General features: G+C 45.4%; 49 protein-coding genes (1 of these 49 running past the window's edge). 18 read left to right on the plus strand and 31 right to left on the minus strand.

What is annotated here, in order from left to right; translation table 11 throughout:
- Nucleotides 1-528: 528 nt before the first annotated feature.
- The 13 genes from L5M38_RS15155 to L5M38_RS15215 all read right to left on the minus strand — a co-directional run bounded on the left by L5M38_RS15155 (nucleotide 529) and on the right by L5M38_RS15215 (nucleotide 21,289).
- Entirely contained in the window at nucleotides 529-1,062 is a 534-nt protein-coding gene (locus tag L5M38_RS15155; RefSeq protein WP_105252649.1) for a cell division protein ZapC, read from the minus strand.
- Nucleotides 1,063-1,262: 200 nt separating this feature from the next.
- Nucleotides 1,263-2,282, minus strand: coding sequence for a quinone-dependent dihydroorotate dehydrogenase (gene pyrD / locus L5M38_RS15160; RefSeq protein WP_113940562.1), 1,020 nt, complete (start codon nucleotides 2,280-2,282; stop codon nucleotides 1,263-1,265).
- A 63-nt stretch (nucleotides 2,283-2,345) separates the two neighbouring features.
- Entirely contained in the window at nucleotides 2,346-7,190 is a 4,845-nt protein-coding gene (locus L5M38_RS15165; protein WP_113940561.1) for an NAD-glutamate dehydrogenase, read from the minus strand.
- Between the two features lie 264 nt (nucleotides 7,191-7,454).
- Nucleotides 7,455-9,770, minus strand: coding sequence for an efflux RND transporter permease subunit (locus tag L5M38_RS15170; protein WP_263168980.1), 2,316 nt, complete (start codon nucleotides 9,768-9,770; stop codon nucleotides 7,455-7,457).
- Nucleotides 9,771-9,806: 36 nt separating this feature from the next.
- The gene (locus tag L5M38_RS15175) at nucleotides 9,807-10,823 is read right to left on the minus strand and encodes a WD40/YVTN/BNR-like repeat-containing protein (RefSeq protein WP_263168978.1); all 1,017 of its coding nucleotides are present in this window, start codon (nucleotides 10,821-10,823) and stop codon (nucleotides 9,807-9,809) included.
- A 54-nt stretch (nucleotides 10,824-10,877) separates the two neighbouring features.
- Complete coding sequence (locus tag L5M38_RS15180) at nucleotides 10,878-12,242, minus strand: DUF1329 domain-containing protein (RefSeq protein ID WP_198572303.1); 1,365 nt, start codon at nucleotides 12,240-12,242, stop codon at nucleotides 10,878-10,880.
- Nucleotides 12,243-12,255: 13 nt separating this feature from the next.
- Nucleotides 12,256-14,298: a DUF1302 domain-containing protein gene (locus tag L5M38_RS15185; protein WP_263179575.1), complete on the minus strand. Its 2,043-nt coding sequence runs from the start codon at nucleotides 14,296-14,298 to the stop codon at nucleotides 12,256-12,258.
- A gap of 338 nt (nucleotides 14,299-14,636) precedes the next feature.
- On the minus strand, nucleotides 14,637-14,852 hold the full coding sequence (locus L5M38_RS15190; protein WP_028759764.1) for a DUF2835 domain-containing protein: 216 nt from the start codon (nucleotides 14,850-14,852) through the stop codon (nucleotides 14,637-14,639).
- 43 nt (nucleotides 14,853-14,895) lie between these two features.
- Nucleotides 14,896-17,445: an aminopeptidase N gene (gene pepN / locus L5M38_RS15195; protein WP_263179576.1), complete on the minus strand. Its 2,550-nt coding sequence runs from the start codon at nucleotides 17,443-17,445 to the stop codon at nucleotides 14,896-14,898.
- An 84-nt stretch (nucleotides 17,446-17,529) separates the two neighbouring features.
- Complete coding sequence (gene prc / locus L5M38_RS15200; protein ID WP_263179577.1) at nucleotides 17,530-19,575, minus strand: carboxy terminal-processing peptidase; 2,046 nt, start codon at nucleotides 19,573-19,575, stop codon at nucleotides 17,530-17,532.
- Nucleotides 19,576-19,603: 28 nt separating this feature from the next.
- On the minus strand, nucleotides 19,604-20,233 hold the full coding sequence (gene proQ, locus L5M38_RS15205; RefSeq protein ID WP_028759761.1) for an RNA chaperone ProQ: 630 nt from the start codon (nucleotides 20,231-20,233) through the stop codon (nucleotides 19,604-19,606).
- 280 nt (nucleotides 20,234-20,513) lie between these two features.
- Nucleotides 20,514-20,972 carry a GAF domain-containing protein gene (locus tag L5M38_RS15210; protein WP_028759760.1) on the minus strand — a complete coding sequence of 153 codons (459 nt, stop codon included), beginning with the start codon at nucleotides 20,970-20,972 and terminating at the stop codon, nucleotides 20,514-20,516.
- 17 nt (nucleotides 20,973-20,989) lie between these two features.
- Nucleotides 20,990-21,289: a YebG family protein gene (locus L5M38_RS15215; RefSeq protein WP_105252655.1), complete on the minus strand. Its 300-nt coding sequence runs from the start codon at nucleotides 21,287-21,289 to the stop codon at nucleotides 20,990-20,992.
- 207 nt (nucleotides 21,290-21,496) lie between these two features.
- Here L5M38_RS15215 and L5M38_RS15220 point away from each other — a divergent pair, with 207 nt between their 5' ends.
- From L5M38_RS15220 to L5M38_RS15230, 3 genes are read left to right on the plus strand one after another with little or no spacing between them, the layout of a single operon-like run.
- The gene (locus tag L5M38_RS15220) at nucleotides 21,497-22,129 is read left to right on the plus strand and encodes a paraquat-inducible protein A (protein WP_028759758.1); all 633 of its coding nucleotides are present in this window, start codon (nucleotides 21,497-21,499) and stop codon (nucleotides 22,127-22,129) included.
- 1 nt (nucleotide 22,130) lies between these two features.
- Nucleotides 22,131-22,748, plus strand: a complete 618-nt coding sequence (locus tag L5M38_RS15225) for a paraquat-inducible protein A (RefSeq protein ID WP_028759757.1) — start codon at nucleotides 22,131-22,133, stop codon at nucleotides 22,746-22,748.
- Entirely contained in the window at nucleotides 22,735-25,374 is a 2,640-nt protein-coding gene (locus tag L5M38_RS15230; RefSeq protein ID WP_263179578.1) for a PqiB family protein, read from the plus strand. Before L5M38_RS15225 ends, L5M38_RS15230 begins: the two co-directional genes overlap by 14 nt.
- Before the next feature lie 140 nt (nucleotides 25,375-25,514).
- Here L5M38_RS15230 and L5M38_RS15235 read toward each other — a convergent pair whose 3' ends face one another.
- On the minus strand, nucleotides 25,515-26,741 hold the full coding sequence (locus tag L5M38_RS15235; RefSeq protein WP_263168969.1) for a nucleoside recognition domain-containing protein: 1,227 nt from the start codon (nucleotides 26,739-26,741) through the stop codon (nucleotides 25,515-25,517).
- A 223-nt stretch (nucleotides 26,742-26,964) separates the two neighbouring features.
- Between L5M38_RS15235 and rsmF the strand changes: the two genes are divergently transcribed.
- Nucleotides 26,965-28,410: a 16S rRNA (cytosine(1407)-C(5))-methyltransferase RsmF gene (rsmF, locus tag L5M38_RS15240; RefSeq protein WP_263179579.1), complete on the plus strand. Its 1,446-nt coding sequence runs from the start codon at nucleotides 26,965-26,967 to the stop codon at nucleotides 28,408-28,410.
- A gap of 241 nt (nucleotides 28,411-28,651) precedes the next feature.
- On the opposite strand, the gene L5M38_RS15245 is transcribed toward rsmF, so the two are convergent.
- From L5M38_RS15245 to apbC, 9 genes are all read right to left on the minus strand, one after another.
- Nucleotides 28,652-29,440: a TatD family hydrolase gene (locus tag L5M38_RS15245; protein WP_131523337.1), complete on the minus strand. Its 789-nt coding sequence runs from the start codon at nucleotides 29,438-29,440 to the stop codon at nucleotides 28,652-28,654.
- Nucleotides 29,441-29,573: 133 nt separating this feature from the next.
- Entirely contained in the window at nucleotides 29,574-29,900 is a 327-nt protein-coding gene (locus tag L5M38_RS15250) for a PilZ domain-containing protein (protein ID WP_028759752.1), read from the minus strand.
- 6 nt (nucleotides 29,901-29,906) lie between these two features.
- A complete protein-coding gene (gene holB, locus L5M38_RS15255) occupies nucleotides 29,907-30,863 on the minus strand; it encodes a DNA polymerase III subunit delta' (RefSeq protein WP_173244537.1) in 957 nt (318 codons plus the stop codon).
- Nucleotides 30,857-31,483, minus strand: a complete 627-nt coding sequence (gene tmk, locus L5M38_RS15260) for a dTMP kinase (protein ID WP_028759750.1) — start codon at nucleotides 31,481-31,483, stop codon at nucleotides 30,857-30,859. Before tmk ends, holB begins: the two co-directional genes overlap by 7 nt.
- Before the next feature lie 22 nt (nucleotides 31,484-31,505).
- Nucleotides 31,506-32,543, minus strand: coding sequence for an endolytic transglycosylase MltG (gene mltG, locus L5M38_RS15265; protein ID WP_173244534.1), 1,038 nt, complete (start codon nucleotides 32,541-32,543; stop codon nucleotides 31,506-31,508).
- Nucleotides 32,540-33,349 carry an aminodeoxychorismate lyase gene (gene pabC, locus L5M38_RS15270; protein WP_173244531.1) on the minus strand — a complete coding sequence of 270 codons (810 nt, stop codon included), beginning with the start codon at nucleotides 33,347-33,349 and terminating at the stop codon, nucleotides 32,540-32,542. The genes mltG and pabC overlap by 4 nt, the downstream gene beginning before the upstream one ends.
- 5 nt (nucleotides 33,350-33,354) lie before the next feature.
- Complete coding sequence (gene dcd, locus L5M38_RS15275) at nucleotides 33,355-33,936, minus strand: dCTP deaminase (RefSeq protein WP_028759747.1); 582 nt, start codon at nucleotides 33,934-33,936, stop codon at nucleotides 33,355-33,357.
- A gap of 31 nt (nucleotides 33,937-33,967) precedes the next feature.
- A complete protein-coding gene (gene udk / locus L5M38_RS15280) occupies nucleotides 33,968-34,606 on the minus strand; it encodes a uridine kinase (RefSeq protein WP_028759746.1) in 639 nt (212 codons plus the stop codon).
- 11 nt (nucleotides 34,607-34,617) lie between these two features.
- Nucleotides 34,618-35,733 carry an iron-sulfur cluster carrier protein ApbC gene (apbC, locus tag L5M38_RS15285; protein ID WP_263179580.1) on the minus strand — a complete coding sequence of 372 codons (1,116 nt, stop codon included), beginning with the start codon at nucleotides 35,731-35,733 and terminating at the stop codon, nucleotides 34,618-34,620.
- Nucleotides 35,734-35,893: 160 nt separating this feature from the next.
- On the opposite strand from apbC, the gene metG reads away from it, so the two are divergent.
- Nucleotides 35,894-37,963 (plus strand): methionine--tRNA ligase, encoded by a 2,070-nt coding sequence (metG, locus tag L5M38_RS15290; RefSeq protein WP_263168961.1) that lies wholly within the window; start codon nucleotides 35,894-35,896, stop codon nucleotides 37,961-37,963.
- Nucleotides 37,964-38,234: 271 nt separating this feature from the next.
- Complete coding sequence (locus tag L5M38_RS15295; RefSeq protein ID WP_263179581.1) at nucleotides 38,235-39,191, plus strand: AEC family transporter; 957 nt, start codon at nucleotides 38,235-38,237, stop codon at nucleotides 39,189-39,191.
- A 156-nt stretch (nucleotides 39,192-39,347) separates the two neighbouring features.
- On the opposite strand, the gene L5M38_RS15300 is transcribed toward L5M38_RS15295, so the two are convergent.
- Nucleotides 39,348-40,100 (minus strand): Nif3-like dinuclear metal center hexameric protein, encoded by a 753-nt coding sequence (locus tag L5M38_RS15300; RefSeq protein ID WP_263168957.1) that lies wholly within the window; start codon nucleotides 40,098-40,100, stop codon nucleotides 39,348-39,350.
- 70 nt (nucleotides 40,101-40,170) lie between these two features.
- Entirely contained in the window at nucleotides 40,171-40,641 is a 471-nt protein-coding gene (locus tag L5M38_RS15305) for a glycine zipper 2TM domain-containing protein (RefSeq protein WP_028759742.1), read from the minus strand.
- Between the two features lie 54 nt (nucleotides 40,642-40,695).
- Between L5M38_RS15305 and aat the strand changes: the two genes are divergently transcribed.
- The 3 genes from aat (at nucleotide 40,696) to infA (ending at nucleotide 42,407) form a co-directional block, all read left to right on the plus strand.
- Nucleotides 40,696-41,409 (plus strand): leucyl/phenylalanyl-tRNA--protein transferase, encoded by a 714-nt coding sequence (aat, locus tag L5M38_RS15310; protein ID WP_113940541.1) that lies wholly within the window; start codon nucleotides 40,696-40,698, stop codon nucleotides 41,407-41,409.
- Nucleotides 41,396-42,106 (plus strand): arginyltransferase, encoded by a 711-nt coding sequence (locus L5M38_RS15315; RefSeq protein ID WP_028759740.1) that lies wholly within the window; start codon nucleotides 41,396-41,398, stop codon nucleotides 42,104-42,106. The genes aat and L5M38_RS15315 overlap by 14 nt, the downstream gene beginning before the upstream one ends.
- A gap of 82 nt (nucleotides 42,107-42,188) precedes the next feature.
- Complete coding sequence (gene infA / locus L5M38_RS15320; protein ID WP_006081934.1) at nucleotides 42,189-42,407, plus strand: translation initiation factor IF-1; 219 nt, start codon at nucleotides 42,189-42,191, stop codon at nucleotides 42,405-42,407.
- Between the two features lie 116 nt (nucleotides 42,408-42,523).
- On the opposite strand, the gene clpA is transcribed toward infA, so the two are convergent.
- Entirely contained in the window at nucleotides 42,524-44,791 is a 2,268-nt protein-coding gene (gene clpA / locus L5M38_RS15325; RefSeq protein WP_263168955.1) for an ATP-dependent Clp protease ATP-binding subunit ClpA, read from the minus strand.
- A 43-nt stretch (nucleotides 44,792-44,834) separates the two neighbouring features.
- Entirely contained in the window at nucleotides 44,835-45,143 is a 309-nt protein-coding gene (gene clpS, locus L5M38_RS15330; protein ID WP_006081936.1) for an ATP-dependent Clp protease adapter ClpS, read from the minus strand.
- A gap of 194 nt (nucleotides 45,144-45,337) precedes the next feature.
- Between clpS and cspD the strand changes: the two genes are divergently transcribed.
- A complete protein-coding gene (gene cspD, locus L5M38_RS15335; RefSeq protein ID WP_006081937.1) occupies nucleotides 45,338-45,544 on the plus strand; it encodes a cold shock domain-containing protein CspD in 207 nt (68 codons plus the stop codon).
- Between the two features lie 317 nt (nucleotides 45,545-45,861).
- Here cspD and L5M38_RS15340 read toward each other — a convergent pair whose 3' ends face one another.
- Nucleotides 45,862-48,087 (minus strand): NADP-dependent isocitrate dehydrogenase, encoded by a 2,226-nt coding sequence (locus L5M38_RS15340; protein ID WP_263179582.1) that lies wholly within the window; start codon nucleotides 48,085-48,087, stop codon nucleotides 45,862-45,864.
- Between the two features lie 343 nt (nucleotides 48,088-48,430).
- On the opposite strand from L5M38_RS15340, the gene rluE reads away from it, so the two are divergent.
- The 6 genes from rluE (at nucleotide 48,431) to L5M38_RS15370 (ending at nucleotide 54,477) form a co-directional block, all read left to right on the plus strand.
- Complete coding sequence (gene rluE, locus L5M38_RS15345; RefSeq protein WP_263179583.1) at nucleotides 48,431-49,216, plus strand: 23S rRNA pseudouridine(2457) synthase RluE; 786 nt, start codon at nucleotides 48,431-48,433, stop codon at nucleotides 49,214-49,216.
- A 45-nt stretch (nucleotides 49,217-49,261) separates the two neighbouring features.
- Entirely contained in the window at nucleotides 49,262-49,756 is a 495-nt protein-coding gene (locus L5M38_RS15350) for an NUDIX hydrolase (RefSeq protein ID WP_219252596.1), read from the plus strand.
- A gap of 324 nt (nucleotides 49,757-50,080) precedes the next feature.
- Entirely contained in the window at nucleotides 50,081-51,199 is a 1,119-nt protein-coding gene (gene mnmA, locus L5M38_RS15355; RefSeq protein ID WP_014610717.1) for a tRNA 2-thiouridine(34) synthase MnmA, read from the plus strand.
- A 3-nt stretch (nucleotides 51,200-51,202) separates the two neighbouring features.
- Nucleotides 51,203-51,820, plus strand: a complete 618-nt coding sequence (hflD, locus tag L5M38_RS15360) for a high frequency lysogenization protein HflD (RefSeq protein ID WP_131523325.1) — start codon at nucleotides 51,203-51,205, stop codon at nucleotides 51,818-51,820.
- 29 nt (nucleotides 51,821-51,849) lie between these two features.
- Nucleotides 51,850-53,220, plus strand: a complete 1,371-nt coding sequence (purB, locus tag L5M38_RS15365; RefSeq protein ID WP_263168946.1) for an adenylosuccinate lyase — start codon at nucleotides 51,850-51,852, stop codon at nucleotides 53,218-53,220.
- 117 nt (nucleotides 53,221-53,337) lie between these two features.
- A complete protein-coding gene (locus L5M38_RS15370; RefSeq protein WP_263168944.1) occupies nucleotides 53,338-54,477 on the plus strand; it encodes a cupin domain-containing protein in 1,140 nt (379 codons plus the stop codon).
- Nucleotides 54,478-54,649: 172 nt separating this feature from the next.
- On the opposite strand, the gene L5M38_RS15375 is transcribed toward L5M38_RS15370, so the two are convergent.
- Nucleotides 54,650-55,099 (minus strand): DUF4826 family protein, encoded by a 450-nt coding sequence (locus L5M38_RS15375; protein ID WP_011789106.1) that lies wholly within the window; start codon nucleotides 55,097-55,099, stop codon nucleotides 54,650-54,652.
- Nucleotides 55,100-55,379: 280 nt separating this feature from the next.
- Between L5M38_RS15375 and L5M38_RS15380 the strand changes: the two genes are divergently transcribed.
- Both L5M38_RS15380 and L5M38_RS15385 read left to right on the plus strand, forming a co-directional pair.
- Complete coding sequence (locus L5M38_RS15380; protein WP_173244498.1) at nucleotides 55,380-56,414, plus strand: Glu/Leu/Phe/Val dehydrogenase; 1,035 nt, start codon at nucleotides 55,380-55,382, stop codon at nucleotides 56,412-56,414.
- A gap of 211 nt (nucleotides 56,415-56,625) precedes the next feature.
- Nucleotides 56,626-56,970 (plus strand): hypothetical protein, encoded by a 345-nt coding sequence (locus tag L5M38_RS15385; protein WP_011789104.1) that lies wholly within the window; start codon nucleotides 56,626-56,628, stop codon nucleotides 56,968-56,970.
- A 137-nt stretch (nucleotides 56,971-57,107) separates the two neighbouring features.
- Here L5M38_RS15385 and L5M38_RS15390 read toward each other — a convergent pair whose 3' ends face one another.
- Together L5M38_RS15390 and L5M38_RS15395 are read right to left on the minus strand one after the other, a co-directional pair.
- Nucleotides 57,108-57,524 (minus strand): MarR family winged helix-turn-helix transcriptional regulator, encoded by a 417-nt coding sequence (locus tag L5M38_RS15390; RefSeq protein ID WP_028759729.1) that lies wholly within the window; start codon nucleotides 57,522-57,524, stop codon nucleotides 57,108-57,110.
- Between the two features lie 144 nt (nucleotides 57,525-57,668).
- Nucleotides 57,669-57,671: the end of a DUF1285 domain-containing protein gene (locus L5M38_RS15395; protein WP_263179584.1), read on the minus strand. It continues 462 nt past the right edge of the window; only the last 3 of its 465 coding nucleotides appear in the window; its start codon lies off the right edge, out of view; it ends in the stop codon at nucleotides 57,669-57,671.

Raw genomic sequence — 57,671 nt, forward strand, 5'->3', positions numbered from 1 at the left:
ATGTAAAAATCGAGTATTAACCTCACCCCAAAAACACGACTACAGATAATGAAGTAACAGGTAATACCGGCCTTTGCAGATGCTGAGAGAGTACAAGGAGCATATGACTCCGAAAGGACGATAAGCAGCAAAGGCGCGGTTCTCATTAAGGCCAGAGAACAAAGATTCTCACAAACAGGTCGGATATACGTACGCAGTATTACTTTCTGTTACTCAAAAAGTGGTTGATCTATTCGAGGTGTCCATATATGGACTGGCTGCGTGTCGACGAGTGAATACCATGGCAAACCAGACTGCGTAGTGAGTTTGATACTACAAGCAGAGCCAATAAAGAGTAATAAGACTCACGAATTATCATTGGGTAGCATTCGATAGAAAGGTGTTGAAGAGTCACGTGACTAATTTTAGATAAAAGCTTTCTTAGCAGAAAAGAGTACGGATAGCGCACTAATGCTATGGAGATTTAAGCGAATTATCGGCTAATAATAGATATCAAAAACCAATAATGACTATTGATCTACAACTACGCTATGCCGCAACCACGTGGCGCTGTGCACGTAGTGGGTGTAAGCGATTATGCATCACTTTGATGGTTTCAAACTGCACCATAGTTTTCGCGCCCGACAAAACACATTCAGGTGACAATAACATCACTAGCGCGGACTGTAGGGTATTTTCAACCACGAGGGCTAGTACTCTTTGCTTTTGGCATTTTAGCTCAAAGACTTTACCTACATCGCTATAAACACAGACATCACTGGTATCAAAAAACCATGATTTAGGCATTTGTGGTGTCAGCATAAAATGGGCTGCGGTGGCATTGAGCGCAATTTGAACAATAGCGGCATCGGACAAAGACAGAGTTTTAGGCAATCTATCGAGTAAGTTCATATAGAATTTGGCGTGCGCAATATTAAATTCCATGCTTGATAAGGCATCTGGAATGAGTAATTTTGCTTTATAAGACGTCAGAAATTCTATCTCGGAACCTAACGATACGCCTAATACACCATACGAATCGTTATATTTCCATTGCCAATCTTTTTGCGGCATTAATAACATAACGGTGACCCAATATTTGAACACTGGGACATAATAGTAGATATTTTATCCAATATCAAAATAAAAATAATAAAATACAAATTATTTAACAGTTACTTAGTCGATCTATTGTAAGATCTTAACAGCGATCTAAGGATCATTTTAGATCGCTGCTAAAGAATAAGATCTTATTTTAGATCGTTATATTAATCCTAAGATCATTATTTCAAGCGGTATGCATTCACTATTTCTTTAATTAACTTCGGACCTTGATAAATAAAACCTGAATAAATCTGAACCATAGTCGCGCCCGCATCAAATTTGGCTAAGGCATCTTCAGCGCTATTAATACCACCCACACCTATGATCGGGATCTGCCCTTTCAAACAAATTGCCAATTGCTTAATCACTTTAGTAGACAGCTCAGTTAAAGGTTTGCCGCTTAAGCCGCCGCTTTCATTGGCGTTGGCAAGACCGCTAACACCATCACGCGTTAAAGTAGTATTGGTCGCAATTGCGCCATCAAATTTGTTTTTAATCAAAGCTTGTGCGATATTTTCAATTTCTTCGATGGTTAAATCTGGAGCAATTTTAAGCGCGATGGGCACGTATTTTTTATGCTTTTCGGCCAGCTCAAGTTGCTTGGTTTTAATTGCGCTCAATAATTCATCTAATAGATCGCCATATTGTAGCGATCGTAATCCTGGGGTATTGGGTGATGAAATATTCACCGCAATATAAGCCGCATGGAGATAAACTTTATCCATGCAGATCAAATAATCGTCTTTACCTTGTTCTACTGGCGTGTCTTTATTTTTGCCAATATTGACGCCAACCATGATATTGGTCTTTTTAGCGATCAAATTTTTGACCAGATTATCGACACCCTTATTATTAAACCCCATGCGATTAATGATGCCTTTGGCAGGCTTTAATCTAAATAGACGGGGTAAATCGTTACCAGGCTGTGGTCTTGGGGTCACTGTACCCACTTCAATATGACCAAATCCCATCGCATGAAAGGCATCAATCGATTCGCCGTCCTTGTCCATACCGGCAGCGAGTCCCACTGGGTTAGGAAAGGTCAACCCCATAAAGCTGACAGGAGCGGGGGCAATCGTTTGTCCATATAGACACGTTAACGGGCTATTGGCGGTCATTTTTAAACTGCCTATAGCAAGATGGTGAGCTCGCTCAGGATCCATCTGAAACATGACTTTCTGTGCGATTTTATAAAACATGTACTTTCCTCGACCTAAAAAAAGCCCCGGCGATCGCCAGGGCTTCTGATTGTTATAATAAGTTTACTTTTGGCCTTCGCAATGAAGGATCAGAAGGTTAAGTTCACGTAGGGCGACAGAGAACTTAGCAAACTCATGGATTTGCGACGTTTTAAAGTCAGCTAGCATGTGGAACCATCTTTCCAATAAGCCTTGATTTATCTCAATCCACTGAGAAATCACACTTTCGGCATCACAGGTTGCACTGCAGGTTCTTAAGACCACTGAACTCAATGCACGTTGTTGCCAATCTAACTCTTCCCTAAAGGCAGCACGAGCCAGTGCTTGCCAATGGTTCGCTACAGGTTGAGCGCTGATCTGTTCTAAAAACCAATGCAGCTCAACGCGGGCGCCGAGTTTGAAGTAAGTTTCAGCCACTAATGCCACTGTCTTATCTTCTGTTTGCGCAATTTGGGCAATGTCTAAGGCAGAGAACAAGGTGCTCATGTTAGCCACAATCGTTGCCACAGCTTGTGGTACGTTTTCTTTGACCAAGGCATTGATCTCAGATTGAATACCTTTCGCTTCTTCTTCGACCAGATATAAATGAACATTATCTTTAATTTGTTCAAATACCGGTTTGAAGAAAGCAACGGTTTGTTCGATGCTCCAAGTGCGGTTACGGTGACGTAGGAACCAGCGGCTAGCACGACGCATATTGCGGCGTAACTGATGCAGCATTTCACCTTGAACCACAGCCGGAACTATGCCGTTTAAGTCAGTGATCGATTTAGTTAATTCAGCTAAACCAAATACTTCGCGGGCCATAGTGTAGCAAATTGCCGCGTCGGCAACTGAGGCACCAGTCTCATCTTGCATACGTTGAACAAAGTTCAAACCCATGTCGTTGACGAGTTCATTGGCGAGTGAGGTCGCAATGATTTCGCCACGCAGTGGATGGGTTGCCATTTTGTCGCTGTATTTTTCCTGAAGTTTTTTCGGGAAATAGGCGATAAGCAATTGGCTTAACAGCGTATCTTCAGTGATTTCTGGGGTCACTAATTGCTCTTTCAGCACCATTTTTGCATAGGCAACCAATACTGATAGCTCTGGGCGCGTTAATGCACGACCACTGGCTAGACGTTCAGCTAGCTCATCGTCAGACGGTAAGAACTCTAACGCTCTGTCTAACTTGCCTTCTTTTTCCAGATACTGGATAAAGCGGATCTGCTCTTTTAACTGCTCAGCACCACGCACTTGGGTGACGGAGATAGTACGAGTTTGATCTTTACAGTCTTGCAGTACGATTTGGCCGACTTCTTCAGTCATTTCTTCCAGTAAACGGTTACGCTGCTTAAGCGTCAGCTCACCTTCAGTCACCATAGCGTTCAGCAAAATCTTGATGTTCACTTCGTTGTCTGAACAATCCACACCACCTACGTTATCCACGAAGTCAGTGTTGATACGGCCGCCGTTAGACGCATATTCGATTCGACCTAACTGAGTACAACCTAAGTTACCACCCTCGCCGACTATCTTAGCGCGCAGTTCGCCACCGTTGACACGTAGAGCATCATTGGCACGATCGCCGACTTCAGCGTGGGTTTCCCGTGAAGATTTCACATACGTACCGATACCGCCGTTCCAGATCAAATCCACTGGCATTTTCAACAGTTCTTTCATCAGCTCAGTTGGGGTCATAGAGGTTTTCTCTGTGGCCAACATTTGCTTCATCTCTGCCGATAATGGAATGGATTTAGATGAACGTAGGAAAATACCGCCACCTTTAGAAATCAACTTGCTGCTGTAGTCTTCCCAGCTTGAACGTGGCAGAGCGAATAAACGCGCCCGTTCATCATAACTTAATGCCGTATCCGGATTTGGATCGATAAAGATGTGCATGTGGTTAAAGGCTGCAACCAGTTTAGTGTGCTTAGACAACAACATACCGTTACCGAATACGTCGCCCGCCATGTCACCTATACCTAAACAGGTAAAGTCTGTGGTTTGGCAATCAATACCGACTTCGCGGAAATGACGCTTAACCGATTCCCAGCCGCCTTTGGCCGTGATACCCATTTTCTTATGGTCATAACCGTTGCTGCCACCCGATGCGAATGCATCACCGAGCCAGAAGCGGTATTCGAGGGAAATCGAGTTTGCGATATCAGAGAATGTCGCAGTGCCTTTATCGGCTGCGACCACTAAATATGGGTCATCTTCATCGTGACGAACCACATCCAATGGGTGGACGATTTCACCGTTCAAAATGTTATCGGTAATATCGAGTAAAGCACGGATAAAGATGCGGTAACATTCTTGACCTTCGGTGAAGAAAGCTTCACGGCCGCCTTCAGTTGGCAATTGTTTACAAACAAAGCCACCTTTAGCACCCACAGGCACAATCACAGTGTTTTTCACTTGCTGTGCTTTTACCAGACCTAATACTTCGGTACGGAAGTCTTCACGACGATCTGACCAACGCAGACCACCACGAGCCACTTTACCGTAACGTAAATGCACACCTTCAACCCGTGGCGAATAAACGAATATTTCGAATTTCGGCAGTGGACGTGGCATTTCAGGGATCAGTGAAGGCATGAATTTAAACGAGATATAACTCTTAGATTCGCCTTTGGCATCCAGTTGGTAGAAGTTGGTACGCAGAGTGGCGTTAATCAAGTCTAAATAACGACGAATAATACGGTCATCATCTAAGCTAGACACTTCGTCTAAACGTAAATTGATCTGCTCCAAAAACTTGCCCAGAGTACGGGTTTTCAGTTTAGGGTTAAATTTACGGATGAACATCTTCACCAACAAATCAGCGATTTGTGGGTAACGACCGAAGGTTTCTTCAATATATGACTGACTGAAAGTCGCATCGATTTGACGCATGTATTTCGCATAAGCGCGCAATACAGAGACTTCACGGCCGGTTAAACCTGACGCCAGAATAATGCGGTTGAAGCCGTCATCTTCTAACTTCTTTTGCCACACTTGTGACAGTGCTGTTTGGAATCTGTCTTGGCTATCAGCGATGTTATCTGTGTTGACGACTTTAACTGTCATCAAGAAGTCTAAGATCCAGAAGGTAGAACCGTCTGAAGTCGTGACTTCATATGGACGCTCGTTGATCACGCGCAGACCAAAGTTTTCGAGCATTGGCAGCACGTCAGAAAGATGAATAGGCTCATCTTTGTGGAATAGCTTTAAACGCACTTTGTTGTCGTTCAGCGCCGCTTCCTGCGGTTGATAGAACAACATGCCGAGCTTGTGTTCATCATCCAGTGCTTCGAGCTGTTGCATGTCGACGACGGCAGAACTTGGCAATACGTCTTCTTTATAGCTTTGCTCAAACGCATTGAAATAACGCTTAGTCAGATGAGTGCCAGCTTCTTCGCCGAGTGCACTGTTAAGCGCAGTGCTTAACTTATCTTCCCACGAACGTGCCGCTTCTATTAAGTTGTTCTCTATGGCAGCCACATCTACATCCATATTATTGTTATCAACTTTGACTATGTAGTGAGTGCGGGCTAGCGTCGACTCGGAAAAATAAGTCGTAAACTCTACATCTTCTTTGCTGTTAAAGTGCTGGGCCAGAATACGTTGAGTATCTTGGCGGAGTTTAGTGTTGTAACGATCCTTAGAAACGTACACTAAACAGGATAAGAAACGGCCAAAGCCATCTTTGCGTACAAAGAGTTTCAGCTTGTCTCTGTCTTGCATTTCTAACACGCCATGGGCCATGTGCGATAAATCATCAACATTGGCTTGAATTAGCTCGTCACGAGGTAAATTTTCAAGGATATTTAGCAGGGCTTTATAGTCGTGTGAACGTGGGGTCAAGCCTGAACGATCTAACACACGCTGCACTTTTTCATTCAGCAGTGGGATTTCACGTGGGCTGCGGTTATACAGGTTTGACGCATATAAACCGATAAATCTATCTTCGCCAATCACATTGCCTTTCTTATCGAAACGCTTAATACCAATATAATCGACATAAGCTGGGCGATGTACGCGGCTCTTGGCACTGCTCTTAGTGAGGATCAACAAGCTGTGATCTAAGGCTTCTTTGCGGGCGCTATCGGAGAAGCTAGATAGCAACAAACCTTGCTCAGGTTGCGCTTTAGTGTGCTTGTTCATCAAACCTAAACTAGAGGCGATATTAGGCACTAACTCAACGTCACCTTCGACACGTTTCAAATCGTATTGACGGTAACCTAATAGCGTAAAGTGATGATTATTCAAGTAAGTCAGGAAGTTAATCGCTTCTTCTAACTCTTGCTTATCGCCCGGGAACGGACGTTTTGGCAATTCCTTAATCATCTCAGCCAACTTGGCAGACATGACTTCCCAGTCGTTGACTGATGAAGCGACATCGGCAAGCACAGACTGAATTTCGCGCTCTAATGCTTTGATATCGACCGTGCTGCTTTGACGGTCAATTTCAATCAAAAATACGGCGACATGCTCAGTGCTTTCAGGGCTTTTATTAAGATAAGTAACATTCGTCACACCACTTTCTGAACGCTCAATCGCCAGTGGAGTGTGCAACATCATGTGAGCAGTAATACCCATACGATTCAATGCCATACCAACTGAATCGACCAAGAATGGCATGTCAGGTTGGATAACTTCAATGATCGAGTGAGTAGATTGCCAGCCGTGTTTGGCTTGGCTAGGATTGAACACTCTCAGATGAGTGTTACCTTTTGGTGTTTTATTCAGGGCGTTCCATAAACTGAGAACCGCACCGTATAAATCACTGTCATTACGCGCATTGAGATCGTCTTTCGACATGTGGGCATAAAGGCAGGTGGCGAACTGTTCAACTTGCTTGGCTTGTGAATTAGGGACTTTAGCGTGAATTAAACTGACTACATTTTCAAGTAGTACTGAAGGCATTGCATCTTTCAAGGCCATGTTGCTGTTTCCTTAAGCGTCTATGGCAGCGCTTTTTTCATTATTTGGATGCTTCGGCTTAACAATCGCAGATAAATTAATGTGATCTAGATCGTCGCGCGAAGTTTATTACTAAAACCGCTGTATTTCGAGGAAAATTTTAGTGGTACATCCTCTTGAAATCCAGTGTTGGCGTAAACAAGGAATGACAAATGACCAAACAATCGATAAAGCAGACTAAGTATTCAAAAGTAAATGGGGAGCTTAGCTCCCCATTTGTAGACTCTACTTAGGCTGGCGCCAGAAAATGGCTGCCAATGCAGGTAGGATAATTATGGCACCGAGCATATTTACCACAAACATGAATGTTAACAATATTCCCATGTCCATTTGGAATTTAAGCGCCGAAAAGAACCAAGTACTGACACCAATCGCCAATGTAAGGCCAGTAAAAATCACCGCACTGCCCCGCTCGACCAACGCCTCATAGTAAGCCTGCTGTACTGGCATACCATTCGATAGCTTAGACGACATAGTCGAGAGGATATAAATACCATAGTCCACACCAATACCAACCCCCAGCGCGATGACAGGTAAGGTACTGACAGCTAAGCCAATATCGAGCTGAGTCATCAAAGCCTGTGCCAGTGTCGACACGACATATAACGGAATAATGACCGCCACAGTGGCTTTAAAAGATTTAAAGCTGATTAAGCAGAGTACAAACACAGCACCATAGACGTATATCATCATAGGTAACTGCGCCTCGGCCACCGCTTCGTTAGTCGCTGCCATTACACCCACAGGACCCGACGCCAGTTTAAACTGCAACTTCTCGTTGTCCATTTTCGCGGCGACGGCTTTGACCTTAGCGACCACAGTTTCTATGGTTTCGGCCTTGTGATCTTTCATAAACAGATACACAGGCATGACAGAACAATCGCCATTTAATAAACCTGAAGTCGTGGGAATTTGGCCAATGGCCTGTACTAAGCTCGCCGTTGTACGCGGCAACACTTCCCACCTTGGATTACCTTCGTTGAAGCCAGCATTCACTTTTTTAGCGACTGACGCCAAACTCACTGTCGACTCCACCCCAGGGGTATTGCGCACTAACCACTCAAACTGATCAATTTGAGTGAGCACATCGTGGTAAGTACAGGCTTCAGGTGCTGCCTCAACAATCACAGTCATCACATCTGTGGTGATAGAGAAATGATCTGTGATGAAGAAGGTATCGAGGTTATAACGCGAATCTTGATGTAACGCTGGCGCGCCGCCTTGTAAGTCACCAATCTTCATCTGATTGGCTTGTTGCAAACCCACAAAATACAACACCACAGTGGCAATAATGACTACCACAGCATATTTAGGCGTCGCAAAACGCGCCATGAAGCGCCAAATAGCCTCAGTTCGCACTTCTTCAGCGGTCGGTTCTGCGTGTTTATTGACTTTGATTTCAGTAAAAGAAATCACCAAAGGCAACAGGATAAGGTTAGTGAAAATGATCACGCCAACACCGAGCGAGGCAGAAATCGCCAGCTCGCGAATAATCCCAATATCGATAAATAACAGGGTAATAAAACCAACAGTATCGGACAGTAATGCCACACCACCCGGCACTAATAAACTACGAAATGCCGACGCCGAAGCCGCTTTTGTCGTTTGCCCGTCGAGCACTCGACGCCGTACAGCATTGATGATCTGCACCCCGTGGCTCACACCGATGGCGAAGACTAAAAACGGTACCAGAATCGACATAGGATCGAGACCGAAACCTATCACAGTCAATAAACCAAGCTGCCAGACCACAGCCGTTAAACTGCAGACCAGTGGCAACATGGTCAAGATGATGGATTTAGAAAAGAGGTAAACCATGACGGCGGTGATCAAAATCGCGATCACGAAAAACAGCAACACGCCCTTAGCGCCATCAGCCACATCCCCCGCCATTTTGGCGAAACCTATGATGTGAATTTTAACCTTATCGGTTTCGAACTTGCCCCTAAGCTCTTTTTCTAATTGTGCAGCAAAAGCAATGGTATCAAGCGGTTTACCCGTCTGTGGATCAAAATCCATTAATTGAGCCGACACCATAGCCGCACTGTAATCGTTAGCAATTAATCGGCCGACAATCCCTGCTTTTTCAATATTATCGCGAACCGTTTCTAACCCAGACACTGAAGTTGAAAAATCCGCTGGAATAACTGGCCCGCCAGCAAAACCATCCTCAACGACTTCCGTAAAACGAGTGGAAGGCGAAAAAATTGATTTCACCTGCGCACGGTCAACCCCAGGAATAAAAAACAGCTGATCATGCACGTTTTTTAAGGTATCAAAATAGTTAGCATTAAAAATATTACCGCTGGTATCCTCCACCGCCACCATGATGCTGTTGGCACCACCAAAATCTTTTTGGTGTTTCAGGTAGGTCTGCATATAACTGTGCTGCAGTGGAATATTTTTGATAAAAGCCGCATCCATTTTGAGTTGACTGGCCTGATAGCCAAAAAACAACGTCAAAAACACAAAAATGCCGACGACCCATGCGCGATTGCGAAACAAAAATGACTCAAATCCGTTGACCAGTTTTTCTAACATCTTCTCGGCCCTGTTATTTATTGTAGTTTTAAAATTTTATGGCTTAAGAATAAACAGCCCTTGGCTGCCGGATAACCACATATTCCCTTGATTATCCTTCGCAATAGACACTAAGTTTTCCCCTTGGCGACGAGTCACGATACTGCTACTGTCGTCCTCATTTAGCTTGATCACTATCCCCGCATTACCCACTAAATATAGCGCGTCGTCAGAAACAACCATGGCACCGTTGATTGAGGATTGCACAGGCAGTTCTATTTGATTCCATTGGCTTAAACTCACATCAGCTTTGAATATATGACCGCGAAGGCCCATCACATACACAGCATTTTTCGTTTCTACGGCGTTAAACATAGAACCATCGTAATCAAAATTGGTACGCGTAAATGTTTTACCTTGATCGCCAGAAACAGCGACTAAGCCCAGCTCGCCAACCAATAATAAACGTCCATCGGTTAAGGTTAAAATACGATTAAAGTGCGGCAATAATGAAGCGCGCGCACTCAAATAGGCCGATTGATCGCTGCCTTTTAACTCCGCCAAATAAGCCACATCTTCTTCAGCTAAAAGCTCCTCATGGAACTCCTCGCGCCACTGGGCACCGCCATCATTAGTGCGATAAAACAAACCGTAAGCGCCAATTGCAATGCCATTGTTTTCGTCTAAAAACACCACATCGAGGAAAGGCTTTTCAATCTCTGGAGAATGCATTTGTAGCTGCCAAGTTTGACCGCCATCCTGAGTCTGTAAAATGGTTGCATCATGACCTACAGCCCAACCGCGTTTTTCATTGAGAAAAAAGACTTTGGTCAGCTGTGAACTCACGGGCGTTGCCACTTGATGCCAACTGCCGTCATACACCAGAGCATGGCCACGTTCACCCACAGCCACTAAACCTGCGCCTACGTTGGCAATATCTAAAATCAAAGATGAAGCAGCAAGAGGTTGAACTTGAGAAAAAATCTGATCAGAGGGCGTTGCAGATAACGTAGAAGGAAAAAAAGCGCCACCGAAACTTAATACAGCGACACACTGAAGGATGCGAAACGACATACAAACTTCCTTAAACTAATGAGGGGCGCTAAGCGCCCCTTTGTACGTGGCCTATTAACGGATACCTTCACGACGCAATGCATCGGGGGTAAAGTTAGCTTCAGTAAGTTTGGCATCGAAGTTATACATGCCACTTTGGTTGTCTAAGCCCATGGCGAGATAACGACGGGATTGCAAATCATGGAAGACTTCTAAAGTATCCCACTGTGCTGGCACTTCGTAGTAATTCAAGCCATGTGCAACAGCCACACGATACAACTGATCACGGTTGTCGTAGAGATCGGCGATTGACACTTGCCATGAATCTTCATCAAGGTACATATCGCGCACTTTATAAATGTGGCGCATACCGTCTTTCAGCGTCGCCCTCACTTGCCATACGCGGTGTTTTTCCCAACGAACGTATTCAGGATTCACATGACCAGGTTTCAATATTTGGTCATATTTAAGCTTATCTGAATGCAGTTTGTAATCGTTGTACGGGATATAAATTTCTTTTTTGCCAACCAGTTCCCAGTTGTAACGCACTGGAGAGCCGTTAAACATATCGAAATCATCTGTCGTACGCAGACCATCTGACACTGTACCCGGTGTATCAAAAGCCACGTTCGGCGCTTTACGTACTCGACGTTGACCTGTGTTATAGGTCCAAGCTTGGCGGGGAAGCGCCTCTTGATCCATGGTTTCTTTAACCAATAAGGCTGTACCTGCTAAACGTGCAGGCTGAGTCACCACTTGCTTAAAGTAGAACAGCGTATTGCTGGCTTTAAGCTGATCTAAGGTAATTTCTGGACGAGAATATTCGAAGCGAATTTCCTCAGCCGTTTCCACTAAGCTATAGCTACCATCGGCTGTCGGTGCAGCTTGGCTACGGGAAGTTTCGATATCGATACCACGAAAACGCAAAATGTGGTTCCAAATTGCTTCTAAACCATTTGCAGGGATCGGGAATGGAATACCAATAGCCGCGCCAGAAATACCATTGCCCTGTGCAATCAGTTCAGCACGAGTCGCGTTAACTTTAGTCGCATCGTAAACGAACTGTGGTACAGAGGCGCTACGGCGAGTCTTATACACATTCATCTTGTAGGTATCAGGATAAAGTTCGAACAGCTTCATCTGACCCGGCGTTAAAAAATCTTTATATTGCGCTTTGTTAGCATTGGTAATAGTAAATTCAATCTTATCCTCAGGGAAAGGATCTGGATGATGCATCCCTTTGGTATAACCCGCCACAGGCTTAGTGATACCACCATCCCACGCAGGAATAGAACCATCAGCATTACCTGCTTTTTCAGCACCTAAAGGGGTAAGTTCATTGCCAAGTTTTGCCGCATCAGCTTCTGATATCTTAGCCATAGCGACTGGCGCTGCGAACGCCAGCATGACTGCACTCGCCAATATCGTCAGTTTCTTCATTGTTTGAGTCCTTTTAGATCGAATACTTGATATTGAATGAAACATAATCACGATCTGCCATCGCATTCGTCGTACCGACACCGCCAAAGAAATTGTTATAGGAGATATCTGCACCCCAACGGTTTTGATAGTCGAAGTTAACGCCTAGCGCGACAGACTTACGTCCTTCAGTGAACAGGAACATAGGATCAGGTGTAATACCATCAACGTCATGGGAGAAAATCACCCGTGGAGACATATTGACCCCAGCAAATACGTTGTTGAAATCCGCCTTTCCAACTAAACGGTATCCCCAAGCAAAATCGGTTGGGAACGGGTTAGTTTCAGGACCATTGTGCAAGGCTTGAATGATGCCGGGCATATCTGGGTTGCCGCCAGAACGTGACGTACCAGGACCATTGAGACGTAGCTCATCAAAACCTGGCATATCATGGATCCACACGCCACCCACTTCGGCCAACATGGTCAAGTTATCTAAACCTAAGGTTGGACCAAATAAATGGGTGAAAGTCATCTGCGCCTGAGTGGTATCAAGACGGATAAAGCCATCCACGGTTTCACCCGGTTTAACATCTTTAATCTGCGAAATACCATCGAGATCTGGACGAAGACCAGCGTTAGCTAACTGCTGTGGCATACCGGCAAACAATAATTCTACGTCATCGATTTGCAGTGGTTCATCCTGACGATGGGCAATTTCAGCCGCGACAGAGGTATCACCAACCAAGGTATTGAAACTGAAACCGTAAAGCTTGATATCTTCTGGATAAACGATTTGCGCCTTAGAGAAACTCTTCAAATTGAGCAGCAATTTACGATCAATGTTACCCGAGTTTTGACCTATGGTCGCCAGATCAGACAAAAGTGCACCCGTGCTAAAATCGGCGGCAGTACCACTTATAAGAGGACGACGGCTATGATAATTCATGAAATAAAAACCAAATTCGGTTTCACCCAGTGAAGGCGCGTAATAACCCAGCTTAATACCATATTGGCCATCATTGCTTGGCTCTGCCTCATCCTGCACTAGCGTCACTTTTGTTGGGTAAGCTAAGGCCATAGAAACCAATTGCTGTGTCGGAATAGATTGGCCGCTGGCAATCATGCCCGCTAAACGCTCGTATTCTTGCATCACAAAGTCTAAATTGATGTCAGGGTTAGCATTAAACCCAAGCTGAGCGTTTTGAGCGTAACCACCGAAACCCGCAAAATCGTTAGTCGCAAAAATAGAACCCGGTGTTGGTACCCAAATAGGTTGCCAATCATATTGATAGAATGCTTCTACCGTTAATGAATCCGTCAAACCAAGGGAAGCCCATACCATACCTTGAGGTCTGAACGCTTCTTTTAGTTCAGCACCTGGCGCATTAAGTATGTTCAAGTCAACGGCGTTGATTTCACTGATCCCATGGGCAATCAGTGTACTTTCACCCCATGACACCACTTGATTACCTACACGAATAGATAATGGATTAGCGCCATCGTTAAGATCAAAATTGCCATACACAAACGCATCGAGTAGGCGAATATCTTTACATTGAACTTCTGAAGCACGGTTATCTTCACAAGGGTCAAACTCTTTGCCCGTTATCGGATCATTAAAATCATAATTACCGTCATTGAGTTTACGATCATAGAAATACATACCACGAGCGAATAAACCGTAGTTTTTGTATTTCAATGACAATTCATGCAAACCTTTAACGATTTCGGATGTAGTATCGCCTTGAGAATAAAGTAAATTACTTAAGTCATTGTTACTGGAATACGATCCGGGCTGGGCCCAAATCTCAGCAGAAGTGTATTTAGTATTGCCAAATGCGCTGTAATTAGACCAATCGAATTGGGGTTGATTAACCTTACCAATTTGACCTTCCCAATCGCGCTCCCCTACACGCCAGCTCGCACCAGCAGTCCAAGTTGAGTCAAATGTGCCCTCAACCTCTCCCCAATTAAAAGATACTGCATTAACGCTTGGGATCATTAACAAACTCAATGCCGACGCCACCCCCAAAGCAAGCGCCGATTTGTTAAAACTATTTTTAACAATTTTCATTTTAGCTCTCCGTACCCTGCTGGATTCTTTGTTTTAGGAATTACAACCAACATCTTGTTAGCTCACAGGTAACATCATTGTTACAGCAATTAATCCCCTTGAGCAAGGCGCAGTTAGAGAAAATTTTCTAAAGAATTAAGCATGTAGGTACATTTGTACCGTTAACTAAAAAGGAGAGATTTAAATTAGCGAAAAGCGGAATAGGAATGAAACATAAAAACACATTAAAAAATCATATAATTCATTAACATATTTAAAAACAAAATATCACAAAGCGAGCTTAGTAATCAGCCGACCGTTTAAAGTAATTGCTCTAAGTAAAGATAAACAAATTAAGACTAAACTCGATTTAATGAAACAAATTGTCCCTTGTCATCTAAAACCAATTTGAAATAGCCTTGAATGCCATTTTCGGTTAAAAAACGCCTAAAATGACGGCCATTAATCCACAAAATCCGCCCTTGAGTTTCACGAACCTCGACTTTATCGGCAAGCCCTTGATAATAAGGTAAGAAATCTCGATAGCTGATCGATAGTTTGAAATACAGTTCCATAATATCAGGGCAGCACAGACTGCTGCCTTCCTCCTACAAACTGCTATTTTGCCAATGCTTTAGAGACTTTTTCGTACATATCCTTAGATAAGTCAGGCAAAGCCAAAAGTTGCCCTAAACAGGCTTTTATCAAGGTTTGGCGGCCTAAGTCGAATTTATGATACTGGATCAATGGCGTCACCATACGGGCCGCAACCTGCGGATTGAGCTTATTAAGGGTCATTAAGCATTCGGTTAAGAAAGCATAACCCTTACCGTCTCTACGGTGGAATTGATAAATATTACCGGCAGCAAAACTGCCCACTAAAGCACGCACTCGGTTTGGATTGCTCATACTAAAGCACTTGTGTTGCTGCAACTGACGCAAACACTCAATCACATCATCTGCATCACGGGTCGCTTGCAACATAAACCATTTATCCATCACTAATGGCGTATCCTGCCAACGTAACTCAAATGTCGTCATCAGTTCATCACGACAAGGTAAATTCCCAACATTGGCTGCCGTCAACGCACCAAGAGAATCCGTCATATTACTGGCGTTATCGAACTGAGAAATCACTAACCCCTCAGCCTCATCCGACACCCGAGCTAACCAAGTTAAACACTGATTTTTAAGGGCTCTTGCCTGCGTACTCTCTACTGCGACTAAAGAACGATATAGCGCAATCAATTCATCTTCACTATGTGAAGCGAGCTCTATTAGTACAAATTCACGTGCTAAAGCTAACGCATCTAGATCAACACTCTCTGTTTGCTCAATCAAAGCCGAAGCCGTAGGTATCGCTAATATTTCGGCGATCAATGCCGGATCAAGCTCAGTGTCTAACAACACACCTTTAAAACTATCGCGCACCCGGGGATCGAGAGCCATAGCTTGTTGCTGTTGTAAACTCGCCACATTTTGCCAAATAGCTTGGCTCACTAAGGTCACAGAAGCTTCCCAACGCGCCACTTCGCTGCTAGCAAAACGCATCAAGTGAACGAGTTGATCCACATTGAATCGATATTGTAATTTGACGGGCGCGGAAAAGTTTTGCAGTAACGAAGCGACAGGTTTATGAGTGAGTCCATCAAAGCTAAACACTTGTTCAGTTTGAGTAAAATTGAGGATTTCATTCACTAAAGAATGGCCCTTCGCATCTAAGAGCTCTAAGCTAAACGGAATATGCAGCGGTGATGCACAGTTCGCTAGACTTTGTTTAAGGGTCAATTGATAAACGCCCGTTTGCGCATCAAAGCTGTCCATCGCAGTCACAATCGGCGTACCAGCTTGGCTATACCATAAACGGAACTGGGTTAAATCCACTCCGCTGGCATCTTCCATTGCCGCCACAAAATCATCACAGGTGACAGCTTGGCCGTCGTGGCGTTTAAAATACAGTTTCATTCCCGCCTGAAACTTTTCTTCGCCGAGCAAAGTGTGCATCATGCGGATGACTTCAGCGCCCTTGTTATACACAGTCACAGTGTAGAAATTATTCATCTCAATGACAGATTCTGGACGAATAGGATGGGACATAGGGCCAGAATCTTCTGCAAATTGCTGATTCTTGATCACTTTAATTGCATGAATTCGATTCACAGCGCGTGAACCTAAATCAGAGCTAAATTCTTGATCGCGAAAAACCGTTAAGCCTTCTTTCAAACTTAACTGGAACCAATCGCGGCACGTTACGCGGTTTCCTGTCCAATTATGGAAATACTCATGGCCTACAACCGATTCAATGCCGTGATAATCCTCGTCGGTGGCCGTTAAGGTATCTGCGAGCACATATTTAGTGTTAAAGATATTTAAGCCTTTGTTTTCCATCGCACCCATATTGAAAAAGTCGACGGCCACTATCATGTAAATATCTAAATCATACTCAAGATCAAAACGGCTCTCATCCCATGCCATGGATTTCTTAAGTGATGCCATCGCATGGTGTGCTTTATGTAAATTACCTTTATCAACGAACACTTGCAGGATCACTTTACGGCGACTGCGAGTAATGAACTCATCTTGCAATAGATCAAAATCGCCAGCGACTAAGGCAAATAAATACGCTGGTTTTGGAAATGGATCTTGCCAGCAAACATAATGGCGTCCGCCATCTAACTCACCTTGATCAATCAAATTACCGTTACTCAGTAAAAACGGGAATGCGGCTCTATCGGCTTCGATACGAACAGTGTATTTAGCTAATACATCAGGGCGGTCAAGGAAATAAGTGATACGTCGAAAGCCCTCTGCCTCGCATTGCGTGCAGTAGGCACCATCGGACATATAGAGCCCTTCAAGGCTCGAATTAGCTTCAGGATCGAGCTTAGTGATAATGTTAAGCTCAAACTCATCAAGCTCAGTTTCTAGAACTAATTGACCTGCACTAACATGGTAAGGCACAGCATCACCATTAATAGTCAGCGAAACAACGGTCAAATCTTCGCCATCCAACACTAAGGCTTGTGCATGTTTTGAAGTGCGTTTTATACGACTGATCGCCTGCACTTGGGTTTCATTGCCTGCCAAATTAAAAGCTAAATCGATAGTCTCTATCGTAAAAAGTGGCGCTTGATAATCTTTTAAGTATTTTGCTTGAGCTTGTGTCATTTCGATCCCTTTAACGCTGATCTAAATAAGAAAAAACGCGCCATAAGCGCGTTTTGATATCGGATAAATCGACTCGACTAGCGCCTACTTAGCACTAGTTTTAGCCATTTTTTGCACATCAGCCATATCTAAGGTGATATAAGCGGTTTCGTCTAAAAATGCATCTGGCAATTCAGCGTCGTCTTTAATGTCTTCCATTGATTTAACCGGTGCTAAACCATTGGCGACTCGACGCTCGTTTGTTCTGTCGAGGACTTTTTTCTCATCGGCTTCACGGGAAGCAATACGCTCACTTTCAACCAGAGAAACTGTCTTCTCTTTGTGATGCTTTTTAAAGTCGGCAATATCTTGATTGATATAGGCAAACTCTACGCTATTTTTTATACGGTTAAGGTGCTTAGATTCAAGGCTAGTCACTAACTCAGGCGTAACATCATTAAGCGTGCCATATTGCGCCATAGGCACTTTATCCCAAGGTAAAGCATTTTTCTCTTCAGCTTCACCGTACTCGCCCGGCTCCAACGCACTTGGGTAAGAAATGTTGGGGGTCACACCTTTAATCTGTGTACTACCACCATTAATACGGTAGAACTTTTGAATCGTATACTGCACATGGCCAATTGGCTTTTCATACATGTCGTAGATACGGCCTAGGCTCTTATGCTGCTGTACTGTGCCTTTCCCAAAACTCGACTCACCGACGATCAGTGCACGGTCATAATCTTGCAATGCGGCAGCAAAAATTTCAGAGGCTGAAGCACTGTAACGGTCAACCATCACAGTCAATGGTCCTGCATAACTGGTTTTACCGTCGTTATCACGATGCGCAGACACTCGTCCATCGGCATCACGAATTTGCACTACAGGGCCCATATCGATAAAAAGTCCCGTCAGCAGCACGGCTTCCGTTAATGCACCACCACCGTTACCTCTAAGGTCGATGACTATGCCTTCTACTTTGGCGTCGTTTAACTTCACTAGCTCTTTTTCAACGTCCTGCGACAAATTCATATAGAAACCAGGAATTTGGATCACACCGACTTTGCGATTTGCGTACTCGCCGTCTTTAGGTTCAATCACCTTAGAGGTTGCCGCTCTATCTTCAAGACGAATTTTGTCGCGAACTAAGGTAACGTCGAATGGCTTAGCATTGGAACCGCCTTTCTTCGGTAAAATTTGCAGAACAACTTTACTGCCCTTAGGCCCTTTGATCAGGTCGACCACGTCGTCTAAACGCCAGCCGATTACATCAACAATTTCACCGCCTTCTTGACCGACGCCGACAATCTTGTCTTCCGGCGACAGTTTTTCACTGCCCGCAGCAGGGCCGCCAGTAATTAAACTTTTAATGACAGTGTAATCGTCTTCAAGTTGCAGTTGAGCACCAATGCCTTCAAGGCTCAAGTTCATTTCCATTTGGAAACGTTCAGCATTGCGTGGTGAAAGGTAACTTGTATGTGGCTCAATGCTACGGGAGAAGGCATTCATCACGCCTTGGAACACGTCTTCACTGTTAGTTTGAATCAAACGTTTAATGGCGTTGTTGTAACGCTTTTGGAGGATATCAACAATCTCAGGCCATTTCTTACCTGTGAGTTTAAGATTTAGTGCATCGTATTTAACACGTTGACGCCATAACTCATTAATTTCTGTCTGGTCTTTTGGCCATGCGGCCTCATCGCGGTCGTACTCATAGGCATCACCGGGCGCAGAAAAATCCATCTCTTTGTCTAATAGAGATAAAGCATAGACAAAGCCTTCATAGCGGCGCTTTTGGACGATATCAAACATTTTATAGGCAGGCTCAAGTTCACCAGAACTAAGCATGTCATCGAATTGGGTTGCATAAGGTTTAAAACTATCGACATCCGCTTGGGTTAACACATTGCGGCGATAGTCCAACTGCTGTAGATAACGATCAAAAATTTGCGCAGAAAAGGCGTCATCAAGATTGAATCTATGATAGTGCGAACGAGTGTATAAGTCCGTTACCCTTTTGCTCGCAACCTTATGTTGCGCTTCCTGCTTGAGAGTGGGTAACTCGCTGATTTGAATCGTGGGTGGTACGGCCCAAGCCGAGAATCCGACAAAAACAGTGGCGATCGAGGTAGCCAAAGTGAGTTTTCGCATCAACAAGTTACTCCGTTTTAATAAATGATTACAGCAGGATATGTTCTGCTCTAACTTTAATCGTTAGGCCACTATCAAGCTGAACATGAATATCTTCCTTGTTAATGTCAGTAATCACACCGGCTACGGGTGTCATACCTAATTTAACATTGACGCGTTGTTTTTTCGTTAAATCAGTCAATTGTGCTTGAACATAATTGACGACTGGCGCTGCAGCTTTTGGTGCAGGCTTAGCAGGACGCTCAGTTTTAGGACGCTGAGGAACAGCCACCTTTTTAGGTGCTTTCTTCGCCGCAGGCTTAGGTGCAAGTGCTGCACGTTTCGCTTTGGCCTTATCCTGACTCTCTTTCAACATGGCTTGAGCATGATCAATGTGCTCTTGCTCTAACTCGCCGCAAGGTTCGCCATCCAGGTTTACGCGTTGTGCGCCCGCTTTAACGCACTTTAAATAGCGCCAGCTGCTGGTGTAACGTCTCAAGGCAACTCTGAGCTGAGTTTTACTGACTTTAGAATCATCAGCCAACCTTTCAGCCAAATCTTGAAACAATCCGATTTTTAATGGCTTAGTTTCACCTTCAGCAATAAAGCACAAAGGAAATGTTTCATACAAATACGCCAAAATTGCATTGGTGTCGGTCAACTTTTCTGTTGATTCCATCATTACTTCCACAGTCAAAAAGGGACATCGATTCGAGGTGATATATATCAGCTTCTTACATGTCGTTTATCTTCGTTAAACTCAATATTGAGTCAACGTACAAATTAGCATCCTAGCCGCGTTTACTAAAGTTAAAAAATATACCTTAACAAATTTTGTCAGCTCAAAACACTAAGCTTATTCATTGCATGCCAATCAAACCAGCTTAATGCGTGCAGGCGCATATTATAAGGCGCACGCCACCGATTGCGACTATGAATTATGCGTTATTGTACGCAAATTAATCAAATAGGCAGTTTTCAAAACTTTTAACCAGTAATTCCAGCCCCTTTTGGTCTTCTTCATCGAAACGATCGAAGATAGGACTGTCAATATCGAGCACGGCAACCACGTTACCTTGCGCACGAACTGGCACAACGATTTCAGAATTACTGGCAGAATCACAGGCAATATGACCATCAAATTGATGGACATCGGCCACTCGCTGAGTTTGATTAGTGAATGCTGCTGTACCACACACACCTTTTCCTAACGGAATGCGTGTACAAGCCACTTTACCTTGAAACGGGCCTAATACTAGTTGTTCGCCACGCATGACGTAGAATCCCACCCAGTTCAGCTCAGTTAAATTATCATTGAGCAAGGCTGAAAAATTCGCCATAGCCGCAACAAGGTCGTCTTCCCCTTCCAACAAGGCCAAGGCTTGACGGTTAAGTGACTCATAAAATTTCGATTTCATTACATTTCCTAACAATTTTATTCTGCTGCTTCGGTCTTTTTAGCCGCTTTTTTCGCTGCAGGCGGATTCGTTGGCGTACTATTAACCTGAACGGCGCCTTTAAGCAAGTTCGTCAGCTCATCTTTATTGTTAGCAAAATAGAATGCGAGCTTTTCGCCCACACTTTCATCTATACCCAAATCAGCTTTTTGAATGAAGGGGATAAGGTTATCGGCGATATCGAGCATCTTATCGTAGGCATCAGCCTCCTTCTTAGATGTGAATGTCATCTTTTCAACCCCTTCTCTGACCACGACAAACTGTGTTATTACTGCCATGACTGCCCTCGCACTGTTTTTATATACAGTAACTAGAGTGACATAGATTGAACTTGTGATGCAAGTGTTCTGATTAATCTGATATTATTAGCGTACTTTCGTTGCCAAGATTATAAAAGCGCTAGACGTGGCTGAACAGCTAACTAGCACGACACTTTGCACCGTTCTCGCTGTTATTACTCCTATTAGGCTAATATATATTTTTATATGCATGAAAACGCAGCAGAAAATTCAGTAACCCTATGCCGCTCCTGCGATTTAGCAGTCCGCAAACGTGCCTTGCCTAGCGGCGTTAGAGCAATCTGTCCTCGTTGCAGCACTGCACTTTATGACACGCCATACTGCTCTGTGAATGGTATGTTAGCCCTATGTATTTCGGCATTAGTGTTTTATTTCCCTGCTAATTTTTTACCCGTACTCGAGATCCACTTTTTCGGCAGTATTCGTACTACCACGGTTTTCCAAGGGGCATTTGCAGTATTTGACCAAGGCTATTGGGTTGTAGGTGTCGCCGTACTTGCCGCAGCTGTGATAGGTCCAGGCTTATTACTGTTATCGATATTGACACAGATTTTAATTGTGAAATGGGGATTGAGTAGCCTTTTTTGGCGTAACTCATTGAAGCAGTTGTTAAAATTTCATGGCGTCTTATCGCAGCTCACTATGCTGGAAATTTATGTGATCAGCTTCTTAGTTTCATCATTTCAGCTATCTGATTTTTCGGACATTTATTTTGGTATGGGCACATTTTGCTTCACTATGCTGTTTCTCGTGACCTTGTTTCTACAAAGAGAATACGACTTAGAACATATGTGGACGTTATTGGAAGGTCATAGCTGATATGAAACAACAAGGTAAAGATATCGGCCTATGTCTCTGTAAAGTGTGTCGCCAACTCAACAGCAGTGAACTCACGCACTGTCAGCGCTGTGAAACTGAGTTGCAAGTCAGAGACTATTCCAGCCTGCAAAAAAGTTGGGCTTTGTTGATTACCGCTGCCATCTTACTGGTGCCAGCCAACATTTACCCTATCACTATGCTGACCAACCAAGGCCAAGTGCGGCACGACACGATTTTTTCGGGCATTTTACATTTAGTGCATTCAGATATGCTGCCTATTGCCATCATAGTGTTTACCGCCAGTATTTTAGTACCATGGATTAAAATCATCGGCTTATCCATTTATCTGTGTGCGATCAGCTTTGATATCCCGATTTCAAAAAAGAAATTGATGGTGGGTTTTCACATCATCGAATGGATTGGCCGCTGGTCAATGCTCGATTTATTTGTCATCTCAATCACAGTGGCATTAGTGAACATGGGACAATTACTCGACGCGAAACCAGCGCCTGCGGCTACCGCATTTGCCTTGGTGATTCTGTTAACTCAGTTAGCCGCAAAAGTTTTAGACACTCGTTTACTCTGGGATCGATTGGAACCTCAAGATGACACAAATTGAATCGCCGAAAGTTGTAAAGAAAAAACTCTTTTCGCCCATTTGGCTCCTTCCTATTGTCGCGTTGGCATTAGGTGCTTGGCTGGGCATTAAGAGCATTAAAGAATCGGGAGTTGAAATTCAAATTCACTTTCCGAGCGCCACAGGGATTGATGTGGGTAAAACCTTAGTCAAATACCAAGGTTTGACTGTCGGTAAAGTGAAAGACATTGGCATAGATGACGATCTCAAAGGCGTGAACGTCAAGGTCATGATGGACTACCGCGCTAAGCCTTTCTTGAATAAAGAAACCCTCTTCTGGCTTGTCACACCTAAAGCAAGTATTACAGGTGTTGAAGGCTTAGATGCGCTGTTTTCGGGTAACTATATTGCCATCCAACCAGGGAAAGGTAATGCCTCGACCTTTTTTGAAGCAGAACGCCAACCGCCGCCGATGCAAATCGGCTCAGAAGGTGTGATGGTCGAATTGACCTCCGATAAACTGGGTTCGCTCGATGTTGGCTCGCCAATATTTTTCCGCCAAATCCCCGTGGGTAGCGTGGTCAGCTATCGTTTAGATGGCAATCAAAGGGTCATTATCAGCGCTTTCATTCAAGAGCAATATGCGCGGTTAGTGAAGAAAAATTCTCACTTTTGGAATGTTTCTGGCGTCAAAATTGATGCTTCACTAACTGGGGTTAAAGTCAGTTCAGAGAGTTTGGCGTCCATTCTGGCTGGCGGCGTGAGTTTCAGCTCTGACGATAAAGCAGACATAGCTAAAAACGGTGACGTTTTTTCGCTTTATGATTCAGAAACCACCGCCCTTGGCGGCATAGAAATAAACCTAACCATGGCTGACGCTAACGGTGTCGACAAAGGTACCCGCATCGTTTATCGCGGCATGAGCATTGGCAGTATTTTAAGTAAACAACTCACGTCCAATGGTGTTACAGCAGTGGCTAAATTTGAACCTCAATACGGTTCACTGTTAACTAACGACGGCGTGTTTTGGCTTGAAGGTGCTGATATTTCCCTCTCAGGCATTAAGAATCCAGAACGCTTACTGACAGGTAGCGTGATCAACTTCCTGCCAGGCATCAACACCAAAAGCGCGGTACCAAGCAGCTTTGCCTTACAAGCCAAAGCGCCTGACTTACTGCAATCGAAGAAGCGTTTCTTGGCCTTAACCTCAGCCGAAAACATGGGCATTTCAGCGGGCGCTCAAGTTCGCTTCAAGCAAATCCCCATTGGTTCCGTGCTTACAGTTAAGTTAACCAAAGATTTATCGGCGGTGGAATACCAACTCGAGCTACAACCTGAGTTTGCCAGTCTAATACGCAGCGACAGCTATTTTGTGCCTGAGTCGGCATTAACGGTAAACGCATCGTTAGACGGGGTCTCAGTCAAAGCAAGGGATTTTACAACGCTCACTCAAGGTGCAGTTAGCTTGATCCAAGGTCATAGCGACACACCTTTAGCTGCTAACAGCGCTCTGACCCTCTTTAGCTCTGTGGATGCCGCGACAGTTTTTTATGATCGTCAGCAGCAAGTGCATTTAACGTTAATCAGTCAAGATGGCGCCGATGTCAGCCAAGGCTCACCGATTTACTATAAAAAAATGCAAATTGGCACAGTTGACTCAGTGAACTGGCAAAGCAAAACCGAAGACTTCGCTATCAAGCTCGCCATAGACAAACAGTTTCAACCCTTGCTGAAAAAGCCAAAAGTATTCTGGCGTAACAGCGCCGTGGATATCAGTGCCAGTCTTGCGGGCATTGATGTTGCGGTCGCGCCGCTTCAAGGAGCATTAAAGGGCAGCATCAGTCTGGGATTACTTGATAGTAATGACAAAGCCAGCAATGCAGCTAACTTAAAACTCTATGAGAGCAAGCAGTTGGCATTAACTCAGGCGCAGGCAATTCGCCTCACATTACCCGCCTCCAGCAAACTGACGGCCAAGGCCGCGATTCGCTATCAAGGTCATCAAGTGGGTGAAGTGTCGCAGGTGAAGCTCAATGCGGATCTCAATACACTCACAGCTAGCGCATATCTCTACGGGGAATATGCCGAACATTTCAGCCGCAGTGACTGTGAATATCATTTAGTGGATGCACAAATTTCTCTGGCGGGGATCAAAGCGCCAGAAACCTTGATCACAGGTCCTTACATAGGAGTCTTACCGGGTAAGAGTAGTCAAAAAGCGACCCAGTTTGTTGCCAACCTCGCTGCCAGCAGCTATGCCAATGTTGCCGAAGATGCGCTGAAATTCATTCTAGAAGATACTAGCCTAGGCTCAATGAAAGTCGGCACACCTATCTTCTTCCGAGGGATTAAAGTCGGTCAAATCGACGGTTATAGCCTATCGACACAGGGGAATAGTGTATTGATGCAGGCCCATATCGAGGCACAGTACAGTCACTTAGTGAATCAAAGCAGTCAGTTCTGGGATGCCTCAGGGATTAAAGTCGATGTCGGCCTCTTTTCAGGTGCCCAAATCGAAGCGGGCTCGCTGGAAACCTTACTCGCTGGCGGCATCAATGTGGCGACTAAGGACACGACTCAAGGGGATAATCGTTTAGCGACTGGCACAGTATTAAGATTGCAACACAAAGCCGAAAACGAATGGCAGCAATGGGCACCAGCCCAGTAATTATTTTCATCAAAATACTTACACCAACGCACTAATATTAAAGCTCTTACAAATAAATCAGGCGCATAATGCGCCTGATTTATTTTTAGCTTCTCGCAATGTTATTGAGACATTCTAGGTAGCTCAATACTCTAGCCCCCTTATCCATAGAACCAATAACAAACGGCAATCGCGGCACTGATCCCCGCAAAATCCGCGGTTAAACCGCAAGCCAAGGCGTGGCGTCCATGGCGAATACCCACAGAACCAAAATACACAGCGAGAACATAGAAAGTGGTTTCAGTGCTACCCTGAAAAATCGCCGCTAATCGACCCGCAAAGGAATCTACTCCGTGGTGATCCATTGTCTCAAGCATCATAGCTCTGGCGCCTGAGCCACTAAAAGGTTTCATCAGTGCGGTCGGCATTGCATCGACAAAACGCGTATCAAAACCCAATATCCGCACACCAGTGGCAATCAACTGCAACAGATAATCCAAGGCGCCGGATGCACGCAGTAAACCAATCGCTAATAACATAGCAAGCAAATAAGGGATCAACTGGATAGATTGAGCAAAACCCGCCTTTGCCCCTTCAATAAACTCATCATAAACCGCCACCTTGCGAATGCCCGCAACAATCACGAAGGTAAATACCAATAACAGCAAAATACCATTGCCCATTGCCGTCGACACAGTGCCAATGGCCTCAGCACTTAAAGTCATCAGATAAAAACCACTCGCCACTAATCCTGAGAGCATCAAGGCGCCATAACCGAGCACCACTGAGTTTAATAATGAAATTCGCTGCACTAACGCCACAACCAGCAAGCCCGCCAATGTCGATGCCGAAGTAGCCAGTAAAATCGGCAAGAAAATATCCGCAGGCGCAGCGGCACCTTGCTGGGCACGATAAAGGAATACCGTCACAGGCACTAAGGTCACAGAGGAAGTATTGAGTACTAAAAATAAGATTTGCGCATTAGTCGCCACGGTTTTTAGCGGATTTAAACTCTGTAAATCATGCATCGCCTTTAAACCAAGTGGTGTGGCAGCATTATCTAACCCAAAGATATTCGCTGTTAAATTCATCGTGATACTGCCAAAGGCCGGATGCCCCTTGGGCACTTCAGGCATCAAACGGCGCAGTAATGGCTCAAACACAAAGGCAATAGCGCCGACAACGCCAGCCTTTTCTCCAACCTGCATCAATCCCATCCACAGAGAAAGCACGCCAATCAGCCCAAGGGAAATTTCAGCAGCAAGCTTAGCACTCGCAAATAATGCGGCGACCGAAGCCGATAGGACTTCTATGTGCCCATTGAACAGTTGCACCGCTATTGCAAGCAATGCTGTGATAAAAAAAGCCAACCACACGCGATTCAGCACGCTAATCCCCTTATTTTTATTTGTTTTTATTCTATTAGCTCATGGCTACTGAGTGCTAGCTTTATGGCGACTCATTCCAATATCGCTGAAATCGTCAAAGTATAAACATTAAATCACAATAGTAACCTTGGCGGCTCGGGAGAAAATCTCAGACCAATAAGGGATTATGATATACTCGCGCCAGTTGATACACAGTCTATTTTCCTATGGTTCAATGAAATCAATGGTCCAATTAAATCAAAATTTTATCGATACAATCACCCAAGAACTCCCCGCCCATTTATCCATGGACGAGTTTATTGCCGCCTGCGACAGGCCGCTTAGACGTTCAATTCGGGTCAATACCTTAAAAATCAGCAGTGACGACTTTAAGACCTTGATGCAACCTAAGGGCTGGACGTTCGATCCTATTCCTTGGTGTGAAGACGGATTTTGGATCAGTTACGACGAAGAAGAACAGCTCGGCAATGCCTTAGAGCACATTCAGGGTCTATTCTACATTCAAGAAGCCAGCTCTATGTTGCCGCCGACCGCACTTTTTACACCGAATGCACATTGGCAGTGCGTACTCGATCTCGCCTCTGCACCCGGTTCAAAAACCACGCAAATGGCCGCATTGATGCAAAACCAAGGCTTATTGGTAGCTAATGAGTATTCGGCGAGCCGCGTGAAAGTATTGCACGCCAATGTGCTGCGAATGGGCGCGAGCCACTGCGCCCTCACCCATTTCGATGGCCGTGTATTTGGCGAATACCTGTACGAAAGTTTTGATGCCGTGCTTATCGATGCGCCCTGTGGCGGTGAAGGCACAGTGCGTAAAGACGCCGATGCGCTAAAACACTGGAACCTAGACGATGTGCTGGCGATTAGCGAAACCCAAAAAGCCTTAATCGAATCGGCGTTTCTCGCCCTGAAACCCGGTGGCAGTTTGGTCTACTCAACCTGCACCTTAAACCGCCTCGAAAACCAAGGCGTGTGCGAGTATTTAAAGCAAGTCTACGGCGATGCGGTGCAATTTGAATCCTTAAGCGATTTATTTGATGGTGCAAATCGAGCTACAACGCCCGAAGGCTTCTTACATGTCTGGCCACAGATTTACGACAGTGAAGGTTTCTTTGTCGCTAAATTGACAAAAACCGCCTCAGTGCCGCGTTTACAGCCTGAGCCTAAACTGCAGAAAAACTTCCCCTTCACGCCCGCATCAGCGAAACAAGCCCAAGGGATCAAAGACTATTTTCAGCAGGATTTAGGCATCAGCTTACCGGACGAACTCATCATGGTTCGCGATGATGAATTCTGGCTATTTCCGCATGAATTCAACGCTTTTATTGGCCGTATGCGCTTTCAGCGCATTGGCATTAAACTCGCCGATAACAGTAAACACGGCTTTAAAGTCCGCCATGAAGCGATTATTGCATTAGCAGGAAAACAACTCAGCCCAACCGCAAAAACGGTCGATGTGAGCGATGTTGAAGCGAAAGAGTATTTGATGGGGCGAGATATTGCCCTAAACACCGCAGTGAAAGCTCAAGGTGAAGTGATCGTCTGTTATGGCGGTGCACCATTAGGCATGGCGAAACATTTAGGTAATAAGTTAAAAAACAATCTACCCAGAGACTTAGTGAAAGATAAAGTGTTACTACTACCAGAACAGACAAAATCGTTATAATTTCGCTGTTTTTTAGCGATAAATAACCTAAAAAAGGGGAAAGTGAGCGCGACTATAAGACAAAAGCTCGACTACACTGAGTCTATTGTAAAGCGCACTGCATGGCGCTTTCACCTGTAGCGCACGGCTCTTCAATGAGCCATTCCCCTAGGCCCAAACAGCTTTAATCGTTTTGGGCCTTTTTTTATGCCTGTACGCTAACAATCACGCAATCGCATAAAATGGGTCAAAGCACTTGCTGCTAACGGCCAACTAAACGCGCTGCATCTTTGAATAAATTAAAGAAGTTATTGCTGGTGTATTCAGCAAGATCTTCGTAACGCTCACCTCTAAGCTCTGCCACAAACTCAGCCACATCGCGCACATAGGCAGGCTGATTCTCTTGTCCACGGTGTGGGATCGGCGCCAAATAAGGCGAATCAGTTTCAACTAGCAGACGATCCTGAGGCACTTTGCGAATAACGGTTCGCAGATCACCCGCATTTTTAAAAGTGACTATGCCTGAAACCGAAATATAAAAGCCGAGATCAATCGCCGCTTTCGCCATCTCCCAGTTCTCGGTAAAGCAATGCAGCACGCCGCCAACGTTATCCGCGTTGCCCTGCTTAAGCATATTGATCGTATCTTCACGTGCATCACGGGTATGGACAATTAAAGGTTTATTCACTTCTACCGCAAGGGCAATCTGCTGCTCAAAACATTGCTGTTGCAACAGCTTAGTGTCGTCTGCATAAAAATAATCTAACCCCGTTTCACCAATCGCGACCACTTTAGGATCGGTGGCAAAGCGGCGGATTTGCTCAACATCGAGGCCTTCTTTAACGTCTAATGGATGCACACCCGATGACAAAAATACCTGTTCGAAGGCTGCAACTTTATCTCGCATCGATTCAAATCCCTGCTGGCGTACATTCACGCACAACATATAGTCCACGCCACGAGCTTTAGCATTAGCAAGAATCTGTTCTAAGGTTTGTTGATCAGGCGCCGCTTTGAGGCGATCGAGATGGCAGTGTGAATCAATAAGCACAAGGATTTCCAAGCAGAGTAACAAAGGACGACAAGGATACCCAGCCAAGAGATCGAGGTCAAATTCAACAGAAGTAAATAGCCAGTTTAGGCAGTGAACAAACGTTTAAACCAGATCAATAATGCAGGCTAAGCTACATAGTGCAGGTTAGATCGCCGGAGGCGAGTTCGCGGGACAGTAACTTTTCGATATGGTGTTTATGGCTATCTGGCTCAGAAATAATTTTAATGCCAATCCCCACAGGGCGGCCACCCGACGCTCCTAAGGGATTAATCCACACCACAACACCACGAAATTCATTAGTGAGGGTTGCGCCGGGTAAACGATACGCAATCGTCAGCGGTTGGCCAAGATAATGACTTTCACTGGTCGCAATAAATAATCCTGCCGGCTTAATAAAAGGCATATAGGCACGATATAACTGATGTAAAGTATCAAAATTAACGACGAGATCTACCATGGCATATTACTTATTTGTTATCTCTCTATATTCTAAGACATAACTTTGACACAGGGCCAGATAATTGACGCTCGGCATTGTGCTTAAGCTATGACACATTCCCATGATCTTAGCCGCCAAATTCCCGAGCTGCGCATGAACAAACGCATCTTGATGGCTATTTTTCAGTAAAACCTGTCGTATAAGTAGGTACAAAACCTTAAGAACATCAATTATTTGTTGTTCACTTATTATTAACAAACTAGCACACAGATGACCAGACGACAAACTTTGTGCCCAATCTTTGCGAAATTGTAGCAAGGATTGATACCGACTCTGTTGGCTACCCTCAGACTGCAAACTCTCAGCCAACTTTAACGGCCCCCCCACCACACTCAAACACCAAGTCACATCCTCTTGAATACCACATCGCTGGGCAAGCCAGTTTTTGATGACCTCTCGACTCGGAACGACAAAGGGAATGCGTTGACAACGACTGCTAACCGTCGCCATCAAACGTGCAGGCGTATCCGACTGCAAAATCAGTAAGGTGTCTTTACCTGGCTCCTCAAGGGTTTTAAGGAGTGCGTTCGCGGCTGCGGAGTTAAGACGCTCGCTGTGGTGGATAATCGCTACACGCCTGCCACTTTGCTGTGCGGTGGCTGTCAGACGCGTACACAGCTCACGAATTTGATCGACTTTAATTTGATTGCCATCGGCGGCGATATGATAAAAATCAGGATGATTGCCCGCATCATAGAGCTGACAAGACTTACAAAAACCGCACGCTCCCACAGGCGTTGGCTGCAAACACATAGCCGCGCGCGCCATAAACACACTCAGCAACTCACCACCATAGGCTGAATCAATGCCCACGAGTTGTGCGTGAGGTATTTTTTGACGCGCTAATTGCGCTAAAAATGCCTGTCTTGGCCCTTCGAGCCAAGGTAATTGCTCAGCCGTAAATCCGGACTCGGCTACCATACCATCGCCTGAAGCACGGCTAAGATATCTTTGTGCACTTCAGCCATAGTTTGGCTCGCGTCTATAACCACGATACTGTCATCTTCGCTGGCAAGTTTGAGATATGTAGCGCGTGCTCGCTCAAAGAAATCAATCGCTTGTTGCTCAATTCTATCAAGCTCACCACGTTTAGCTGCACGGGTAAGCCCAAGCTTAGGATCTAAATCTAAGTACAAAGTAAGATCGGGTTTAAATCCCTTTAGTGTTGCAGTGCTCACCGCTTCCACTAACGGCATTAAACCTCTGCCACCACCTTGATAAGCTAATGACGATAGATTATGTCTATCACCCAATACCCATTGCCCTTGCGCAAGCGCGGGCTTTATGACATTAGCAACCAACTGAGCTCTGGCAGCATAAATGAGTAAACACTCGGCCTCATCACACAGGGGATCGTTCGCATCGGCAATCTTAACTAAATCACGGATACGTTCAGCCAATGGTGTACCGCCCGGTTCGCGGGTGCAAATCGGTGCTTTACCCGTATGTTTTTCAATAAAGTCGCGAATAAGGTTAATCGCACTCGACTTACCTGCGCCTTCTAAACCTTCAATAACGATAAATTTTGCAAAAACTGACATTGGATTTTCTTTCTCTGCATTTTTACTTTGGGGATTTTTCTGGCGTCGCTGGTTTTATCTTACGCTGATAGACGTCTACGGCGTGATTGTGTTCTTCAAGCGTGGTTGAAAACACATGGGTGCCATCGTTGCGCGATACAAAATAAAGGTAACTCACACTGGCGGGCTTAGACACGGCCATCAATGAGGCTTTACTCGGTGCAGCTATCGGCGTCGGCGGCAATCCAAAGATGCGATAAGTATTAAAAGGCGTCTCTTCGACTAAATCTTTGCGGGTGATATTACCCTTATAGCGATCACCCATGCCGTAAATAACGGTCGGATCGGTTTGCAGACGCATACCTAGGTTAAGACGATTAACAAATACACCGGCGATTTGCTCACGCTCATGGGCTTGGCCGGTTTCCTTTTCAACTATCGATGCCAAAATCAGCATTTCATAGGGCGATTTTAACGGCAAATTTGGCGCCCGTTCTGCCCACGCTTTGGCAAGCTCCTGCTCCATCATTTTATAGCTTTGAGTCAGCATGACTTTAGCATCCGCCTCGGCGGTATAATGATAAGTGTCGGGGAAGAATTTTCCTTCAGGCAAACCAGAATCATCGCCTTGTGCCATCAATACCGCTGCAAAAGCTTCTGGTGACATTTGTAAATGCGGAGCACTGGTAAGCTGTTGTTCCCATTCCACAATAGTTTTACCTTCAACTAAGGTCAAACTGAAGGTTTTTACTTTCCCAGCGATCAAATCATTGAGTAAATCAGTAATCGTTTGTGAAGGTGATATTTCATAAAGTCCCGTGCGAATTTTGGCAAGCTCAGGACGAAACTTAAGTAGCCACTTGAGTTTCCACGTATCTTGAATAACGCCGTCATCGGCAAGTTGCTGCGCCAGTTGATTTACACTGGTGCCGCGTTCAACCTTCAACTCTTTAGGCTCGCTGAGACTCAGCGGCGTTTGACTGTATTCGACAACCGTTTGATAGCCCCAAAAGGCACCCAAACAGACTAAGGTTAGCAAGGTCAACAGGGTTGAACTGGCGATAATAATGATTTTTTTCATAGAGTGAGTGAAAGTGTCTGTCTAAGTTGCGCGGTAATCGGAGCACGGGTGAACTTGAGCGAGTCTATCGCCAGTACATCCACAATCCCTAAAACGCTGTTAGTGATAAACGCTGAGTCAAATTCGATTAAACGCTCGGCGCCAACGGGCAAACATTCGATATTCATGTTCTGTTCAAGCAAGGCCAACATTATCTGTTCGCGCATCACACCCGCCACGCCACACAGGGCTAATGAAGGCGTGATAATGCGATTATCTTTGATAAAAAACACATTCGCCATCGAAGATTCAATCACATTCTCCTCGATATCTTTGACTAACCAGTCATCAAATCCCTGCGGTAAAGAGTGTGATTTAATCAAAACTTGTTCGAGTCGATTTAAATGCTTCATCCCTGCCAACAGAGGCTGCAAACCCAATCGTACCGACGAAGTTTTAAGGCTAATACCCTGTTGCTGCCACTGAGCATAATGACCGGGGATAGTATGAACTGAGACGATTTCGGTAGGATTAACATTTTCTGGCGGTGTATAGCCACGACCACCAACACCACGGGAAACGATTAACTTAATGCAATGATGCGGATATTCAATGGCTAAGATATTCAGTTGCTGTTGCAATGCTTCACTCATTTGCCATTGAAATCCAAGCCTTGCGGCGCTTGCGGTTAAACGGGCTTGATGGGCTTCAAAAAAAATAATCCCCTCAGCGTCCGTTCGCATCGTTGCAAACAGACCATCACCGTAGGCAAGCCCTCGATCGGAAGGGTCGACACTTGCCTGCGATGCGCCATTCACCCAGAACACGCGTGTTAGTCCTGACTGATACGGCTAGCCACCGCTTCTTGCTGATCTTTGTACTTGGCACTTTTACGGGTGTTATAAGGACGTGCAACCGCATGATTTAAGCGTTCAAAGTTAAGCGCACCTATAGTCATGCGTGGGCGCAAGGCTAAAGGTAACTTGCCGCTGTTATAAAACTCGAGCACAATTTTACCTTGCCAACCCGGATCGATACGGTGCGCCGTTACGTGTACCATCAGGCCTAAACGCGCTAGAGACGAACGGCCATCAAGCCAACCGACGATATCAGCAGGTAAAGTTACGCTCTCGTAAGTCACAGCCAAAGCCAATTCTCCAGGATGCAAGAAAAATGCTTCGCCATCGGGGATTTCGATAATCTCACTCATCACCCGATCAAGCGCCGCTTGCATCTCAGCACTTGGACCACTCAAGTCGATAAAAGGCGCGGTATGATCTTTAAAGACGCGAAACTGTCCACCTAAGCGCACATCAACACTGACGCCTGAAATAGCTTCTATGCCTGGGCGAGGTTCTATTACGATAGTGCCGTTATCAAGGGCCTGTTCAATTTCGATATCGGTTAAGCGCATCTTGCCTATTACTCCTTGAGTTTTTATGTCGTTATTTTGCCAGTAAATGTTGGATACGAGTCTTTAAAATATCAGTCGCAATACGATTTTTGCCGCCACGGGGAACGATAATATCAGCGTATTGTTTCGAGGGTTCGATAAACTGTAAGAACATAGGACGCACGGTTTTCTTGTACTGTGAAATCACAGATTCCATCGTACGGCCGCGCTCGGCCACATCACGAGTTAAGCGACGTAGGAAACAAATGTCCAGCGGCGTGTCCATAAACACACTCGCGTCCATCAGGGCACGTAGCTTAGGATCGGTCAGCAATAAGATACCTTCTAAAATGATCACTTTTTTCGGTGTCATCTTTAAGGTTTCTGCAGTGCGTGTATGTTCTGTATAGCTATAACAAGGGATATCAACAGCTTCGCCAGACTTGAGCAACTGTAAATGCGTGCACAGCAGTTGATGGTCCAGCGCTTTTGGATGATCGTAATTCGTTAATACCCGTTCATCCATGGATAAATGACTCTGATCGCGATAGTACGCGTCTTCATTAATTACCCCAATTTGATCTGTGCCTAAATCGCGGCGCAATTCGTCAAAAATCGTTTTGGCAATTAAACTTTTGCCCGATGCTGACGCGCCAGCAATTGCAATAATGACACACTGCTGAGAATTCATACCCTTAAACCTTACTCGTCATCTGAAACACTAATAGAAACTGTTTTCTGGCTTTGCTTTAAAGCCAATTCTGCGCCCACTTTACGGGCAATTTCCCGATAAAGAGCTGCGACTTCACTGTCAGGTTCGGCAACGACGGTCGGCGCACCATTATCCATGGCTTCACGGATATTAATGTGCAGCGGCAAAGCGCCTAACAGTGGAACTTGATAGCGTTCAGCGATTTTACTGCCGCCGTGAGTTCCAAATGGATGTTCTTTATGACCACACTCAGGACATAAATGGAAACTCATGTTCTCGACAATACCCAGCACAGGAATGTTCACTTTCTGGAACATATTGATGCCCTTCTTGGCATCGGCCAGCGCGATATCCTGCGGTGTCGTCACGATAACGGCGCCGCTCACAGGAACTTTTTGCGATAACGTGAGCTGAATATCCCCTGTGCCAGGTGGCATATCAACGACTAAATAATCCAGTTCTGGCCATTGGGTTTCATTCAGTAACTGGGCTAACGCGCCCGCGGCCATTGGGCCACGCCACACGGCAGCTTCATCACCACTGAGCATAAAACCAATCGACTGCGCGGCAATACCATGGGCACTGGCGGCTGTCATATGTTTACCATCTGGGGAAAGCGGTCTGAAATTAGGAATACCTAACATCATAGGCACTGACGGGCCGTAAATATCCGCATCGAGAATACCCACCAGCGCACCTTCGGCCGCTAATGCCAAAGCTAAGTTCACCGCTGTGGTTGACTTACCCACGCCGCCCTTACCTGAGGCTACGGCAATCACTTGCTTCACATTGGCAATCGGCGCAATAGAAGATAACGCTGAATAAGCTTTAGGTTGAAAATCGATTTCACACTCGACTTCATCAATAGCATCGAGCACCGCTAACTTATTCGTCAGCGCCATGACAGTGTCGCGATACTGAGTCATACAAGGGTATGGATAGACTAAGCCAAGCTGCAAACGCTTACCTTCCAATGCCAGCTTATTTACGCATCCTGCGCTCACTAACCCTTTCGCGAGATACGGGTCAACAAATGAATCGAGAATAGCCAGAACTGGCCCGAGAAGATCGTCATTCAGACGATAATCAGTTTGAGTTGAAGACAAAAGAATTACCCCCACCAATAAATTTGCCCAAGTGTACCAGATAATGCAGAAAACATTAGCGCAGATTTAGCTCAATTGGCTCAGGTTTTGATGAAAATCATCCTGTAATCGGTTAGTATCTCTACCAATATTTTTGGCCCACCACGATATTTGAGACAAGATGGCAACTTCACAACGTAAAATTCTCGTGACCAGCGCACTTCCCTATGCAAACGGACCGATACATTTAGGTCACATGCTGGAATACATACAGACAGATATCTGGTCGCGTTATCAAAAGCTTCGTGGACATGAGTGCCACTATATTTGTGCCGATGACGCCCATGGCACGCCAATCATGCTTAAAGCACAGCAATTAGGCATAGCGCCAGAAGACATGATTGCCCAAGTGAACAAAGAACATCAGCAGGATTTTGCCGATTTCAATATCGCCTTCGATAACTATCACAGCACCCACAGCGATGAAAACCGCGTACTGGCGAGTGATATTTATCTCAAGCTACGTGCGAATGGCTATATCAAGAGCAAGAGTATTTCTCAGCTGTTCGATCCTGAGAAATCCATGTTCTTGCCAGACCGCTTCGTAAAAGGCACTTGTCCTAAGTGTAAGTCACCGGATCAATACGGCGATAACTGTGATGCCTGCGGCGCGACTTACAGCCCAACTGAGCTCATCAATCCAAAATCAGCGGTATCGGGTGCGACACCAGTGATGAAAGACACTGAGCACTTTTTCTTCGACCTGCCCGCCTTCGAAGGCATGCTAAAAGAGTGGACTCGCTCTGGTGCCCTGCAAGTCGAGATGGCCAATAAACTCGACGAATGGTTCGATCAAGGTCTGCAGCAATGGGATATCACCCGTGATGCGCCGTATTTTGGTTTCGAAATTCCCGATGCGCCAGGCAAGTATTTCTACGTTTGGCTAGATGCGCCTATCGGTTATATGGGTTCGTTCAAAAACCTCTGTGACAAACGCCCTGAGCTGAGCTTTGAGGAATTCTGGGGCAAAGATTCAACCGCCGAGGTTTATCACTTCATCGGTAAAGACATAGTCTACTTCCACAGTCTGTTTTGGCCAGCCATGTTACACGGCTCAGGTTACCGCCAGCCAAACAGCGTCTATGCCCACGGCTATGTGACGGTCAACGGCGCTAAGATGTCAAAATCCAAAGGCACTTTCATCAAGGCGCGAACTTATTTAGATCATTTAGATCCTGAATATTTACGTTACTACTACGCCGCCAAACTCAGCAGCCGTATCGACGATTTAGATTTAAATCTCGAAGATTTCGCCCAGCGCGTGAATTCAGACTTAGTCGGTAAGCTAGTGAACTTAGCCTCGCGCACTGCAGGTTTTATCACTAAACGTTTCGATGGCAAGCTAGCGAAAATTAACGACACCACACTGACTGAGGCGTTTCTAGCCAAGCAAGAGGTGATTGCCGAATTTTACGAGTCGCGCGAATACGGCAAAGCAATGCGCGAAATCATGGCACTGGCGGATATTGCTAACGGTTTTGTAGCCGATGCAGCACCTTGGCAAATGGTGAAACACGATGATCAACAGGAAGCGGCCCATCAAGTGTGTTCAAATGCCTTGAATCTGTTCCGTATTCTCGTGACGTATCTAAAACCTGTATTGCCACGTTTAGCCCAAGATGTGGAAGCCTTCTTCCAACTACCGCTCACTTGGAATGCATTGAACCAAGATTTAGCGGGTCATGAAATAGCTCCATTCAAAGCCATGATGCAACGTGTTGAGCTCGATAAAGTCAATGCTATGGTTGCCGACTCCAAGGATAACCTGCAAGTCACGGCCGATGCACCAAAGACGGCTGCGCCTGAAAAAACGGTTGAATCATCTAATGTCAGCAGTGAGCCTCTGGTTAACGATCCTATCAGTGAAACCATCAACTTTGATGATTTTGCGAAAATCGACCTGCGTATCGCTCGTATCGTGAAAGCCGAGCATGTTGCTGACGCAGACAAGTTACTGAAGTTGCAGCTCGACATCGGCGGCGAAACACGCCAAGTGTTTGCAGGGATCAAATCGGCCTATTCGCCAGAAGACCTTGAAGGCAAACTAACTGTGATGGTGGCTAACTTAGCACCACGTAAGATGCGTTTTGGCATGTCAGAAGGCATGGTTTTGGCCGCTGGCCCTGGTGGCAGCGATCTGTGGATTTTAGAACCCCATGAAGGCGCACAGCCTGGCATGCGGGTTAAGTAATCTGCGCTAGATAACGCTCGAAAAATCAATAAGGCCGCATTTTATGTGGCCTTATTTGTTGGTATCGATTGTTTGAGCCGATTCGTGGTCGCAAGTGTCACGCAGTCTTTTAAAAGACTGAGTTTAAGCCATTTAATTTTAACTGAGTGGTTTAAGAGACCGAGTTAAAACTCGTATTTCTATCGACAAGATATTCACGGCAATGTGACATTCATATCAGTGACAAGTCTAAAATCGACGCAGTGCTAAATGAATAACTCGAGGAGTCGTTATGGGAAATATCGTTGAGCAGTTGCTGTTTTCTGCCTCGATTACGGGTCCAATCTGTTTGATGTTAGCGCTCGGTGTGATCCTAAAACGCACCCAAATCATCAATGAAAACTTTATTGATGTTGCATCAAGCTTAGTCTTTAACGTGACGCTGCCAGCCTTGCTGTTCCTTAGCATCATTACTTCCAATCATGATCTCGCCTCCAGTGCGCCCTTAATTGGCTATGGTTTAGCGGCCAATTTCCTGTTTTTTATACTCTCCACCTATGCAACTGGGCGGCTATTTCCCAAGCACAAAGACCAAGGTGTGATCATTCAAGGGGGTTTTCGGGCCAATACCGCCATTATCGGCTTAGCTTATGTTTCCAACGCCTATGGGAGTTCTGGTGTTGCCTTAGCCGCGGTCTATGTTGCCTCGATGACGCTGCTGTATAACATTCAAGCGGTTATTTGCCTAAGCCCTAAAGGCGAAGAATCCAGCCAACGTGCATTTGGCGTGATCATCAAGACCATCACCAAAAACCCGTTGATCATTGCCATTATGGTTGGCATCTTGTTCTATTTGCTTGCTATTCCAGTACCGAAAATGGTGCTCGATGCGGGACAATACTTTGCCAATATGACCCTGCCATTAGCGCTACTGTGCACCGGCGGCTCGCTCGATATTGGTTCACTCAAACATGAAAAGCATACAACTTGGTTCTCGACCGCATTGAAACTGATCTTTGCCCCGCTTTTTATCACTATTGGGGCCTTGCTGTTGGGTTATCGAGGGATTGAGTTAGCAATGGTCTTTTTAATGAGTTCTGCACCCACCGCAGCCGCAAGCTATGTGATGGCGCGCGCCATGGGTGGCAATGCGCCCCTTGCGGCCAATATTATTGCGCTAACCACAGTCTGCTCGCTGATCACGTGCACCTTAGGCATCTTTGTATTGTCCACTTTTGGGCTGATCTAGCAGCTAAAGGCTAAGAGCTGATTGCACAAACGCTAGAGAAACGGATTTGAGTGACTATAAGTAATAATAAACCACAATAAAAAAGGCGAGCCATGCTCGCCTTTCGTTTAGGAATAAAACAGTTAGATGGTCATCATAAGCCGCTTTATGAATGGATTAGACCGGATTGGTGATATCCACAAAATGGTGCACGAGATCAAACTCGCGGGCGAGGTGACGGCCTAAGGCTTGAATGCCAAAACGTTCTGTCGCATGGTGCCCCGCCGCAAAATAATGTATGCCCTGCTCTACCGCACTATGGAACGTTCGCTCGGACACTTCACCACTGATAAACGCATCCACACCTAAACTCGCCGCAACATCGATATAATCCTGTGCGCCACCAGTACACCAAGCTACATGTTGGATCTTAGCATCGCGATCACCAATGTGCAGTGGGGCTCTGCCTAACGCATTCTCAAGGGTGTGAGAAAATTCGCTAGCACTGACTGCAAGATCAAGTTTTCCACGCCACAGTAGCCCCTGAGCCACCTCTTCGATGGCTTCTGCGTCGACGATCCCAAGCTGTCTCCCCAAAGTCGCGTTATTACCGAGCATTGGGTGGGCATCTAAGGGTAAATGATACCCAAACAAGCTAATATCATGCTTGAGCAGCGCCTTAATTCGGCGTTGTTTCATGCCTGTGATCACTTCAGGTTCATTCTTCCAAAAAAAGCCGTGATGAACCAATATCGCATCGGCGTTTAATCGAATCGCTTCATCGATCAAGGCCTGACACGCTGTCACGCCCGTGACTAAGGTGTGGATCTCATCCTTGCCTTCTACCTGCAGCCCATTGGGTGCATAATCCTTAAAGGCCGACACATGTAAAAAATCGGCTAAATATTGGCTTAGTTCTGTCCGTGTCATTGCATTACCGTCCGTTACTCAAGATGACCATTTACTGAAGATGAGCACTTATTCAAGATGAGACAATCGCTTACATCGCGATATCAACACGCACGCCACCTTGCAGGTACACCACTCGAACTCTGTCACCCGCGTTAAACGTCATGCCAGCATCGTAATCTTGGATCACCATGACCTGAGTACCATCTTCTTGATTGATCATCAGTTCCACCAGCTTAAACGATTGCACGCTAGTACCACTGCCATAACGGTTACCGATACCCCCACCAATCAAGGCACCTAAAATCGTCGCAACATCTCGACCCGACCCGCCACCAAACTGATTACCAATCACCCCACCCGCTAAGGCGCCACCGAAGGTTTTCCAACCTTGATTACGGTCTTCAATTAACTGGGTTTCGGTGATATTACGTACCGAAGTGATATCGCCATAGAGTACTTTCTCAACTGGCACGGCTTGATTGCGATCATAGCCAGCATTAGCAGGGCTGATGATAAAAGCAAAAATAAACATAAAGCTTGCTAGAGTAGGTTTCCACATATCTGAATTTCCGCTAACTTAATAATAAGGTCTATAACTAAATCATACTCAATTGTGAAGTCACTGTCTTTCCTGAATCACGAATTTGACGCTTTTCCTTCGCCCGAGCACGCCTTAACCGATCCTAATGGTTTATTGGCTATCGGCGGCGACTTACGTCCTGAACGTTTACTCTCTGCTTACTACAACGGTATTTTTCCTTGGTTTAATTCTGACGATCCCATCCTATGGTGGTCACCGGATCCCCGCGCCGTGTTTATTCCAGGTGAAATTCACATCAGCACCAGCCTGCGTAAATACTTAAAAAAACAACCTTGGCGGATCACAATCAATCACGCTTTCACCGATGTGATGGCGGGATGTGCGCAGCCAAGAGAAAAACAGAGCGGCACTTGGATCACCCAAGAAATTCAAATGGCCTATCGCGAATTGCATCACACAGGTCATGCCCACTCCATTGAAGTGTGGGAAGGTGAACGTTTAATCGGTGGGCTTTACGGCTTAGCAATCGGCCAAGTATTTTGCGGCGAATCCATGTTTCACCGTAAAACCAATGCATCCAAGGCCGCCGTTGCCGCACTGCAACAACATTTACTCAAGATGGGATTCAAACTCATCGACGCACAAGTGATGAATCCCCACCTAGAAAGTTTGGGAGCTAAAGCTATTAAACGCATTGATTTTATAACGTTACTGAGCGAACTGAGAAACAATCCCGTGGACCCAAATACTTGGGCCACTAAAGAGGTCATCCTTGAACTCGAGTAAAGCATCGATCGCTATCGGTATCAGTCAAATATTTCCCTGCAGCTACCTTGATGGCCAGCAGGAGCAGCTACTCGTCATCCAAGAAGATACGCTCGATCCTATTTTATTTGAGCGTTTGCTCGCGGTAGGTTTTCGCCGCAGTGGTAGCTCTATCTACAAACCACGCTGCCCTAGATGCAGTGCATGCCAACCAATCCGTGTACCAACCCATGAATTTGTCCCATCGAAACGCCAAAAACGCACTTTAGCAAAAAACCAAGATCTGACTTGGCGAATTACATCGGAGCAAACCGCCGAGCAATATACGCTATATGAACATTATATTCGTGGGCGACATTTTGACGGCCCCATGTTTCCCCCGAGTGAAGATCAATATAATCACTTTCTTTTTTGCCATTGGTTACCGCCAACGTTTATCGAAGTCTATGATGGAAATAAATTATTGGCAGTTGCGGTCACTGATAGTTTGCCCAATAGTCTTTCGGCAATTTACAGCTATTTTGACCCCGACGAAGAACATCGCTCCCTCGGCGCACTGTTAATTTTAATTCAGTGTCGACTGGCGAAACTCATGAATAAAGAATTTGTTTATCTCGGATATCAAATAGATGAAAACCGTAAGATGTCTTACAAGCGTTTGTATCGCCCTTATCAAATTCTGACACCGACGGGCTGGGAGTATTCCCAAGTTTGCTAAGTACTTCCCCTTTACAGCGGGGGGAATTTGGGGCATGATACGCCCGTTTTTTATATTCGAAGGCTAATGGGATAATTAATTAATGGCGAAAGAAGACAACATTGAAATGCAAGGCACTATCCTTGAAACCTTGCCAAACACAATGTTTCGTGTAGAGCTTGAAAATGGTCATGTGGTGATAGCCCACATTTCAGGCAAAATGCGCAAAAACTACATCCGGATCCTTACTGGCGATAAAGTTACCGTCCAGCTGACTCCTTATGATCTGACCAAAGGTCGCATTGTCTTCCGCGCACGCTGATATAGCCTCTTAGATTTAAAAACCCGGCAAGGCCGGGTTTTTTTGTTTGCGAAAGATGAAAAAAATGGCTGCAATTGCAGCCATTTTTATGTCTAAAACTAATGGATAATCAAGCGTTAAGCTTTTGTTGTCGCTTTTTCGTGACGTTCGGTACGAATGACAATCTCGCCCTCCTTCACATCCACATGCGCCACACCGCCTGACTCTAAGACACCAAATAAGATCTCGTCTGCCAATGGACGTTTGATCAATTCGGTCACGACCCGAGCCATTGGACGCGCGCCCATGTTCTTGTCGTAACCTTTCTCGGCCAACAAGGTTCTGGCTTCGTCGCTGACATCCAAAGTAACGTGTTTTGCATCCAATTGAGCCTGCAATTCCACCAAGAATTTATCGACCACTTTGGCGATAATCGTCATGTCCAAATGATTGAACCAAATGATGGAATCGAGACGATTTCGAAATTCTGGCGAAAATACTCGATTAATTTCAGATAATGCATCTTGGGTGTGATCTTGCTGGGTAAAGCCAATCGACTTACGAATAGTCTCCTGTACACCCGCGTTAGTAGTCATCACCAAAGTCACATGTCTGAAGTCAGCCTTACGACCATTATTATCGGTCAAAGTACCGTGATCCATCACCTGCAACAGCAGGTTATAGACATCACGGTGGGCCTTCTCAATTTCATCCAATAGCACGACACAGTGCGGATTTTTAATCACAGCATCCGTGAGCAAGCCACCTTGGTCATAACCCACATAACCAGGAGGTGCACCAATCAGGCGTGACACTGTATGGCTTTCCATGTACTCAGACATGTCAAAGCGCACCAGTTTCATCCCCAAGCAGTTGGCCAGTTGGTTAGTGACTTCGGTTTTACCCACACCGGTGGGACCGGCGAATAAGAAGCTCCCCACAGGTTTTCGGTCAGCACCTAAGCCACTGCGCGATAAGCGAATGGCCGAACTCAGACTCTCAATGGCCTTATCTTGGCCAAAGACCACCATCATAAGGTTGCGCTCAAGGTTACGCAGTAAGTCCTTATCAGTAGCGGATACCGACTTCTCGGGGATACGTGCCATTTTCGCCACAATCGACTCAATCTCGGCTTGGCCTATGGTCTTTTTACGTTTACTCATAGGCAGCATCACCATACGCGCACCCGCTTCATCAATCACATCGATGGCTTTATCGGGTAAATGCCTGTCGTTGATGTGCTTGGCCGACAATACTGCAGCGCAGCTGATCGCGGCCTGAGTATAACGAACCCCATGATATTCTTCGTATTTAGACTTAAGCCCCATCAAAATCTTAGTGGTTTCTTCCACTGAAGGCTCATTGATATCCACCTTTTGGAAACGACGTGCAAGTGCGCGGTCTTTCTCAAAAATACTTTGATATTCTTGGAAAGTTGTCGAGCCCATGCAGCGCAAGTTACCGCTAGATAGTAAAGGTTTCAGCAGATTAGAGGCATCCATTACGCCGCCAGAGGCCGCGCCCGCACCGATAATGGTATGGATCTCATCGATGAATAGGATGGCATGCTTATCAGCCGCCAGTTCTTTTAACAGGTTCTTAAAGCGCTTTTCAAAGTCGCCGCGATACTTAGTTCCCGCCAGCAGTGAACCTAAATCTAAGGAATACACTGTCGCTTCAAGCATTACATCGGGCACTTGTTTATTGACGATGCGATACGCCAATCCTTCAGCAATCGCCGTTTTACCTACACCCGCCTCACCCACTAACAGTGGATTATTTTTACGGCGACGGCACAGGGTTTGAATCGCGCGCTCAATTTCTTGGTCGCGACCAATCAGTGGGTCAATGATCCCTTGCTTTGCAAGTTGGTTTAAGTTGGACGCAAATTGCGACAACATGCTGCGCTCTTCGCTACCTTCGCTCTGATCTTCGACACGTTCTTGATCTTGATGTGACTCAGCATCATCATTTTTGGCGAAACCATGGGAAATAAAATTCACTACGTCTAAGCGACTAATGTCACAGCGTCGCAGTAAATACACGGCTTGGGATTCTTGCTCACTGAAAATGGCAACTAACACGTTAGCGCCGTTCACTTCATTGCGACCCGATGACTGCACATGGAATACTGCCCGTTGCAGCACTCGCTGGAACCCAAGCGTCGGCTGAGTTTCTTTGTCATCATCAATATCGGCAATGATTGGGGTTGTTTGTTGGATAAAGCTTGCCACTTCATCTCTGAGTTTATCTAGATTCGCTCCACAGGCGATTAACGCTTCTTGAGCCGCAGGATTGTCGATCAGAGCTAATAACAGATGTTCCACTGTCATATACTCGTGACGCGCGTCTCTGGCTTGCTGAAACGCCAGATTTAAGGTGACTTCCAGATCTTTGTTCAGCATAAGCACCCCCAAAATTAACAACAGACTACAGAGTAAAGCGGTTTTATGCTTTCTCTAACGAACACAGTAACGGATGTTGGTTTTGTCTTGCAAATTGATTTACTTGTATCACCTTAGTTTCTGCAATCCCAAACGGGAAAATACCGCAAATTCCTTTTCCTTGGTGATGGATCGTCAACATGATATCGGTCGCTTCCTGCTCGTTCTTGCGAAAGAAAACCTGCAAAACTTCAATCACAAAATCCATTGGGGTGTAATCATCATTATTGAGTACCACCTTATACATCGAAGGCGGCATTAACTCTGATTCGACACGTTCTTCAACGTGTTCAATATTTCCTATCTTTGCCATTTTTTAATACTAGCCTCTCGTGTTGGCCTCTTCCAATTGATCCGTTCAAATTAATCAGTTGTTACCCCTTTGTTAATTTTAGCTTGACTTCCGCATTTACTCCTTACATTCTGTTGTGCAGACGGTGAACGAATACCCGTCTATACAGGTTTTACTATCTTACTGGTAAGTAGACAACAGAAGGAAGTGGAAGTATGGCAAGCGGAACTGTTAAATGGTTCAACAACGCCAAAGGATTCGGGTTTATTTGCCCTGATCAAGGTGGTGAGGACGTTTTTGCACACTATTCTACCATTGAAATGGAAGGCTATCGAACTCTAAAAGCAGGCCAACCCGTTCAATTTGAAGTAGAAGCCGGTCCAAAAGGGATGCACGCTTCAGCCATTTCACCAACAAAATAACGTTTGGTGAGGCCAATGATCTAAAAGGCAGGGACTTGTCCCTGCCTTTTTATTGCTGCGTGTTTCATCAATTCTCACCACTTAATGCTACATCGCTCATCATCATTTCGCATGAATTTAATTCAAGTTCAATAGCCGCAGACCATCCATTGCATCCCTGCAAAAAGTTTTTATCATCGGTCTCGACAGCAAATTTAGGGTATAAAAAAGGATCTGCAATGCAGATCCTTTTTTAAAATCAGTCTAATGACTTACAACTTTACATCAGCTTAGATGGCCCACACGCGCACACCATCTAAAAGTGATAACGAGCTAAATTAAGCAATCAACAGCTTGTTCAACGTCTCGCTTGGGCGCATGGCTTTTTCAGCCTTAGCCGCATCTAAACGGTAGTAACCGCCTAAATCGACTGGTGCACCTTGTGCCGTCGCTAATTCAGCCACAATCACTTGCTCATTCGCCGCTAGCGCATGCGCTAACGGAATGAAGTGAGCTTGTAACTGCTCATCGCCCGTTTGCGCAGCTAAGGCTTGTGCCCAGTACATGGCTAAGTAGAAATGGCTACCACGGTTATCCAGCTCACCGACTCTTCTTGATGGCGATTTATTGCTATCTAAGAATTGGCCAATGGCTTGATCTAAAGTATCGGCTAATGCTTGGGCTTTTGGATTGCCCACTGTTTGGCTTAAATGCTCAAGAGACGCCGCCAGAGCCAAGAATTCACCGAGCGAATCCCAACGTAAGTGACCTTCTTTCTCAAGCTGTTGCACGTGCTTAGGCGCACTACCACCCGCACCTGTTTCAAATAGACCGCCGCCGTTCATTAATGGAACGATTGACAGCATTTTAGCACTGGTGCCTAGCTCAAGGATAGGGAACAAGTCAGTCAGGTAGTCACGTAGAACGTTACCCGTAACTGAAATGGTATCTTTGCCTTCTTTGATGCGAGCCAAAGACAAACGCGTCGCGTCTTCTGGAGACATAATGCTGATGTCTAAGCCATCAGTATCATGCTCAGGCAGGTACTGCTGCACTTTTGCAATGATTTGCGCATCGTGGGCACGTTTGCTATCTAACCAGAATACCGCTGGGGTATTGCTTAAACGGGCACGGCGCACGGCCAATTTTACCCAATCACGGATAGGTGCGTCTTTAACTTGGCACATTCTCCAAATATCGCCCGCTTCCACGTTATGGCTCATCAATACCTTACCGCTGGCATCGACAACGTTAACCATACCATCAGCAGGAATTTCAAAGGTCTTATCGTGGCTGCCGTACTCTTCGGCTTTTTGCGCCATCAAGCCCACGTTTGGCACGCTGCCCATGGTTTTAGGATCAAAAGCGCCGTGCTCTTTACAGAAAGCAATCGTTTCTTGGTAGATACCGGCATAACAACGATCTGGGATCATGGCTTTAGTATCATGCAGTTGACCGTCTGGTCCCCACATTTGGCCAGATGAACGAATCGCAGCAGGCATAGACGCATCGATAATGATGTCGCTTGGTACGTGTAAGTTGGTGATACCTTTGTCAGAATCAACCATAGCCAATGCGGGACGCGCAGCGTAAACGGCGGCGATATCGGCTTCGACTTCGGCGCGGCTATCAGCAGGTAATGTCGCGATCTTGGCATAAACATCACCAAAACCGTTGTTAACATCAACGCCTAATTCAGCGAAAAGCGCCGCATGTTTGTCAAATACTGGCTTGAAGAAGACCTTCACAGCGTGACCAAACATAATAGGATCAGACACTTTCATCATAGTGGCTTTCAGATGCAGCGATAACAGCACATCTTCAGCTTTGGCGTTTTCGATTTCACGCTCATAGAAGCTCACTAAGGCTTTTTTACTCAACACCGCAGCATCGATAATTTCGCCAGCCAGCAGCTTAAGACCCGATTTGAGCACCACTTCTTGACCATCTTTTTGGGTCAGCACGATATTCACGCTGCCCGCATCAGATAAAGTGACAGACTGTTCGCTGCCGTAGAAATCACCGTCAGTCATGTGGGCAACGTGTGACTTGGAATCTTTGGCCCATTTCCCCATGGAATGAGGGTTTTTCTTGGCGAAGTTTTTCACCGATAATGGGGCACGGCGATCTGAGTTACCTTCACGCAGTACTGGGTTTACCGCACTGCCTTTGATCTTGTCGTAACGGGTTTTAATTGACTTTTCAGCGTCAGTTTTTGGCTCATCCGGATAATTAGGGATGTCGTAACCTTTTTGCTGCAGTTCAAGGATACAGGCTTTTAATTGTGGGATCGAAGCACTGATATTTGGTAACTTGATGATGTTCGCTTCTGGCTGATTCGCTAACTCGCCAAGCTCTGTCAGATGGTCGCCAATCTTTTGTGCTTCGGTCAGTTGCTCAGGGAAACTGGCAATAATACGGCCCGATAACGAGATATCACGGGTTTCAACCGCAACGCCCGCGGCGTCGGTAAACGTTCTAATAATAGGTAAGAGTGAGAGGGTGGCCAGTGCTGGCGCTTCGTCTGTTTCAGTGTAAATAATTGTTGATGAGTTATCTTTCATGTTACATCCTACATTATTGTAAAATTTAATATTTTTTATAATAATTTTATAGCATGGCGAACAAATCTGAGCACAGGGAAAATATCAATCAAGGCAATCGACCACGCCCTCACCTTTCAAATTCTCAATGCCCTTCTGTCTTTGCGCGCAAGCTAAAATTTGTTACAACGACTCATTAAAACCTAATAAACATTTAGGCACAGATCACATTTTCTGGCCGACATCATAGAGCATTCGCAATAATATTCAAATTCCACTAACGGCGAATGCCAAGTACACTATGACCACATTAACGACTCAATCAAGTCAGGTAAGCGTGTCTCAACCTCCTGTTAGCAAAAGTATGAACAAAAACAAGTTTCAACCTAAAGGTGCCAATGCCAGCGCAAGTTCCCCAGCCAAGAGCCCGATTAAACCCGCTAAGCCCGCCAGCAGAGGCCCTGCCAACCGCGCTACCGCCGTAGATAGCAAAGTGGCGCCAGCACGAAATGCCAATGGCAGTTTAAAGAAAGAACCCTTTAAAAATCCTAATCGACGCGCAATTGCGGCGGCAAAACCGGTGCAGAGCCAAACGATTGCGCCGATTATTGTGCTGTTTAATAAGCCTTTTGATGTACTTTGCCAGTTTACCGATGAACAAGGTCGTAAGACCCTAAAAGACTATATCCCCATTGCTGACGTGTATGCCGCAGGCCGCTTAGACAGAGACAGTGAGGGCTTGTTGTTGCTGACCAATGACGGTCAATTACAGGCGAGGCTGACAGAGCCGAAAAAGAAAACCTTTAAAACCTATTGGGTGCAAGTAGAAGGCGTTCCGACGGAGGATGTACTGACAAAACTACGCCAAGGTGTTGAATTAAATGATGGTATAACGCTGCCAGCTAAAGTCAAAATTATGGATTCACCCGACGTTTGGCCACGTAATCCACCGGTGAGAGAGCGCAAAAATATCCCAACAACTTGGCTAGAAATCCAAATTCATGAAGGCCGCAACCGCCAAGTCAGACGCATGACAGCGCATATCGGTTTTCCGACCTTAAGATTAATCCGTTATAAAATAGGCCAATGGAGTCTAGATAATTTGCCATCGGGTGAGCACAAATGCATCCGTCTCGGTGATGAAGTCTAAATTTCAGCCTACTTTCTGCATTCAAATCCACTCAAAGGAGGCTCAATGAGTCAAAGATATAAACCCAATGTGACCGTCGCTTGTATTGTTCATGCAACTTCACAGGACAAATATCTGATGGTAGAAGAGTGGATTGAAGGCGAGCAACGCTTTAATCAACCAGCGGGTCACTTAGAAGCGAATGAAAGCTTGATCCAAGCCTGTGAGCGCGAAGTGTTTGAAGAAACGGGGTTATCACTCAAAGCCCAAGGACTCGTCGGCATTTATCAACTTAGCGCCAGTGAAGACTTAGCCTTTGTGCGCTTTACTTTTTTCGTGCAGTTAGATGATATGCCCTCACCTGCGCCGCAGGATAAAGCGATCCATAGTGCGCATTGGTTAAGTCTTGCGCAGATAGAAGCCAAGTCCTCTTTACTGCGCAGCCCCTTAGTACTCGATTGCTTAAAAGACTATCTCAATCAGGCACAAAATGGCCAAACTTATCCCCTTAGCTTACTCAATAGTGACCGCCTCACGATAGCCCAAGCGAGCAAGGCGTGATAGAATACCGCCCCGCATAAACGGCTGGTTAAGCTTAATGCGTGTGCTACTGCAGAGGCCTTGTACAGCAAATAAATAGTTGGCCGTAAATGCGAGGTTTACTGACAGTTTGCGGACTCATTTTATTTGATAGCGCTGGAAAAGTTTGATTTAGCAATCAGCAGCACAGCACCTAGATGTAAAGTTAGCTTGGATTTAAAGTGAGCTTGGATTTTTAGTTAGCCCATATTTTTAGTTAGGTTAGGTATTTTTGTTACGCGCTCAATGTCGCGGCTTAAATTCATCCACCTAGCCAACACACATACTCAATGGTTTTTAGGATTTATGACATCAATCGAACCCACTCATACAGGAAAAAAAGTCATTGTCGGCATGTCCGGCGGTGTAGATTCATCTGTTTCAGCCTATTTGCTTATGCAGCAAGGCTATCAGGTTGAAGGCCTTTTCATGAAGAACTGGGAAGAAGATGACAACAACGAGTACTGCGCGGCCGCAGAAGATTTAAAAGATGCCCAAGCCGTATGCGACAAGCTCGGGATCAAGCTACACACAGTCAACTTTGCTGCCGAATATTGGGACAATGTATTTGAGTATTTCCTCGCTGAATACAAAGCCGGCCGCACGCCAAATCCCGATATCATGTGCAACAAAGAGATAAAATTTAAGGCATTTTTAGAATTTGCCGACGAAATCCTCGACGCCGATTACATCGCAATGGGCCACTATGTTCGCCGTCGCGATAACAGCGACGGCAGTACGCAAATGCTCCGCGGTGTTGATGGCAATAAAGATCAAAGTTATTTCCTCTACACTCTTAGCCATGAGCAAGTTGCCCGAAGCCTGTTCCCTGTCGGTGAGCTCGAAAAACATCAAGTACGTGAAATTGCGAAAGAAATGGGCTTAATCACCCATGATAAAAAAGACAGTACTGGCATCTGCTTTATCGGTGAGCGTAAATTTACTGAATTTCTAGGGACTTATTTACCGGCGCAGCCTGGCAATATCGAAACCCCAGAAGGCGAAGTCATAGGCACGCACCAAGGACTCATGTACCACACCTTAGGCCAACGTAAAGGCTTAGGCATTGGCGGCATGAAAAACAGCAATGACGATCCTTGGTATGTGGTCGATAAAGATCTTGAGCGTAACGTATTGATCGTGGGTCAAGGCGGACACCATCCCCGTTTGATGTCGACCGGCATGACAGTTAACCAACTGCATTGGGTGGATAGAACTGGGCCTGTCGATGGTTGTCATATCACTGTCAAAACCCGTTATCGCCAACAAGATGTGCCTTGTACATTGACCTACACAGATGAACACACCTTGCGCGTGGTCTTCGATGAACCTGTAGCGGCGGTGACGCCTGGACAGTCTGCGGTATTTTATGATGGTGAAGTCTGCCTAGGTGGCGGCATCATAGATCAATTAATCCGAGGGTAAAGCGTGAACGAGCAACTCATTAATCGGACTATGGCGTTTGCAGGCATACTGCAAGCCATTGCCCAAGTTCAACATTTAGCGCGCCATGGCGAATTGGATAATGCCGAGCTCGCAGCGAGCTTAAACACCATTCTCGTCACCAATCCTGACAATACGGCCGATGTCTACCAAGATAAAATCGTATTGCAAAAAGGCTATAAGCTGATCCTGAACCAGCTCGGTGATAGCAGCCAAAAAGATGTTGAAATCACCCGCTATTTAGTGGGCGTGTTGGCGTTAGAGCGAAAATTAGTTCGCTCTAACAGCGGCTTAGGCATGTTGGCTGAACGTATTAATCAAGTGAATCGCCAGCTACATCATTTTGCCATCACAGATGAGCAAGTCGTTGCCAATCTTGCCAGCATTTACAGTGACATCATCAGTAATTTAGGGCCAAAAATCCAAATATCGGGTAATCCTGTGTGTTTGCAGCGCCCTATTGTACAACATAAAATTCGTGCTCTGCTGCTTGCCGCTATACGCAGCGCAGTACTGTGGCGTCAGTTGGGCGGTAAACGTCGACACTTAGTCTTCGCCCGCAAAGCCATAGTCGATACAGCCAAGAAAAGTCTTACCCTATAATAAAATTAGCGTTCATCAAGGAGCTACACATGGATCTTTCCGCACTAACTGCTATCTCTCCGGTAGACGGTCGTTATGGTAGTAAAACCGCGTCATTGAGAGGGATTTTCAGCGAGTTCGGTCTTACCAAGTACCGTGTTCAGGTTGAAATCAATTGGCTAAAACTGTTAGCCGACTGTCCAGACATTAGCGAAGTGCCAACATTGAGCGCGTCAGCTATCGCCGTGCTCGATGGCATTAAAGACAATTTCAACGAACAAGATGCGCTGCGTGTTAAGGCTATCGAAAGCACCACTAACCACGATGTGAAAGCGGTTGAATATTTCATCAAAGAAAAAATCGCCGACAATGCCGAGTTAGCCGCTGTAGGTGAGTTTGTTCACTTTGCCTGTACCTCTGAAGATATCAATAACTTAAGCCACGGTTTAATGTTGACTGAAGCCCGTGAACAAGTATTACTGCCCTACTGCAACGAGTTACTGACTGCGATTAAAAAGCTGGCGATTGAATATCGCTCTGTGCCGTTAATGTCACGCACCCATGGCCAACCCGCGTCCCCATCGACGCTCGGTAAAGAGATGGCGAACGTCGCAGTGCGCCTTGAACGTCAAATCAAACAAATCGCCAATGTTGAAATCATGGGCAAACTGAACGGTGCCGTAGGTAACTACAATGCTCACCTGTCAGCCTATCCTGAAGTTAATTGGCATGAGCTGTCTGAGCGTTTTGTGACTAGCCTTGGCTTGCACTGGAATGCCTACACGACGCAAATCGAGCCACACGATTACATTGCCGAATTGTTTGATGCGGTTGCCCGTTTCAACACTGTGCTGATTGACTTTGACCGTGATATTTGGGGTTACATCGCCCTAGGTCACTTCAAACAACGCACTATCGCTGGTGAAATCGGTTCATCGACTATGCCGCACAAAGTTAACCCAATCGATTTTGAAAACTCTGAAGGTAACTTAGGTATCGCTAACGCCCTGATGCAACATTTAGCGTCTAAGCTGCCGCTATCAAGATGGCAACGTGACTTAACTGACTCGACTGTACTGCGTAACTTAGGCGTGGGTATTGCCCATGCGTTGATCGCGTATCAAGCGACCTTAAAAGGCATCAGCAAGTTAGAAGTTAACGAAGCGCATCTGCGTGATGAACTCGATCACAACTGGGAAGTGTTAGCAGAACCCGTACAAACGGTGATGCGTCGTTATGGCATTGAAAAGCCATACGAAAAATTAAAAGAACTGACGCGCGGTAAACGTATCGACGCGCAGCAACTGTCAGTGTTTATTGACGGACTTGAATTACCAGACTCAGTGAAAGCTGAACTGAAGAAAATGACGCCCGCCAATTACATTGGTCGCGCCGAAACGTTTGTCGACGAACTGAAGTAAGTTTTTAACTGAACTTAGTTATTAGCTGAAATTGGCGATGGACAATACTCTTTCATAAACAGAAATAAGGATTAAGGCGACTCACATCACCGCGATGTGGTCGCCTTTTTTAACACTATGTATACACTCAATCTCGATATCGCCCAGTTTCTTAGTGAGTACTGGCAAAAGAAACCCCTGCTGATCAAAAAAGCGTTTCCGCAGTTTGAAGATCCTATCAGCGCCGATGAATTAGCAGGCCTTGCCTGTGAAGAAGAAATCTCTTCACGCATCGTCGTCACCAAAGACAATGATTGGGAAGTGGTGCAAGGTCCGTTTGAAGATTACGACAGCTATGGCGAAACCCATTGGCAGTTATTAGTGCAAGCAGTCAACCATTGGTATCCAGATTCGCAGCCATTAGTTGAAGCTCTCCGCTTTTTACCTGACTGGCGCTTCGATGACTTGATGGCATCATTTGCAACCCCAAGTGGCGGTGTCGGCCCACACGTCGATAACTACGATGTGTTTATCATTCAAGGCGAAGGTAAGCGTCGCTGGACTGTGGGTGACAATACCCCGCAACAACGCCGTGGTGGCAATCCCAACTCGCCGCTGGTTGAAGACTTCACCCCCATTATCGATGTAGTGTTAGAAAAAGGCGACATGCTTTATATTCCACCCGGTTTCCCGCATTGCGGCGAAACCCTAACTGTGGCAATGAGTTACTCGATTGGTTTCCGTGCTCCTAGCCAGCAAGAATTGGTCAGTGAAGTCGCCGATTATTTGCTCGACAATAACTTAGGTCAGCAGCGTTTCACGTCGCAAACTGAACCGAGTTCAGCCGGTATCGTCAGCCAAGATCATCAAGTGGGCATAATGTCACTCTTGAGTCAGCTGAGCCAAGATCCCAATAGCTACCAAATCGTGTTAGGTAAGCTACTCAGTCAAAACCGTTTCGAACTTGATTTGTGTGAAGGCGAAGAAGCTTACAGCATTGAAGATTTGCAAGATGCCTTCGCCCAAGGTGCTGGCGTCAGCCGTATCGGCGGTTTGAAAGTATTGCGCCTTGAAAATGACTCCACGCCGCGATTATTCATCAATGGTGACGTGCATGAACTGCCCAATACACCGGCAGACGTGATCGCACAGTTGAGCGATAACGTCAGCTTAAGCGCCGATGAAGCGACTGAAATATGTCAGCATGAAGAAGTCCAAGCCTTACTGTTGAAACTCATCAATCAAGGTTTCTACTACTTGAGCGACAGCGAAGAATAAGCCCTATCGACTCTGCTCGATGACCTTTTTCTTAATATAAAGTGTAAATAAAACATCAACATAAATAAGGCACTCAATTGAGTGCCTTATTATTTCAATTATCAGTATCAATCGACACAAGTGACTGTATTAACTCAATACTATCTAAATACAATCCTTAACTCATTTGAGTTTAAGCATTCCACAGTTTATCGTCGTTGTGCATACGATATAAACTCTCGGCACGCGATACTAATAGTTGAGCAAATTTAGCCTGAGTGGCATCACGGGTTGCACCCGAACGCACTAAGTTTTCCGCCTGCATTTGCCACATCATAGAGAAATGACGCACGGCATCACGGGCCGTCGCCGCCACTTTCACATCGACAAAATCCGACGGTAAATCACCTGACATCACCCAATAGGTTTTGTTGCTTGGACGCTTTGATTCCATCTTCCAAATCGCCATATAAGGCGCAAGATAACGGCTTTCATCGGCTAGGACTTTGCTTGGGATCACGCCTTTTTCAGCGAGAAAACGATTAGCTTTTTGAAATTGAGTTCTGACCCACTCTTGACGCAGCTTTTCTATTTCTTCAGCTGATAAATTTTGTTGAGTTTGGTCGACAGCTTGTTCAGTCATACTTCCGTCCTATCTTATTGTTATAACGCGAGCCTAATTCTTGGGATCAGTACGCGATTCATTCTATTCGTTACGTTAAATTCAGTACAATCCATTCTTAATCGCAAAGCTTACGTTTACGTAAAGTGGAAAGCTAAATTGCCACAAATAATGTATTTATTCGGTCATTATGCATGGTTGAGAGTATCGCTAAATGCTATGGTTCTGCAATAAATATAACAAGCAGTCGATAGAGGCTCACCTCGTCGGCTTTTTCATTGTGTATAGCGGAGAAATTCACGTGGCTGTATTTAATCATGTATCCTTTGACGAACATGAACAGGTTGTATTCTGTCATGATAAAGAAAGTGGCTTAAAGGCCATTGTCGCCATCCATAACACTAACCTTGGTCCTGCCGTGGGTGGATGTAGGATGTGGAACTACCAATCGGATGATGAAGCCCTGACTGACGTATTACGCCTCTCTCGTGGCATGACTTATAAAAATGCCCTAGCAGGTTTAACCATGGGCGGTGGCAAATCCGTGATCATTGCCGATCCGAAAAGACAAGATCGCGAAGCCCTATTCCGCGCCTTTGGCCGTTTGATTAACAGCCTAGGTGGCCGCTACTATTCAGCGGAAGATGTTGGCACTACTACGGCTGATATTATGATCGCCCATGAAGAAACCCCTTATATGGCGGGTCTTGAAGGCAAAAGTGGCGATCCATCACCGTTCACAGCCCTTGGCACTTATTTAGGCATCAAAGCTGCGGTTAAACATAGACTTGGTTTAGACAGCCTAAGAGGCCTTAAAATCGCCGTTCAAGGCGTCGGTCACGTTGGCTATTACCTGTGCAAACACTTGCATAACGAAGGCGCTGAACTGATTGTTACCGACATTCATCAAGCCTCGTTAGATAAAGTCGCTACCGACTTTGGTGCCATTGTTGTCGCGCCTCAAGAAATCTACGCGCAAGATGTGGATGTGTATGCCCCTTGTGCCCTTGGCGCAACCTTAAACGATGCGACCTTACCGCAACTGAAAGCCAAAATTGTTGCTGGCTGTGCCAACAACCAATTAGCCGAAGTACGCCACGGTGAACAACTGAAAGAAATGGGCATACTGTACGCGCCAGACTATGTGATCAACGCAGGCGGCATTATCAACGTGTCGTTCGAAAAAGATTACGACGCAGCAAAATCGACGGCTAAAGTAGAAGAAATTTACAACACGCTGCTGAAAATATTCAGCCAAGCCGATGCGCAGAACCGTACAACTGGCGCCGTGGCTGATGAAATGGCGAAAGCCATTATCGAAGCCGCTAAGCAGTAATTTTTTACGCGTTTATTATTTTTTATGCCCGTCAAATATTGAAAAAAGCGACCTCTGGTCGCTTTTTTGTTATCTAAAATTTAATCTATCACTAAGCTCATGGTTTAACCGCGCTTTTAATTTCGACACAGAATATTCATTTAATCACGCTGGAAAACGTCATATTTGTCTGCTTGAATTAGTCTATCAGGTCCCAGCACAGGATAGCGCTATGATCCGTTTCAAATATGATCTCAACCAAGATGTGGTAGAACTGCAAGCCAGCAATTGGAGTGGTTTAGAGCGGGTCTTCGTTAATGGCCAGATGGTGTCGCACAAGCTTAACTTTAAACCTCAAAGCGAGCATACCATTCAGCTTAAAGATGGCGCACCTTGCAAGTTTGAACTGCTTATCGATCCCCAAACCGATGAGTTAATGTGCCGAATTTATAAGCAACATAGACTCGTCGCTAGCCTAAAACAAGGCAAAGAGAATTTATTAGCCAGCCGGCGTTATTTACAGCACTCAGTGATAGCCGTAAGTCTGCTTTGCGTCTTTGCACTTTACTTAAATTAATCAAACCAGTTTAATCCCGCAGAGTGAGGCATAGTGGATGGGATTAAACAGGGAAAATGAATTGAGATAATCACATACAGATAGAAGTAAAAACGGCTAAACCACAGTTTTCCTCCATACCCATTAGATTCAAAATCTCAAGCCAAACGGTTGATTTTATTTAATAGTAAAATGAATGTCTGTTGTTCATCTTCACTTAGATTTGACAGGAATTTTTCATTGACCCGCTCAGCTTCGCAAATAAGATCTTGCTCTAATGCTTTGGCTTCATCGGTCAAAAAGATTTGGAAAGCACGCCGATTATCGACTTCTTGATGACGAGTAATAAGACCTTGCACCTGTAACTGATCGAGTAAGCGCGTCATAGTGTAATTTGCCACATCGCAACGCTTAGACAATTCAGTTTGGCTTATGCCCTCTTCTTGCCACAAAGCAAACAGCACAGGCCACAGTTTTATATCGAGTTGATATCGCTTAAGATGCAGATCAAGCTCATTTTGCAGCTCGATATTTAAGTGGGATACAAGATAGCCTAAGCTTTCATGACGATTCAAACAGCACCTCCTACAGCAAAGGTTTAACGCGTTTTCACTTACTCTGCACGCCATCATAGGAACCCAGAGTTAGTTTTAATACTACCACTTAACCCATAATAAACTAGCTTAGAACACAGCAAATTATGTGATTAACCTACGAGCTCA

Source organism: Shewanella sp. SM101 (assembly GCF_025654465.1).
Classification (GTDB): Bacteria; Pseudomonadota; Gammaproteobacteria; order Enterobacterales; family Shewanellaceae; genus Shewanella; species Shewanella oncorhynchi.

What these genes read in the sequence shown, in the direction of transcription:
- L5M38_RS15185 (WP_263179575.1), bottom strand. Translation starts at nt 14,298, where the DNA reads ATGAAAATTGTTAAAAATAGTTTTAACAAATCGGCGCTTGCTTTGGGG.
- L5M38_RS15190 (WP_028759764.1), bottom strand. Translation starts at nt 14,852, where the DNA reads ATGGAACTGTATTTCAAACTATCGATCAGCTATCGAGATTTCTTACCT.
- L5M38_RS15230 (WP_263179578.1), top strand. Translation starts at nt 22,735, where the DNA reads ATGACACAAATTGAATCGCCGAAAGTTGTAAAGAAAAAACTCTTTTCG.
- dcd (WP_028759747.1), bottom strand. Translation starts at nt 33,936, where the DNA reads ATGCGCTTAACCGATATCGAAATTGAACAGGCCCTTGATAACGGCACT.
- L5M38_RS15305 (WP_028759742.1), bottom strand. Translation starts at nt 40,641, where the DNA reads ATGTGGAAACCTACTCTAGCAAGCTTTATGTTTATTTTTGCTTTTATC.
- purB (WP_263168946.1), top strand. Translation starts at nt 51,850, where the DNA reads ATGGATCTTTCCGCACTAACTGCTATCTCTCCGGTAGACGGTCGTTAT.
- L5M38_RS15175 (WP_263168978.1), bottom strand. Translation starts at nt 10,823, where the DNA reads ATGTCGTTTCGCATCCTTCAGTGTGTCGCTGTATTAAGTTTCGGTGGC.
- holB (WP_173244537.1), bottom strand. Translation starts at nt 30,863, where the DNA reads ATGGTAGCCGAGTCCGGATTTACGGCTGAGCAATTACCTTGGCTCGAA.
- clpS (WP_006081936.1), bottom strand. Translation starts at nt 45,143, where the DNA reads ATGGCAAAGATAGGAAATATTGAACACGTTGAAGAACGTGTCGAATCA.
- L5M38_RS15295 (WP_263179581.1), top strand. Translation starts at nt 38,235, where the DNA reads ATGGGAAATATCGTTGAGCAGTTGCTGTTTTCTGCCTCGATTACGGGT.
- L5M38_RS15220 (WP_028759758.1), top strand. Translation starts at nt 21,497, where the DNA reads ATGCATGAAAACGCAGCAGAAAATTCAGTAACCCTATGCCGCTCCTGC.
- tmk (WP_028759750.1), bottom strand. Translation starts at nt 31,483, where the DNA reads ATGTCAGTTTTTGCAAAATTTATCGTTATTGAAGGTTTAGAAGGCGCA.
- L5M38_RS15155 (WP_105252649.1), bottom strand. Translation starts at nt 1,062, where the DNA reads ATGTTATTAATGCCGCAAAAAGATTGGCAATGGAAATATAACGATTCG.
- L5M38_RS15250 (WP_028759752.1), bottom strand. Translation starts at nt 29,900, where the DNA reads ATGGTAGATCTCGTCGTTAATTTTGATACTTTACATCAGTTATATCGT.
- L5M38_RS15180 (WP_198572303.1), bottom strand. Translation starts at nt 12,242, where the DNA reads ATGAAGAAACTGACGATATTGGCGAGTGCAGTCATGCTGGCGTTCGCA.
- mltG (WP_173244534.1), bottom strand. Translation starts at nt 32,543, where the DNA reads ATGAAAAAAATCATTATTATCGCCAGTTCAACCCTGTTGACCTTGCTA.
- pyrD (WP_113940562.1), bottom strand. Translation starts at nt 2,282, where the DNA reads ATGTTTTATAAAATCGCACAGAAAGTCATGTTTCAGATGGATCCTGAG.
- rluE (WP_263179583.1), top strand. Translation starts at nt 48,431, where the DNA reads ATGAACAAAAACAAGTTTCAACCTAAAGGTGCCAATGCCAGCGCAAGT.
- mnmA (WP_014610717.1), top strand. Translation starts at nt 50,081, where the DNA reads ATGACATCAATCGAACCCACTCATACAGGAAAAAAAGTCATTGTCGGC.
- L5M38_RS15170 (WP_263168980.1), bottom strand. Translation starts at nt 9,770, where the DNA reads ATGTTAGAAAAACTGGTCAACGGATTTGAGTCATTTTTGTTTCGCAAT.
- clpA (WP_263168955.1), bottom strand. Translation starts at nt 44,791, where the DNA reads ATGCTGAACAAAGATCTGGAAGTCACCTTAAATCTGGCGTTTCAGCAA.
- L5M38_RS15215 (WP_105252655.1), bottom strand. Translation starts at nt 21,289, where the DNA reads ATGGCAGTAATAACACAGTTTGTCGTGGTCAGAGAAGGGGTTGAAAAG.
- rsmF (WP_263179579.1), top strand. Translation starts at nt 26,965, where the DNA reads ATGGTCCAATTAAATCAAAATTTTATCGATACAATCACCCAAGAACTC.
- L5M38_RS15375 (WP_011789106.1), bottom strand. Translation starts at nt 55,099, where the DNA reads ATGACTGAACAAGCTGTCGACCAAACTCAACAAAATTTATCAGCTGAA.
- L5M38_RS15300 (WP_263168957.1), bottom strand. Translation starts at nt 40,100, where the DNA reads ATGACACGGACAGAACTAAGCCAATATTTAGCCGATTTTTTACATGTG.
- L5M38_RS15340 (WP_263179582.1), bottom strand. Translation starts at nt 48,087, where the DNA reads ATGAAAGATAACTCATCAACAATTATTTACACTGAAACAGACGAAGCG.
- L5M38_RS15165 (WP_113940561.1), bottom strand. Translation starts at nt 7,190, where the DNA reads ATGGCCTTGAAAGATGCAATGCCTTCAGTACTACTTGAAAATGTAGTC.
- cspD (WP_006081937.1), top strand. Translation starts at nt 45,338, where the DNA reads ATGGCAAGCGGAACTGTTAAATGGTTCAACAACGCCAAAGGATTCGGG.
- L5M38_RS15210 (WP_028759760.1), bottom strand. Translation starts at nt 20,972, where the DNA reads ATGAAATCGAAATTTTATGAGTCACTTAACCGTCAAGCCTTGGCCTTG.
- udk (WP_028759746.1), bottom strand. Translation starts at nt 34,606, where the DNA reads ATGAATTCTCAGCAGTGTGTCATTATTGCAATTGCTGGCGCGTCAGCA.
- proQ (WP_028759761.1), bottom strand. Translation starts at nt 20,233, where the DNA reads ATGGAATCAACAGAAAAGTTGACCGACACCAATGCAATTTTGGCGTAT.
- metG (WP_263168961.1), top strand. Translation starts at nt 35,894, where the DNA reads ATGGCAACTTCACAACGTAAAATTCTCGTGACCAGCGCACTTCCCTAT.
- L5M38_RS15385 (WP_011789104.1), top strand. Translation starts at nt 56,626, where the DNA reads ATGATCCGTTTCAAATATGATCTCAACCAAGATGTGGTAGAACTGCAA.
- infA (WP_006081934.1), top strand. Translation starts at nt 42,189, where the DNA reads ATGGCGAAAGAAGACAACATTGAAATGCAAGGCACTATCCTTGAAACC.
- prc (WP_263179577.1), bottom strand. Translation starts at nt 19,575, where the DNA reads ATGCGAAAACTCACTTTGGCTACCTCGATCGCCACTGTTTTTGTCGGA.
- L5M38_RS15350 (WP_219252596.1), top strand. Translation starts at nt 49,262, where the DNA reads ATGAGTCAAAGATATAAACCCAATGTGACCGTCGCTTGTATTGTTCAT.
- L5M38_RS15370 (WP_263168944.1), top strand. Translation starts at nt 53,338, where the DNA reads ATGTATACACTCAATCTCGATATCGCCCAGTTTCTTAGTGAGTACTGG.
- L5M38_RS15225 (WP_028759757.1), top strand. Translation starts at nt 22,131, where the DNA reads ATGAAACAACAAGGTAAAGATATCGGCCTATGTCTCTGTAAAGTGTGT.
- pepN (WP_263179576.1), bottom strand. Translation starts at nt 17,445, where the DNA reads ATGACACAAGCTCAAGCAAAATACTTAAAAGATTATCAAGCGCCACTT.